Here is a 57671-nt window from a genome sequence, read left to right as displayed (position 1 = left end):
AACCAATGTCATCAAGTTGCGGACTATATACATCAGTATAACTGCCATACCAACTCCAGTTATCATTAATATCATAGCTGATAGCGTAGTATGGGCTCTCGAAACTATGGCCTGAACTATTTGTTTTATATGGCTGCGGACCGAAGTTACCGTTAGCATCCACACCACTCTGATATTGAAGATCCTCTGTTCGATAGCTGTTTAATCTTAGTCCCGTAATAAGGTGCAACGGCTTCCAAGGGGTGATCTCAATACGCGCATAAAGCCCCCATTGATTTAAGTTATCAAAGCCCTTTAAGGCATAGTTAGATGCCGGAATATTAGGCTTAGGGTAGGAATAATCCCAATTAAAAGGATCATAGGTAAAATCATCAGGCAAAATATAATGGTCATAATCTGATGGATATGTTATATCCGAACGAATACGCTGATAATTCCCCCCCAACGTTATTTTCTGCGGTAAACCCCACACAATAAACTGGCCATTTAATGTTGCATCAAGCGAGTCTTGATAACTATGAGTCCGATTAGAAGTTGCCGATACTCCCAGCCTTGTACCGTCTAGAGGGATGCCACCAAAAGAGACTCCCTGTACTGAAATATTGTAATTTTTTTGTGCTAAGCGAGTATAATTGATCTTTCCATTCCAGTGATCACTAAATGTCTGAGTAATCGAGCCAAAAAGCTCAAGGGTATCATTATCATTTTTAGTCCATGGAAATGTATACGATGTATCTCTTGGAAGCTTAGAGTCTTTGCCATTTGCATACATCATCAAACCGCCATAAAACGGCACACCGCGCATTTGGCTATAACTTCCACCAATGTTTAAAAGGGTACTGGGAGTTAAGTCTGCCTCTAGTGTTCCAAAAATGCTTTTATTATCGTCGTATGCCTCTTTATAAAAATGATGAGTTTTATCCCAAGTTAATACGGTTCTTCCTCGTACTTTGCCATCAAAACCTAGTGGACTACTCACATCCAGCACATTACGATAATGATCCCAGCTCCCCACAGAGCCTTCCCAGATTGCCTGATAATGGTCAAGCGGTCTTTTACGCACAAGGTTAACCACACCACCAGGCCCTGCACCATTGGAGCCATTAAACAACCCATCAGCCCCTCGCAACACCTCCACATGATCGTACTCTGCCATATTAAAATTTGGCTGAAAACGATAGCCTACCTGTGAATTCCCTGAGATATCAATAGGCGATCCACCATCGATTTGCATATTAGTAATCTGGTAGCCACGGGAATAAAACGACATTGAACGAGAGTTACCATTCTGCTGAGTCGTTATCCCTGTAGCGTGTTGCATGGCCTCATTCAGGTTTTGAATACCTTCTTCCTGCATGGCTTTTTGCGTAATAACACTCACAGACTGAGGGGTTTCTTTAATACTTGTCGGCCCTTTCGACCCGACGGACAGTATGCTGCCATTTAAACTGTTAGAACCTTCGGTCGCCGTAATATCGCGACTGCCATTCACGCCCTCATCTACTGTAGCGGTATCAACATTAGTACCATTAACCTGTACCGTGCCCAGTACTTGAGTTCCTTTAGGAGATACAACGGCAACACTGTATATTTCAATTGTATTAGAGTTGATATATTTAAACGCCAGAGAGGTACCAGATAATAAGGCACGCAAAGCCTCATCAGACTGATATTTACCCTTGACGCCTGTGCTCGATAGCCCTGTCGTTAAATTACTAGGTGCAATCAACTGCAAACCACTTTGTTGACCAAAAGTTAATAAAGCATTACTCAAAGGCCCGCCTGGAATATCGAAATCATGACTATTTAAAACTTTTTTTTCAATTTTTGCTTTCACACTGGCATTCTGTGCAAATAACAGTGGACTCGTAGCAAAACTGCTACTAAGTACCGCTATCATCAACCATGAATTATAATTTTTTGTTCCCATTGTATTACCCTGTATGATGAAAGTTGACGTTGTCCTTAATTGAACGAATCAGAAGCAAAAACTCATCAAATTTGTGCGAAAAAAGTGATAAAATAACTAAAATACTAAGAATAATATTCATCTTTATATTGAAAAACATAATTAGCAGACAGAGATAACATGGATTCTAGCTCGTTGGAATAGCGTGCCACATCCCCCTGTATAATCCATTTTCCTTTTTTTGGTAAAAGAAACTTATTAATTAAATTATTAACGTCCTCAATATTGATTGACTGAATTTTCTCTGCTAATTCAAGCCAATAATCTTTACCCAATTTTTGACGAACCAATAACTCCTGCTGACACATTGTCTCGTAATCATTAATTGGCTTACTCAGGCGCAAACATTCACTTTGAACTAACGCCTTCATTTCTTTTATGGTTAATGGTTTAGTCGTCAGTAATTCATGAAGTTCCTGACAAATTGCACGTATTGACGGCACGATACTGTCTACCCCTACCACCATTTCAAAACCTAACAATCGGGTTTCTGGAAATTCATGCTGCATTCCTACCACGTTATAAGTCAGCCGATATACCTCTCGCATACTAAAGTTTATCCGCGAGCCAAAACTAGCAGCCAATAACGGGTAAATTAATTGCGTCGCTGCATCATCCCCCCCTCCTCTCCCTGGCAAAACAAAAAAAGTGTTCAAATTAACGACTGGGAATTCTGGTTGATTAACCAACACCAATGCCCCTTCAAGTGACGGTGGTGATAGCAAGATCTCGGAGGAAAGCTCACTTTTATTTGATACCCAGCGGCTCTCTAACAACTCTAAAAGTGTGGCTTGTTGAGATTCAGGCAGTGATCCATGAATCATTAAGGTGGCATTTTCAGGTCGATAATGCGCTTGATAGAAGGTTTGCGCACTATCGGTAGTGAGAGACTGTATTGATGCCCTACTACCTAGTGTAAAAGCAGGACGTCTCAATGGATGCGATGGTGCAAACGTCATCATAGGCAACACCCATTGCACAACTTCTTGCGTTTCTATCATTTTCAAATAATAATCACGATGACTATTAATAAGCATCTCATCGGCTAGCGGCAAACAAGCCCTCGTCACTGTATCAGAGAGTAGACTCAATAAAGCACCAACATTCTTTGCTTGAGCTTGCATACGTAGAGCAACATTTTCCACACTAACATCTATTTCATAAAATAGATTTTGTTGTTGTATCTGCTGCTGAAACGACTCATTAGCACACACAAGACCTGCTACTAAATTCGCTAGTCCCTCTTTACCCACCGGATCGTATTTTGATCCTGCATTGACAATCAAACTGATGCTCACCATAGAGGCATCGTCCGATTCGTTTTGGATCACCCGTAGCCCATTAGACAACACAAAATCCTGAGTTGTAGTGACTTTTTTCATCGGTGCAACCTTTATAACGGGCGGTGTACGAGGTGCGAGTGTTGCTAAAGACGCCTCACCAAGATAGGAATAAGGCTCAACTGTTAGTACCAAACGCCCTCGCCCTAGCCATTCACTTGCAGCAGACAACACGTCATCGACAGACATCATCATTGCTTGCTTAACTCGTAATTGAGCGCCTTCTGCTTTGCTTGGATACATTTCATGCTTACCCAGCTCCGCAGCCAAAGACAGATTATCGGACCAAGCCTCATCAACTGATTGCAGAAAAGCATATTGGCTATATTTTAATGACTCTGCATTGAGCCCCTCGTGTAACATATCCTGCAATGCCTGCAGAGCAATACGCTCAACGTCAAGAGGCAATACATCAGAAGGCAACACAATTCGTAAATTAAAATAACTAGCGAGCATGCCTGTTTCGATAAATGCGCTAATATCAGTCGCCAGAGCGTTCTCTACCATTAAACGTTTAACCAACAGCGACTCGGCTGTATCCACCAATAGCCCAGCAAATAGCTCTAAGGCAATGGTACTTTGTTCAATATAAGGTGGGACAACCCAACAAATGCGCAGCAATGTTGACTCCACACGATCTTGCACAGTAACACGACGTTCATTAGATAATATTGGTAACCAACGATCACATTTCTCTAGCGCGGGACCAGAGGGTATATGCCCAAAATACTCTTTTACCTTCGCAAGAGCTTGCTCTGCCGTTATGTCACCCGCCAATGTAATAACGGCGTTATTAGGTCTATAAAACTTTGATAGCCATCCTATTACCTGAGTAAAATCAATATTTTGTAAATCATCATACTCTCCAGCAACCTTATGAGCATAAGGATGCTCGGCCGGAAACAAATGTCGCAAAATAGCCCCTTGCACCGAACCATAAGGTTGCAACTCTCCCTCTTCCATTTCCCGAGTCACCACATCGCGCTGAGTCTCTAGAGCTTCTGCTGTCAACTCGGTTAGTAAAGCTCCCATGCGGTCAGACTCAGCAAACAGAGTAAAATCAAGGGATCCAACAGGAACGGACTGAAAAAACTGGGTCATATCTGCGTTGGTTACGCCATTAAGTCCTTGTGATCCGGCCTGCTCCAGATGACTGATATAACTACCAGGCAATGCCTCACTACCCGAAAACATCAAATGCTCCATCAAATGCGCAAAGCCAAACATTCCTTTTGGTTCATCTTTAGCGCCAACGTTATAGCCAACATGCACTGCAACCATTGGCACTTGATGGTCCTCATGTACTAATAACGTTAAGCCGTTATCCAGTTTAAAACGTTGAAATGCAAGATCAGGTACACTTGCGACTAATTCAGCCTCTGCATTAGCTTGATTGTTCATATAGTATCCACACTAAAAAAAAACGCTAATAAGTTGTTACCTATAAAACGCGTCACGTCTCGGTTTCCCACAATTTTTATTAGCATTCTGTGGATTTTTCTCTTCTCAATCGTTTCATAAACACGAATAAATACCTTCTGGGATGCTTAAATGCCTATTGAGACAAATCAAATGAACGATGAACGCAGTTACAAACTGAATAGATTACTTTTTCGTCGACTATATGACTTGAGTCTCCCCTATTGGACCAGAAACGAAGCTTGGAAATCATGGCTAATCGTTATAATGCTGCTTTTTTCTTCTGCTGCTATCGGTATTATAGGAGGGTATGTTTCTTACTTAGTCGCAGATTACACCAATGCACTCGTTGACAAGAATGCTAGTATTTATTGGAGTCTAATGATTTGGACGACATTTGTCGTTTTTATGCGAATATTACTCTCCAGCGTAACTGGGTTTTTCAGCTCTTGGATAGTATTGAATTGGCGTCAATGGATGACAGAACAAATAACTCAATCCTATATGCGAAACCGAACTTATTATGAGATTGAGCAAAGTAAGTTTATAGACAATCCAGATCAGCGTATTCAAGATGAAGTAGCTAATGTCTGCCAAACAATCGTCGGCCTCCCCCAGTTTGTTATCAGCTCTCTAACGAACATTGCCGTGCAGGCAAGCATAATTTTAAACGTCTCCACGGGGCTATTTTGGTTCATCCTTATATATGCCATCGTTAATACATTCGTAACAATATGGATTTATAACCCAACCATTAAACTGAACTGGGCAGTGACTGTCGCTAAGGCCAATATGCGCACAAAGTTAATGGCTGTACGCGATCATGCAGAAACCATTGCCTTTTATCGCGGTGAACGCAGCGAGAGATTACACTTGAACCAGCGTCTTAAGGACGTTATGCAGGCTAAGCTTAAACTCATGTTTTACAATAATATAAATATGAGTGCCGTTAACGAAGTACTCTCTCTAATATTCAATTTGCTTCCTATCTTGTTTGTTGTTCCGCTCTACCTCCAGGGTCATATATCCTACGGCTCAATCGGCCAGGTAACAGCTGCAGCGTCGACAGTCTTGTCGGGGCTATCAGTCATTTCTCAGCTAATACCAACTGCAACTAGTGTTATGCCAAGCGCAATGCGACTGGCTGAGATTCAAGAAAAATCTTTGGCACTCTCTCAAGAGAACACCAACACAAACCGTATCCATTATATTGAGGGCGACCATATTGAGCTAAATCAAATCAATGCAGAGACCCCTAACGGCGAACAACAACTTGTCAAGGATCTGACGATGAAAATTCTCCCAGGCCATCATACCGTCATTGTTGGGCAAACTGGGGTGGGTAAAAGCTCTCTGCTGCGGGTTATTTCAGGGTTATGGAATAGAGGACAAGGTGAGGTTGTGCTACCTCATTGGCGACAATTAATGTTTATCCCTCAACAACCCTACATGCATCTAGCAGACTTACGCTCACAGCTACTCTACCCTACCCCTAGCAACACAGGAAGCTTCGACGACGCAGACATACAGGAAGCTTTTACTCTCTTAGGTCACCCCAACTTTCTGGCGAAACACGGAGGTTTAGATTGCATTAAAGATTGGCGGAAGGTGCTCTCCCTCGGTGAACAACAGTTAATCGCATTCACGCGCATCGTCTTACGCAAACCACGCTATGTCTTTCTCGACGAAGCAACAAGCGCAATGGATGTAGAGAACGAAAAACACGTCTACAAAGTATTGAAGCAACTAGACATTACCTTTGTGAGCGTTGGTCATCGCGAAACACTATTGAGATTCCATAACCAAAAGCTTCACTTGTTACCTGACAGTAAATGGCAACTCACACAACAAACAACCCTATTCAACGCCATGCATTAAGGCCTGACCCAACACTGACAGCGTGATTCAAATCGGCACGGTCTGACATTTATCTATTTTATTAATTAAAAGGAAAACAATATGGCCATTATGTTATCGGAACTTGAAAACGACAAGCAGAGGCATAAGCTTAATTGGCTGTTCTTTCGTCGGGCCTTGATGCTGGCAAAACCCTATTGGACGCGCAAAGGCGCATGGAAATCATGGCTGGTTGTCGTTTTTATATGCCTTATGATAGCAGGTTTTAGTTGGGCTAATGCCTATGTTGTTAAGCTTACTGGCGAAGTAACTGACGCATTAGTCGATAAGAAAAGCTCTTTGTACTGGTCATTATTTACTTGGTCAACACTCTTTGGCGTTATCATATTTGGTGCTAGAGTCATACAGAGCCTTGTCGGTGCGTTACTATCTTTACATTGGTGGCGTTGGCTGACTGAATATTTGATCGGTAACTATCTATATCGGCAAACCTATTTTCATATACTACAAGATGAAAAGATCGACAACCCAGATCAACGTATCGAAGAAGAAGTTGGGCCAGTTTGCGATATTATTGGCGCATTCCCTCTTCAAGTTCTCGGTTCAATAAGCAACATGGGAGTACAAACCAGCATCATGGTAAGCATATCCAGTTCGCTGTTTTTTTGTGTGATTGGTTTTTCTATTTTTCAATCTCTCGCAATTTATCTGATGAACCAGCCCATTATAAAGCAACAATTTGACATAACCGTTGCCGAAGCGGATCTGCGCTACGGTATAACCTATGTACGCAACAATGCCGAGAACATCGCTTTTTATCGCGGCGAGGAAACAGAAACTAACAATATTAGCGCACGCATGAAAAATGTTGTCAAAAAACAAATGCGTAATATGATTTATTCAATTTATCTGAATCTCATGAACGATGGTGTCGGCGTAGTTTGGAATTATCTTCCACTAATTGTACTGGTGCCAATGTATTTTAATGGAGAAATAAGCTATGGCACCATCGCCCAAGCAACAGCCTCTGCCACCTTGCTAGTCGATAGCCTAACGGTATTATCATCTTATATTCCCCAATTAAGTCAAGCCGTTCCTCATATGGTACGTGTGGCAGAAATCCATGAAGCATTTCTCAAATTAAAGAGTAATCAACAGGACCCAGACAATCACATCGTGCTGAAACAAAGTGACACTATTCAGTTAAAAGATGTCAATCTTAAAACTCCAAAAGGAGAACAATCCCTCGTCAATCAACTTAACCTACAATTAAATAGGGACTGCCGATTAATAATTGTTGGTCGCTCTGGCGTTGGTAAAAGTTCCTTGTTGCGAGCGATTGCAGGATTGTGGAGCAACGGTACTGGAACCATTTCTCTTCCTATGGAGGAAAATACCTGTCTTTTTTTACCACAGCGCCCCTATACCTTTGAGGGTGACTTACGTAGCCAACTTTATTATCCTGCAGAGAAGTCTCCTGTCAACGATGACGAACTAAAAAAGCTATTAAACAAAGTTTGCTTGGAGGACCTCTTAACACGTCATGGTTCGTTGGATACTGTAAAAGACTGGCCTCATACTCTATCTCTTGGAGAGCAACAACGCATTGCCTTTCTCAGAGTGCTACTCCTTAAAGCTCGCTATGTGTTTCTCGATGAATCTACCAGTGCAGTGGATCTACCAACAGAAAAAGCACTTTATAAGCTATTAGAAACTACAGGATCCGCTTGGATTAGTGTCGGACACCGCCCCAGCCTACTGCCTTTTCATAATCAGGCGATGCACTTGCAAAAAGGTGGTCAATGGACAATACGGTCAATTGAAGAACTAGCTGAACACGAAGATGACATCTAACTTATAAACAAATTAAGGCAGCCAAAGCTGCCTTAATACTCTTAAATACTGTTACTATTAACCAGCGCTTCCCTAATAATCAACGTTTCCTGACCCAGACGACAGGCCCAAGTATATCGACATTAACGGGCAATGATTGTTGCAAACCATCATACCACTCTTTAAGGTGATGTATGTCTATAATAGAACTTAGCTTAATATTGGCAAGCGTGTCACTGTCAAACATTATCACTCGTTTATCATAATGCTTAAGCACCGACAGTATGCTACTTAATGACTGATTTTCAAATACCAATTTTCCCGTATGCCATGCCAGTACCTGGCCAGCATTAACTTTTTTGATTTGGACAGCACTTATCCCATCGATCACTTTAACCTGTTGATTTGCATCTAGCTGCATATCAGAAGAACCGTTATGACTCACCTCAACTTTGCCTCTTTCTACGGTCACCGTCATAGAGTTATCACCACGCTCGACACCAAAACTGGTGCCAAGAGCTTTCACTTTTCCAGCCCCTGCCTCAACAATAAATGGTCGTAAAGGATTATGAACAACATCAAAAAAGGCTTCACCATACGCCAGACGAACAAAACGTTTACCTGCACTAAAATAAATATCTGCAGCGCTGTCCGCATCCAACCACATCTTACTTCCATCCTCTAAGGAAAGCATTCGTTGCTCTCCTGTTGAGGTATATTGATCGTATTGCCAGCGAGTTAACCAGTTTTGAGCAAATACACCTATCGATAAGATCAGCAATATAGGCAATATAATCTGCCAGCGAAAAAAGTAGGAACGAAAACCTTCTTCTGATGAAAAAGAGGCAATATCATCCGGCTGATAATAGCTTTCTAAAGGGGTCCCCATACTCACCCATAAGTGACGCGCCTCAGATAAGGCCACTTCATGACGATTGTCAGCCCTACGCCAGATTTCAAAATCCTTAAGTTCTTGACTCGTCACATCACCAGAAGTAAGACGAACAAGCCAATTAATAGCGTCTTCTACTTCAGCATCTGTTGCTTGCTGTTCTTCATCCTGAAACTTTGACATACATGATCACAACTGCAGTTTAAGGTTATGTTTAGATAACATTCATTGACTCCTTCCCATGAACATTCAATAATCAATCTTTCTAATCTGCTCAACTCCCACAGAGCAATACGTTCTACTACACGATAAACCAGTGGAGATGATTGAAGATTGCTACACCACTTAATATCAATTTAACCATCTGCACCAGTTAACAAGATAACGTTTCACACAGTAATTTATCTCAAAAAAAAATCGCTAAACTCAAATAATCTACTTATTTTTCCTATCTTATATTGCCATTTGTTAATTATAGTCAAGAATAATGCGAAAACACCTCATGATTGCAGTCCCACCTTCAATTTTCTCATGTAACTTTTCTTTAGAGCAGTAGATAATGTATCCTCGACAGCTTGTTTCTATGACGCTGTCTATTTGATGGGCCTATCTTCTGCAGGATAACGAACCCGCATAAAACTGGCAAAGCGAGGAATACCGCGTTTGGTAAAACCATGGTATTGATAAGTAATCACATCGCCAATATGAGGTGGATTGGCACGATCTTCATCCGTAAACCCCGTCCCTATTTTAAATTGAGTACCAGAAGGCATTTCAACGATTAACGCTCCCAGCATGCCCTTGTACTTGCCTTGCCCCGGTGTCTTACCGATGACGGTTGCTTCATCGTCCATATAAGGCTTGAGCTTCAATAGGTTACCAGTGCGACCACTTTGAAACATCGCCGCTTTACGGTGTAACACTAACCCTTCAGCCCCTTTTTTCACATACTCGTCCAGTACATGACTTAATGTTTGGTTATCCGGTACGGTAAATTGTTTGATGGCTTTAACAAAAGGGGCATGAATAGCTTCCACAATATGCGCGTAACGCTGACTGCGCTCAGCAAAATTGTGCTTATAATCTGGTGCATCAAACACCATGTAATAAATCTTATGCCACTGAGAATCGATGGGCTCATCTTTAGTGACAGCGGAGGCAACGAACTGAAAATCATGATGTTTGGACCATAGCTCTCCATCAAGCCAAACCCCTTTGGGCAATGCCTGAATAAACCAAGCAGGCGCATGAATCGGCTTTCCTTGACGACTCAATAACTCAGTGCCCGTCCAAATCCCACGAATTCCATCATACTTTTCACTCACCAGATAATCCGTAACAGGATAAGCCCCCTTTTCATCGCCGTAACGCTTTGCTAACTGCACATCCATTTGTGCGTTTGAGAAGGATGAAAACAACACTCCTACACTGACAACTAACCCTAGCAACACCTTGCTCAACATCGTTCACTCCTTTGAACTATTTAATATGACATGAAAAACATCACGCTAAACAAAATTATCTTACTTTGCAAACCAGCCTTATTCTTTGCCCCAGACCCTGGCGTCACAACAAGGCCAAAAAAAGCCCCTGCTCATCACGGAGCAAGGGCTTTAATTGGTGTATCGATTTTAATTTAGCTAATGCTCATAGGCTGCCAAAAATAAAACCTAAACCGAAGAATCTAAAGCGTAAATTCAATAGACTATTTACTTAATTGAACGATCAGTTTGTTCATGCGGCTAACAAACGTTGCAGGATCATCCAGCTGACCACCTTCAGACAAAGTGGCTTGCTCGAACAGCAACCACGCCATATCCGCAAAGCGATCTTCGTCTGTCTCGGCATCCATCTTCGCCACAATTGGGTGATCAGGGTTCACCTCAAGGCTAGGTTTGGATTCAGGCAATTTTTGACCTGCTTGCTCAAGCAAACGACGCATTTGCAGACCCATATCATACTCACCAACGACCAAGCAGGCGGGAGAGTTGGTCAAACGGTCAGTGCTGTTTACAGCAGTGACTTTAGACTCAAGAACCGTTTTCATGCGATCCAAAAGCGGCTTAATTTGCTCTGCTTTTTCTTCTTTCTCTTTCTTCTCTTCTTCGTTTTCAGAATCGGCTAAATCCAATTTGCCTTTGGTAACATCTTGGAAATGCTTACCTTCAAACTCTTGCAGAGAAGACATCATCCATTCGTCGATACGGTCACTCAACAACAAGACCTCAAAGCCCTTCTTACGAAGAATCTCTAAGTGTGGGCTGTTTTTCGCAGTATTATGGTTCTCCGCATAGATGTAATAGATCTTATCTTGCCCCTCAGCCATACGAGAAATGTAGTCAGCAAGAGATACTGTCTGTTCTGGTGCATCGGTATGAGTCGTACTAAAGCGTAGTAGAGCAGCAATCTTATCTTTATTGCCCATATCATCTGCTGGGCCTTCTTTGATCACGTTACCAAACTCATCCCAGAATTTCTGGTAGGTTTCTGGCTCATTTTTCGCCATTTTACCCAGCATATCCAATACACGTTTTGTTAGAGCAGAACGCATGGAATCGACGGCATGGTCATTTTGCAAAATTTCACGAGATACGTTCAAAGACAAATCGTTTGAATCCACTACCCCTTTTACAAAACGCATGTAAGGAGGTAAGAACGCCTCTGCTTCATCCATAATAAAGACACGCTGAACATACAATTTCAGACCGCGCTGCATATCGCGATTCCAGAGGTCGTAAGGCGCTTTAGAAGGAATGTACAACAGACTGGTGTATTCAAGCTTACCTTCTACCTTGTTATGCGACCATTTAAGAGGCTCTTGGTAGTCATGGGAAATATGCTTGTAAAACTCTTTGTATTCTTCGTCGGAAACATCGTTGCGCGAACGAGTCCAAAGGGCTTTCGCTGAGTTAACGGCTTCGAATTCCGGTGCTTTGTTTTCGTCAACTGGCTTAGGATTGCCCTCTTCATCCATTTCTGGATAAACCACTTTTTCCATTTCAACAGGAATAGAAATATGGTCAGAGTATTTTGTTACTAAAGAGCGTAGGCGGTAGTTATCGGCAAACTCTTTCTCGTCGGCTTTAAGGTGCAAGGTGATGCGAGTACCGCGAGTCTCTTTTTCAATGTTTTCAACAGTAAACTCGCCAGTACCGTCTGATACCCAACGTACCGCTTCGTCTTTAGCTGCGCCAGCACGACGAGTTTCAACCGTTACCTTATCCGCAACGATAAAGGCAGAGTAGAAGCCCACACCGAATTGACCAATCAACTGACTGTCTTTCTTCTGATCACCGCTTAATTGTTCAAGAAACGCTGACGTGCCAGATTTGGCAATGGTACCCAAGTTGGCAATCGCCTCTTCGCGGGACATACCCACACCATTATCATCGATAATAACCGTATTGGCCTCTTTATCAAACTCAACACGAACACGTAAATTGGGGTCTTCTGCAAGAAGGTCTGCATTAGCGACAGACTCAAAACGAAGCTTATCAACGGCGTCAGACGCGTTGGAAATCAGCTCACGTAGGAAAATCTCTTTGTTAGAATACAAAGAGTGGATCATCAAATGAAGTAACTGCTTTACTTCCGTTTGAAACCCTAACGTTTCTTTTTGAGTATCAGTTGCCATCTTTAAACTTGCTCCTATTTTAATGAACCTCTGGCAAGCCGCCAAAGGGGGATTTCGTTTCACTGGTGAAACATAAATAAAGCCTCTTGAAGTGATTTCAAGAGGCTTATCTTAAAAAAGCAGGAGAAAGTCTTTAAAAAGAGAGATTTAGAGCGAAAACAAGAGAAGCATCAGCAGGCGACTCTCAATGCTTACGTACTAACGTTAGGCCATCACCGATGGGAATCAACGACAAATCCACCGTATGATCGGCATGAATCGTCTTATTCAACGCCCGTACAATGTTGGTATCTTTATCGGTAAAAGCGTCATCCGCCACATTGCCCCACCAAAGGGTGTTATCAATCAGCAAACACCCACCAGGGCGCAAGAGTTGTTTTGCCCCTTCATAGTAATCAAGCAAGTTTTTCTTATCCGCATCAATAAAGATAAAATCAAAACTGCCACTGTCTGTCTCAAGAAGCGACGTCATAACGGGTAAAGCTTTATCGCAGTAGGTCGTCACCTGATCCATCACGCCTGCTTCTTCGAGGTAGCGTGTCGCAATGTCTAACCACATCTGTTTTTTCTCAATAGCAATTAACGACGCGTCTTTAGACATCGCCATGGCCATCGACAAGGTGCTATAGCCAGTAAACACGCCAATTTCGAGAATTTTCTTAGGAGACTGCAATTTAACCAACAATGCCAGCAACTGCCCGACTTCCGGTGACAACTGCATACGTGCCATATGATATTGCGCAGTTTCTCGGCGTAGCGCCTTTAAGATATCATTCTCGCGAACCGAGACATCCACCAAATACTGATAAAGCCGATCGTCCATCTTGACCGTTCGATTTGTAGGACGGTCATCTTCTGGTAACGGTTTTGGGAAATTAGGAAGCATGAGATTTAATAACCAACCCTCGACTCAGCGTTTTAAACGTTTTTGAACGAAATTCACGGCGATACAACACCCCTACCACCAAAATACTGGCAACCATGCAAAAATACGGACCAATAAACCACGCACTAAAGGCCATCGCAAAGTAATAAGCTCGCAAACCATAATTAAATTGATTGGCTGCTAGACTACAGACTTTCGCCATGTGCATCGCATACAACTCGCGCTCGCTTTCCTCTATCCCCCGCTCTGTGGCCAGAGGCGCACTCCCCACCAGTACGGAGCAAAAATTATACTGACGAACCGACCAAGTGAAGGTAAAAAAGGCGTAGGCAAAAATCAGCACGAGAATAATGATTTTTATCTCCCATTCCTGCCGACTACTGGGTGCCATCAAATAAATATCAGACAGCACTTCTAACGCTTCTTTAGAATACTTAAAACCAGCAAAGAGCCCCGCAATAATAATCAATGAACTCGAGGCAAAAAACAAACTACTGCGTTCAAGATTCGCGATCACAGAAGAATCAGCGATGCGATTATCCCGTCGCAACAAACGCGACATCCACGCCAGACGGAATTGATGTAACACGCTCACTAAGCAGGACTTACGCTTCGAATTATACAAAGCATAAAATGCATAGCCCCACCAACAGGTGATAAAAACAAAAAAAGTCGCTAAATCTAGCGGATCCATCAGGGTCGAAACCGAACTGCTTTCCATCAAGTCACTCAGCTAAAACAAACAGATTTGAAGAGGCGGTATTAAAGCATTTTTCCTTACTAATGTCCTCGTTTGAGACTAGGAAAAAACCTTTCATCACCGCTAAAAATAGCCCCCAAAAGCCAATAAAAAAGCTTGCATCATAAACAAATATCGGTATGATTCTCGCCGTTATCACGACATGCGGATGTGGTGGAATTGGTAGACACGCTGGATTTAGGTTCCAGTGCTTCACGGCGTGAGAGTTCGAGTCTCTCCATCCGCACCATTTTTATACAACATGTGATAAAGCAAATTCTCAGTACTGCGGATGTGGTGGAATTGGTAGACACGCTAGCTTCAGGTGCTAGTGGCCTTACGGTCGTGGGGGTTCAAGTCCCCCCATCCGCACCAAATAAGCATTTGATTTTAAAGGTTTTTTCACCTTCAAAATCGAGACCGACACACAAACGACACACTCTTTGTGTTGCGAGTCGATAAAAAAAGGGAGCTAATCTAGCTCCCTTTTTTGTGCTTCTCGCCTGGCGATTTTTAGATGCTCCCGTTTGAAGTAGCAGTTTACAGCGAATGTTGCTACGCCGACCATCAAGCCGCCGATCATTGCTACATCGTTTGTCGTCATGCCACCAAATAGTGCCACAAATGACGATCCGTAAGCGGTTGTTGTCAGTCTATCCATGTTACCTCTTAATCTACTAAGTCTTGAGATTGATCACCAAGCCAATTAGCAATAGGGGCGATTGCGACACTAGGTAATGGTGTGTAAAAGCCTAGAGCAACGGTAACAACCGCCGCTACGATTGAGCCTACGATACCTTTCTTTTTCATGCTAATAGTTCCTTTACGCTGTTTTTGATGTACCACGTTGAGAACGGCACCGCGCCAATCTCAAAATGAATTATTGCCTTACATAGCTGTACTAAGCTGCCTTGCACGTCTAGCGGTTGTGTTGGCGATACGCCTAGATAATCCGCTACGTGCTGCACATAGGCTGTGGTCGGGTTGTCGTCACTTGGTGGCGCGTAACGATTGATTAAGCCCTGTACCGTGTTTAAGCCGTAAAGCTTGTTATAGTTCACAAGCAATTTCGCACCCGCTCGGATACCGTCCGAGTAGTGTTTAAATTCCTCAAATACTGGGTCGAGGTTTTGGCCTGTCTCCCCATTCCACAAAATAGACGAGTCTTTCACGTTCATTGGGTTGTGGTTGCGCATGCCGCGCACGTTATCGACTGCTAACATTCTGCTTGTCCTGTATATTGCGTAAGCCAGCCCCAAGCCGCCCACGGCTAGAGCTAGCTTGTTCATTAGGCCGCGCCTTCGGTTTGTATTGGCTCGTAGTCTGGTACCTCGACTTCTACATCAAAGCGAAGAGTAAGAGCACCCACGATGTCGCAAGGCGTTTGTGTGCCACGTTCAAAAGTGCGGACGATAACGCCGCCGTCTACTTTTTCGGTTGATAGTGAAATAGTCTTATCGCCGTTGGCGTCTTCTTTGATTGACGTTGTCCAACCTTCGGACGCTAAGCCGAGCACCACACCGCCAACTTTGTAAACGCCCAATTCTTGGCGGGTCGTGGTCATTTGTGGCTCTGTGCTGTCTTTGTTTGTGCCGTCTGAAAGTAAGTTCAAAGCGGCGGTTTTTTGAATTGTTGCCATGTTCTAAAGTCCTGTTTTAATGATGTTTAAAAAGGCATTACGCCGCTTTGATAAAGCCGTTTGCGTCGGTGATCGTGTTCACTGTTGTCAAATGTTCAAACCATACGCCCCATCCATGCTCACGTGAGAAGCGGCGCGTATAAACTTCGTCATGATCGTACGGTGTTACGGTTTGAACGATCCGCCCTTCTGTGGCGTCAGAACTGACAACACACATAAAGGCAGGGCTCATCGTTGGGGCGTTCATCTGATCGCCTCGAATTACATATCCACCGTCAACGAAAAAGAACCCCGATTTCGTGAGCGAATTAAGTTTGGCATCTAATTTCATCAATACGCCGATGTTCACAGTGCCTCGACTCAACGAAGCTTGAGCAAAGGCTTTATCAGCCTTTTCTTTTGCTGCATTAGCCGTGCCTTGTGCTTCGCTTGCTTTCTCATTAACTTGTAATAGATCGTTTAAGCTTGATTGCTGTCCTACACTCATTATTTAATTACCTCTGTAATTGCAATTTGATCATTAGCGGCCACTGCTTGAGCTGTTACCGCGCCTGTATAATTTTCAAGTTTGATATTTTGACCAGCGCGAAGGGGAACCCCTGCAACCGTCACCACGTCGGTGTTTTTTTCTGATGCCGTGATTGTGATATCACGGCGGTTTGTGTTGATTGGGATCGTGAACGATTCACCAGCACTAAATGTCTTTTCAGACGTTTTTATACTTGTCGCGGCTTTTTCTTGCGTACTGACTAGCCCCGCAATATTCGCCGTGACTGTGTTTGTGACATTCGCTTCAATCGTTTCTGTGATTTCTCGAATGTTCAGCGTTTCTGTGATTTTCCGTGTGTTCACTTCCCCTGTGATTCGCGCCGTTACTGTATTTTCAATCGTTGCTTTTAACGTCTCTGTGATCGTTCGAATATTCAACGTTTCCGTGATTTTTCGAATGTTGAGCACAGAGCCAACGAATGATGTTAACGCGTTAACAATTGGGTTAGTGATCGACAGCGGGTTGTCAATGCTGGCACGAACGTTTGAGCCATTCGTGTGTGATTGATAAATACCGTCAACAACCAGCACTTCAAATTCAGCACGGATCGTGCCCATGTTTTGCAATGTCACTTGCTGGAACGGACTGAACGTGTTTTGAGATTCCGGCGGAATCTCAGCACGTCGCCCGTCGGCCGTAATTAACAGCGGTTCGCTACCGGACAGATAGACAACGGTTTCACCGCGTGCCGGAATAGTTGTCTCCTGCAACGGTTCCAGAACAATTTTCATCGTTTACGACTCCCCAACATGATCACAAAACCCAATACCACCACCGCAAAGACGGCCCCCATGGTGTACACCATTTTGGTTGATTGATTCGCTACATCAGACGCGCCGCCCGTTGCCAAGGACTTAGCCAAGTCTTTTATGGCTAACGTGGTATTCGCTGAATTCGCCGTGTTTTGATCAACCAGCGTTTTTGAAAAATCAAAGCCGTTTTCGATGGCATTATCAGCAAAATCGACAGTCCGCCCCGCTAGATCACTGTTTTTATCAATGGCGTACTTTGAGACGTTCTCGTTCGTGTCTAGCGCTTTTTTCGTTACGTCTTTGTTTGAGTCAACAACTTTATCAGCGAGTTCAAGCGCGTTATCACCAAAGCCGAACGCCTGCTTACTTTGATCCTTTGCGAAATCTAACGCGCCTTTTACCGCTCCGTGATCCGTGGCGGTCACTGTATTGTTATTACCAGCAATAACCGTCCCGTCGGACTCGATACCTTGTAACGAATAGTTCGTTACATCGTTTTTGGTTGTATTTGAACTGCTTGAACTACCGCCCATCATTCACCCCCTTGGGCACTACTTGATAGACCCTATCAATCTCTTTACCACCAAATTGACGATATAAGCGGTCAGTCACTGGGTTTTGTACGTGATAGCGAATAGACACAAAACCAGCTTTAAGGGCGTTATCAATCAAGAATTGCCCCGCCGCTTTAATGCCTACACCACCAATGCACACCACTACCAACTCACGACCCCGTGTTGTTTCTTCGCCACGAGTAACCATCAACAAATCAACACCGTCAGACTCAAATTTGTACAAGTGACAAATGCCATCCTGTACTTGATTCCGAATTGTCTCGAAGTCATCACCACAGGCTTTTTTTAGCTTTTCTGGTACGTCATAAGGCCAAGAAATTTGAGTGATTTTCATCGTCTTTTCTTCCCTTTTGTCATGTACCAGATACCCCCCAAAACCACCGCGCCGATAATCCACGGCGTGTAGTTTGGGGCGGCGTAGTAGTTACCGAACTTGAAGCCGCCTAGCGAATTATTGCCACCTTTGTTGCTCGCGCTTGACCCTAAATCCGGTGTTATCGCGCCGCCGCCTGAGTTGATACCCAGCCCACCCGCGAGGGCTGCTTTTGCTATATCGTCAGCCATCTATAACAACCCCACTTTTTTAGAGACAAAGAAAGACACGACAGCAACAATTAAAGAGCGAAATAGATAAGGAATAAGTTTCATCAAATCACCCCCATTTTGTGTGCTACGTAAAACGCGATAGCAGCAATAGCAAGCCACTTCACCCAGCCAAATGACGAGCCAGCCCACCACCCGCCAACAAAGCCCACGGCACCAGATAACAAAGGGGCTAAAAAAATTAGTGGCATGTTATTTCCCCCTCATCATCATGAACATCATCAACAACACGACTAACAGCACACCGCCGCCGATTAAGTAAAGCGGCGTATTTGATGATGCATAACCCGTTTTACCCACCGTTGCGCCTGTGTTGTTTTGGGCTGTGTTTACTTTCGGAATAACTGACCCTTCCGCCAGTTTTTCCCCCTGTGCTGTTTGCTGGTATGTCTTGGGCGGCGCTTCGTTGTCTTCTGTTGAGTTCCACCAACTTGACACTGAATCTGTAGCGCCGTCCCATGCGCCGCTTACTGTGTCTGTTGCGTCATCTACTGCGTTCGTAAAACTATCCCAGAGTCCCATAAGACCCCCTTAAGCCAGCGCCGCGACTTGCTGGATAGATTCAACAAGAATGGGAATCGGCTTGGCCTCTGCTACATCAGCACGAAAAACAAATTCAGATTGATAACCTGTGTTCAACACGTCCGCTTGTTCATAGCCGTACATGGTCGGATCAAAAATATAAATCCCAGACTGTGGAAAGCGACCAACGCGCTTTTGTTGAACGGCTTGTGCAGTGGCTTTTGTGTCAAACAAAATCAAGTTGTCTCGTTCGATTTTCAGACGATTGACAGCCCCCTTGAAATACACACGACGTAAGTTAATCGCCGCACCCGCTGGGAAGGTTGTAAAGTCGTTCCAGCCTTCCGCGCTTGCTTGCATCACATGAGTTCGAATGCGAGAAAGCCAGATTCGTTGGGCTTGCGCTGGCGTTTGAAACGCAATAGCTTCAAGCGTTAAAGCGCCTGAACCGTCGCCAATCTCCACTTCTAAGGTGATGTTCTCACCCGCCAACGTTACCAAGCCGCCGAACATGCCGCCGTTTTGGTTTTTAGCTGTTGGGTTGGTAAATGGAATAACAAATACGCCATCTTCGATGTAATGGCCTTTGTACTTCTCCATCATGACAAGGTCAGAGCCGCTAACTTGAATGATGGTGTCACCATTGAGCACGACAGACACTTGACGAATTTGCGCCGCAGTCAGCGACGTAATCAAATGGATTTCGTTATAAGTCGGGCCAACTGGCAAAGACATAGATGCTTTACTTCCATAGCCGACACCGTTAAACGAGTTAAGAGGTTTTTGTACTGTTAACATACTTTTCCCCTTAATCGTTTAGGACGTTTTCGACGGCGTCCACGTTGTTAGATGCCCATACAACCAAGGCAGACACTGCAAGTGCTACCACGATCATAGGAACGTATTTTTTCGTGTTCATAAGTTTTCCTGTTCGAGTTAATGAATAAATGCGTTTGAACAGGATGGAAGATACAAAACGGCGTTAGGTATCCGTCAAGGCATGAAAAAGCCCCGATACCTTTAGGTATAACGGGGCTATTCTTTACTTTATATTTACATTGAGTACTTATAGTTTGCGTAATTTGCCTTTGTCAAATTTACCTATGTCATGGTCATTTGTCTTAACCAAGTAGTGATAACGGGGTAATGTTCTAATCTCTTCAAATGGAAAGTCCAACTCTTTGGAAAGATAAAGCGCGTCATTTGTTCTTTGTTGCCTGCCCACCCATTTGTTAGGAATGTTGCCCGTTATTGTCTTTGGCACTTCTTGGCCTCGCTGAAAAATACAAATAGCCTCAAGGCCGAATTTACGCCCACCTGTCAAAATCTCGCCAAAGAATCCGGTGGCTTTACCGCTTGTCGTCACGCACTTGGCAAGCTCTTCCATGACAACTTTAAGAGGCTTTTTGTGATGACCATCACCACATGCCCATACCACCTTACAAAAGGCTTCTAATCCCGCTGGTGTTGCGCCGTTGTTTGGGCTAAAAGCTATTTTAAAGCCTCGCCCTTGCTTTGCTGCCCTTGCTGAAAACAACGCTTTTGCAAATCGTGGTAATGACGTATATCGCCTCACCTCAGCCCCGCACAGCGTTTCATAATCAAGATAAGGATCAAACAGGGCGACTTGATCACCTTGTTTGATGATTCTCAACTGCTTTACGGCGGTTGTCTTACCCGACCCTGACGACCCGACCACCAACCAGTGATTTTCACTCAGTCGGTTATTTGCATTTTTAGGCTTTAGGATCATGCCGCCACCTGTACGCCGTCTTGCTGGTCTTTTTGATGCTGCTTAGCCTCATTCATTGCCGCGTCTTTTGCTTTTAGTTTCTTGGCCGTGTCCATACCCTCAGACACCAATGATCCAACCGCCATGGCTGCCTTAATTTCTGGCTCGTACTCCACAGCCCACGATGGTATTAGCGCCCCATATTTAATTAAAACAGGGGATAGATTTTCAACCGCATAATCTTTTGTACTAGCAGTAAATTCAAACTCAGGATGAATGAACTTTCTCAATGTGAACTCAATCATTGCCAAGCCACCCAACGCCGTCATTTGAGCCGTTTGTTCATCCGTTGCAGCTTGTTTTTCGGCTTCCACTTCCTCAGCCTTGGATTGTTCAGGGTCAAAGTCTTCTGCCGCTTCTTCGTCTTCCAGTTCTTTAATGAAAGCCGCTTGTTCACTTGGTATAGAGGCTGTTTCTTGATCGTCGATCATGTCTAATTGTTCTTCACTCATGCTGTTTGTCCTTTAGGTTTATTAGATGGCTTACGAGTGGCAAAAATTGCCGTAATTAATGCCGCGATTAACGCCAAAGCACCCAGTAAAACAGGGGGCGCGGTTGGCTTGTCTTCGTGCGAGCCTTTAGGCTTATTGTCGGTATCCGTTTTCGGCTTCGTTTCGGTATCGTCCGACACACTGGAAGCCTCGTTTTTACTAGGTATAGCGGCCTTTTCTTCGGTATCCGTTTTCGGCTTAATTTCCAGTTCCTCACGAGTAGCCTTTAGGTTATCCGCTAGGTATTTTTGACGGGCTACGCCGTGCCCTTGGTTAGTGCCACATGCAGGACAAACGGTATAAAGTGATTGACGCTTGCCCGTTGCTTTGCGCACTTCTGCCACTTCGTTACAGTGCCGTTCCGAGCACTGAATAAATCCAATAGTATTAGCCATTTTCTAGGGCCCTCGTTGCTAGTTCAGTAATCACTAAGTCGTTAAGATGCGCCACGCTTTCAAATTGCGCGGCCACACCACCAAGGCTTTTAAAGCCGCCCGCCATCAAAGCCATAGGGCTAACCCCGCTTAATCCCTTTAAGGCTTCGGATAGCTTGGCTTGCGCCTCGGTTCGTTTTTTTAGTAGTGCTTCTAACTCGCTGTTTTCCATTTTTAGTCCTTTGGTTATTGGTTAATATTGTTCCCGCCGGTCGCGCATTTTGCGGCCAACTCTACAAGCCACGCCGCCAACGCTGGCGGTGTGTGTTCTCGTTCTGCTTTGGAGATTTCAGGACGCCAGCCTAAATCCCCTTTATGCAATCTCGTTCCATCACTCCGCCGCCCTGGAGAACCACAAATAAAAGCGGCCTCGCCCAGGAGCAAAGGCAAATCAGGAATATTCGACGGCTCGCAACCGACGATATAAAGCAAGGTTGCCTTTTCCGCTTTGTGCCCCCACCAAGATTGAAAAATAGGAAGTGTCCAGCCGCCGAACTTGTCCCGTTCGCCTGGAAGGGGAAGCCCCGCCGCCGGCCATAGTGTTGATTTTTTTGGATGCTCTAAAACGCCGCCATTTTTACGCACAGTATCAACAGCAAATAGGGCTAGTTCCTTCTCGCCTGGATACGGATTAGCCAGTTTTCGTAACTGCCCCCACGCTCTACACGGTGGGTGAGCAATGACGGGGCTTTTACCTTCAAATTTCGTTGCGTCTCTTTCTTTGTCCCATACATCACATTCATTAATCGTTTTATAAAAGCTATCTGACCTGGCAAACAAAACGGCTACTGACATAAATACACCCCGCCGCCGGTCGCTAACCTCGAATAATCACGAGGCGGGGAGTTATTGACACGAGAACTAGGAAACGGCTTCGCCGCTTCTTGAAGATCAAGCCCAAGACCAGAGCCAGACCCGACGCGCTGCACTGTCCACTCATAAAGGCGAGTACTTAGGTATTCAGCAGTAACAGCGATCAACCCCTTAACGCATTGTTTAGGCTCGCCAAACTGGTTTAATTCCAGCGACTCATAAAATGGCTTAAGGGTTTGATTACGACCTGCTCCCATGCCGCCCATTAACTGAGTGAATCGCTTCCAATCGTTAGCCTTTGCCGCCTCATAAATGTTTAGGAAGGTTTTGGGTATTGAATCCTTTAGGCGGCGGATTTCGCGCCAAACCGTAATTGAGACAGAGCCGACAAATTGAAATTGGCGGATACCATGACGGCTTTTCCAAGCCTGAACCCGTTCTGCAGAATTGATGAAATCTAGATCGGTTTCATCATCAATACCGATACACTCACCATCAGTATTAAGACCGTCTATGTTCTTCGCGACATACTTAGCCACGTAAGCCGCCGCGCCGCCTTTGGCGGGGTCAATTGGCCGAGCTTCAAAACGGCGCTTTGCCGCGCCTGCTTCTTCACCGTCCACTTTGTAGGCTTGCTTTCTAAACTCGCCTAACATGGCCCCGCTTTGTTCAGGATTAACAAACAGAATCAAGTGCCAATGGGGTGTACCGTCGTGATGTGGCTCTACGGTACGAATGCCGTAATGGTGAATACCTTTATTGCTGCAAGCCTTGCCAAATGCTTGCCAGACCTCATTTAAGTGAGCCTGTGCGTCTCTTGGTGTAGGTCGCCCAAACGCTTCAAACTTGCTGTTACGCCACCCTGTTTCCTTATGTATAGCGTGATACTTAGATGGACACGTTAGCGTGATAAACCAACATTTGTGCCCGTTCTCAACAGCAAAGTGTTGGCATCCCTTAATACGGGTCATCAATTCCGCTTTGCAGTTGATTGGGTTTGAGATGCTTTTTTGCGCCAATTGCGCCAGCGTAAAAGATTCCTGGTACTGGTTCACCGCTTCCATACTTTCGAGATAGGCACGGTTTGCTTGTCGTTGTTTGCGGAATCGTTGAATTCCCCAACGTGACACATAGGCCGATTGTTTATAACAAACCTGCCCACACTCACGGCGGATATTCTCAATGTTTCGGTATTGGCGTTTGGCTTGGCGTTTCCACCATTCAGGCGTAAACATACGGTGAATTAGCGCCTCTATTTTGTCCAAGTCATCCCAACAGTTGAACAGGGACCCAGCCAGTTTTGCTTGAGCTTTCACGAACTCGAAAAAGTCATCATGCAGCCTAACCAGCTTACCTTTTGCCGACATTTCAAAGCGGCGGCTTTTCTCTTTTGCCCAGTCGCTCAACTTGTCACCCGTTAGATCCATGATCCACTCTTCACAGTACCAAAGACGATCAACAACACTACGAACCCACACGAGAGCGGTGTTAATGTTTTTCTTTGATAGCCTTTTGGCTTCTGCTTGAACACACGGACGCATGGAACCGAGACGGGAAAGCATCTTATCTATCTCGATACGCTTACCAGAATCACGTAACCATGTATTAGCGGCAACATAACCTTTCGTGCGGTCTAACTCGTCAAGACGCGAGCGGTAAAAGCCCACGTCTTGAGGGCTTACACCGTCTAGTAATTGATTGCGCCATTTGACACACTCAGCCGTTGGAGTGGTTAAAATCATCATGCCCACCTAGCAAAAGAAAGGATCTAAGAGCCATTTACGGATGATTTTTCGTGCTTGTTCATCCATGACCTTGACCGATTTAATAAAATCAAAATCCGACATATCCGCCGTACCAAACCAAACAGACACGAAGAAGCGCAACAAGGCGCTTTCTTCTTCATCCATACGAGTAAGGGCTATTTGGATAGACTTCATTTGCGGGGTACGTTCCTTCTCGTTCCAGAACCGTTGAAGGTCTGGAGCGAGGGAAAGCATTTTAAAAAAACGATCTTCATTAGCTTTGTTAAACATCTGGCATGCCCTCGTTAAAAAGCACGATTTCGTACTGGTTTACCGTGGTGTCTGTGTCGGTAGTGTGACGAGCATGAACCACTTCTTTTTGTGGGTTCATGGCGTGATAAGAGGCGGACAAATGCGCCTCTAGTTCGGTATTCTTAGGACAAAGAAACATCCAATTTAAAAGCTGTTTCCGCTGTTCTTCATGTGGCGTTAATATTCCTGTTAAATCTGTCATATCAGTTCCCTTCTTCTTGTGGTAAACCTTCCTTGAGTAAAAGCCGATCTTCTGCACTTAGCTTCTCTAAAGTAATAAGCTCTTGCGCTAGCATCTCTTTAAGCATTTCCCTTTTCATTTCTAGCTCTGCACGTTGAATTGCTTTTTCCATCTCAGCAAAAAAATCCATCCCTGCCCCCTATCGATTCCATGGTTTTTGGTCTTCAAGTAAGCGGCGTGTTTCTTCGATCACGTTCACAAACAAGTCACCCTTTGGTGAGAACTGGTGACGTGCCATGCGACGGTTATAAAGCGCCGTCATAACCGTCTCTACATCCATGCTTGAGCGCTCCGCCCATTCTTCTGGCGTGCAATAAGGGGAAGGCACTTCCACTACAATCCCATCGGGAAAATGAATTTTCATTAGTTGAATAGGTTTTCTTTCTTTAGTTTTTTCGTCTTTTATCTCTGGTTTTGTTGCCGCCATGTTCCTATACTCCATAGTTTTATGTTTTTGTTCTGAATAATTCAGAATATTCAACAAAAGATATCAACAAACAAAAAGTATCGTCTTGATGGCGTGTTGTCAACAAAAGATATCATCTTTTGTTGTTTTTTTTATTTCGAGGATATAGGTATGGAACTCAACGCAGCAGAAATAATAGATAGATTAATCATTGCCACTAACTCAAAAAATGCGGCAGATATGGCAAAAAAAATAGGCTCAGTCTCAGCAATAATTTCGGCATGGAAAAAACGAAACACTATCCCTTACAAAGAGGTGTATGAAACCTCACGAATAACAGGCTATTCAATGGATTGGATTTTGACAGGACAGGGAGTAAAACAGACAGACAAAATTCAGGTCATCCCAGAAGACAATGACTATTGTCACGTTCCCCAATACAGCATTGAAGCCAGCGCCGGACAAGGTGCCCTAGTGGAAGCGGAAAACATCGACCAGCATTTAGCCTTTAAAGAATCATGGTTAAGGAAGTCTGGCATCAACCCTGCCAACCTGATTGCCATGTATGCCCGTGGGGATTCCATGGAACCCACTATTTACTCGGGTGACTCGTTAGTGATCGACAAAACCAGAGACACAGTAACCAGTGACGGGGGCGTGTACGTCATCAACTACGATGGGGAATTGTTCGTAAAACGAGTGCAAAAACAGCTAGACGGCTTAGTTGCCATCACCTCAGATAACAAGAACTACCAACCAATGACAATACCGCTAGAAGGCTTAGCAAAACTTAAAATAATTGGCCGCGTCGTCTGGTCTGGCCATCCGATGATTTAAGGGTATTAATATGAAAAAATTTAAAAAATCTGCTTACAGATATGAACCTTATTGGATGACAGCATTGTATGCAGCTTTCTTTCTAGTAGTTATATGGGGGATATACTTTACTTTCCCTTCACAAATTTTAGAATTACGCACAGCCCCTCTTGATAAAGTTGGTAGTTTTTTAAGTGGGATATTTGCTTTTTTGGCCTTCGTGGCACTTTTTTTTCAGCTTATGATTAGCGTAGCAAAGGAAAGTGTCGAAAGAGTAAAGGAAAATGATGACAAACTAAGAAAAGAAAAGTTAGCTCAACCAATATTAAGGATAGAAGATATTAATTATTTTTATGAAAAAAAAGACTTTAATTCATACAACCCAGTTAATTCAACTTATAGCGCCTATATAGCATGCAATCTAATAATATTCGAAATAATAAATATAGGGAAAGAAGCTAGAGAAATAAATATAGAGATAATATCTCATGACTATAAACATAGTTTTAAAACTGCAGATCACTTACCTTACTCAAAAAAATTAAAAATAGAAGAAGACATTCCAAAAATACAAAAAAATTCTCAATCTATCGAAATAAAAATTATTTATCTAGACATTAACAACGAATTAAATTTTACAACCTTTAGATCAGACTTACTTATTGACACAATTGATAAAAAACTTTATTCAAAAAAAATAACTTCCTCTAGCTCGTTGGATTAGATGTTATGTCTATAAAAAAAACCTCTACAGGCTACGAAGTCCGTTTTCGTGTGAATGGTCGCGGTAGCCGTGAGTATAAAAAGGTGTTCTCAACTAAGAGCGAGTGTGAACGGTTCCAGCGTTACACCATTGCCCAGTTTGAAACTCAGTCCGACCAAAAGCCTTGGCTAGACAAGCCAAAAGATAACCGCAGGCTAACGGAATTGGTGGAGCTATGGGACGACACACACGGCCACTTCTTACGAGACGCTAAGCGCCGTAAAAATAAGCTTTTGATGATTGCTAATGAACTAGGCAATCCCGCAGGCTCAAACCTAACACGCCTTGAGTATACCCGCTGGCGTACCCAGCGATCTAAAGAAGGCAAAAGCCCCAAGACGTTAAACAATGATCTTTCCTACATGTCATCTATGTTTAATACGTTGATCAAAGCCGAGGAAATCCACTACCCCAACCCACTGGCAGGCATAGACAATGTACGTGTACCTGAGCGCGAACTGTCCTACTTAACCCCCGAACAGATAACCGAGTTACTAGCAGCCACCAAGCAAAGCGATAACAAGCACGTTTACTTGATTACCAAGATTTCCCTATCAACAGGCGCACGTTGGGGTGAAGCCGAAGGGCTGACGGTACAAAGAGTAAGAAACAATCAAGTCAGTTTTACCGATACCAAAAGCGGTAAAAATAGAAGCGTCCCCATATCGCCCGACCTGTTCGCCGAAATCCACGAACACGCGAAAAAGACCAGGGGCAATAATATCTTTACTGGGTCAATCACCAGCTTTCGACGCGCCCTAGCCAGAACAACAATCGAACTCCCCAAAGGCCAAGCCGCCCACGTATTACGGCATACCTTCGCCAGCCATTTTATGATGAACGGCGGTAATATATTGACCTTACAAAAAGTACTGGGGCATAGTGATATAAAAATGACCATGCGCTACGCTCACCTAGCGCCAGACTTTTTAGAAGAAGCCACGAGATTAAACCCACTTTCAACCATTAAATAGACAAGGAGAGTTATGAGCCTTTATAAATACTACGCACCTGATTCATTTGATTTTATCTGTGTTGAAGGTGGAGTTAGTGCCAGATTTTCACAAGCAAATGTTTTAAATGACGTTTTTGAGCTTAATGGTTCTATAGATAGTGAGATATCGTTATCAAAGACCAAAGAACTATTAGAAAAATCAGGAGTATCATCTTCATTATTAGATGAAAACTCCTTGTTAAACCTATCTAAAAATCTAAACAATGTCTTCACAACTCAATTTGAAAAAGCATTACAAGAAAACCTTGAAAATACCATTGGCGTTTTTTCATTAAGCTGCGTAAAACATTCTAGGTCGATGTGGTCTTATTATGCAAAAGACCATTCTGGATACATGATTACTTTTCTTACAAATGACGAAGGAGAACCACCATTCATTCAGGGTGATGATAATTTTGGAAGTGGCCATGTAAATTACTCAAAAAATAGACCTGTTAACCTATTTAAAACTGTTCACAATATTAAGAAAAAAGAAAGTAAAGAAGAAAAAGAAAAAGAAATGCTAAACTTTTTCTTGGCTAAAGATGATGATTGGAAGCATGAAAAAGAGTATCGAATACTCTCCGCATTTTCTGATTTGTATAGCAATAAATTAGACAGTAATGGCTTTAAAATTTGCACATTCAAAATCCCAGCCCATCAGATTGAATCAATAACTCTTGGTGTACGAGCAAGCGAGGCATTAGAGCGAAAAGCTAAGTTTTGGATACAGTCACATTCAAATAAAACAAAACTCTTCCGCGCTAAACCATGTGCAACTGAATATAAATTCTTAGACGAAGAAATAAAAGTGTGACACACATCCGACACACCGAGCACCTAAAAACCACTACATATACTGTATAAATATACAGTATATGTAACTTTATAAATCAATAACTTACTGATTTCAAAGGTGTTTCATGCAGGGTCAAGTCCCCCCATCCGCACCAAAAAACAATTGTTATATCCCTCGAAAATTTTCAGTAATACTTCCCATTTTCAGACAATAGATGCTCACGTCTTATCGCTTCCCCTGTGATGGTGCATCGTGTGAGGCGAGGATGATGTTGCCAAGGCCTCTTATGGTGGATTTGTTTCACCACGCTCATTTCCCTATATTGCTTCTCGGCAACACCTATTACTATTTATCTTGCGTGGGCTCGCATTTCGATCGGTCTAAGGATCAAATAAGACACGCTAGCAAATACCAGCCCCATTTCGAAGCCTATGTCCATGCCGTAAGGAGGATTAAATAAACCTGCAATTGGTCCAACGAACAATAATTGTGCCGCCCCTAAGTATACGCCAAATAAGCCAATAGCCATGGATATAACAGCCGCCCAACCCACTGGCAAGTGGCGCGCCTCGTTCCAATCATCGAGGTTGTATTTACCACGGCGCATGACAAAATGCTCTAGAATCAGTATAACGGTCCAAGGACTCAGCCAGTAGGCCACCATCAGCAGAAAGTTTTCCAATGTAGAATTAAAATGCGCTGCCGCAACGATAGCTATGAGGATATAAATCACCGCACCGATAAAAGTCCACACCGCTCGGTTGACCTTATGAAATGCTTTTCCAAGCACCTGAATAGACAAGCCCAGGCTGTAGTCGTTAGGGATATTATTAGCAATAACCGACAAGGCCAAAAAAAGCATCAGTACATTTCCAAACCCACCCAGTGGATGCAGCGCTACCGCTAACAAAGCACCACCGCCCTCGCTGGCCGCTTTGCTGAACGCCCCTACTGTCGTCAAACCTAGACCCAGCGACTCCAGCAAGATACAGGGAATGGTCACACCAAAAAAGGTCAGCCAGAAGATTTTAGCGGCCGGTGTATGCTCAGGCTGATTCACACTGTAATCGGCCGCATAGGAGCTCCAACCCGTAGCGAAACCATAGATGGCACCACCGAAGGAAACCAGTGATGCAATGTGTGCCATGTTCCAAGCTGGTGTCGGCACAACGCTCATTTGACCATGGGTGCTCACCGCAACAATACAGAAGATAATCGCCATAGGAACCCAAGCATAACGCTCGTAACGATGCACATAACGGTAGCCGTACACACTTACGGCCGTCGTCAGCGCGGCAATCGCCAAAATCGATGCCCATACAGGTACCACACCACTACTCAAGTCAGTAATAATCTGCGAACCAACGATGACGTTTACCGCCGACCAGCCAATACAGGCAGCGACATTAAACAGCGCCATGATCTTGGCCCCATTCCAGCCAAAAGAAAACCGTGCGATGGTCATCTGACGCAGGCCAAGGCGCGGCCCTAGAGTGGAGAAATACGCCACAGGCAGCACACCGAGTATATTGAACAGTACGATAATGGACAGGCTGTCCCAGAAACCAAGCTGAAAAATAGGAATAGCCAGAGCGCCAAGCGCTACGGTGGAGATAACCAGGTTGGCTGACAGCCACATGGTAAAATTATCAATAACACTAACGTGAGTACGTTCGTGGGGCATAACACGTTCAATACCACGAGCCTCAATTCCGCTATCCTGCAGAGGAGCCGTGGCAATAGATTGATCAGTGATGGACATAGGATATGTCTCCGTTTGTTGGAGTTGTTGTTACGGCACCTTGCCGCCCCCTTGAGGGTTCATCCTGAGATAATGTGCGTGCTTGAGTGGGTACTCCCGCTCCCATAATGCATTGATCGGCGAATCTTTCGTCCGAAGGGTTCCATATCGCAAAAACAGCAATTTTCATACCATTCACAGTATTCTAAGAGACGGCACCTAAAGCAAGAACACAAACAAGATAATGCACAAAAAAACAACATTCCAATACGGCGCGCACCAAGTTGGCGCCAAACCAGATCGTCCTATAATGAGTGGGATCAATGAGTTAGAGAGGCAATAGGACAAATCAGTGTCAAACTCTTTTCTTAGATAAGATAGGCCAGCTTGATCATGCTCACGTAAGCGAGGTGTTTTATCTCCCTACCAAACTTTTGGTAACGCTTCCCATTGGGTTGTATAAGCGGGCGATAGATGCTCACGTTTCATGGCCCACTGTGGTGATACGCCTTGTGAGGCGAAAAAGATGTTGCCCTGACCGCTACGGTTGATTTGGTCCACCACACTCATTAAGGCTTGTGAGTTGGCTTTCATACCGTCCGCTCGAAAAAAATCATGCTGATAGGCACCATGTTCATAGAAATCCGCCAGCATCACGCCGCCTTTCATATAGCGAAATCCGTCACGCCATAGACGACAAAACAACACCTCGGTGACATCCAGTAAGTCTCGTGTATCGTCTGTGGGATTGGGTAGCTCAACAGACAAAGCGTTCCGATAGTGCTTCTCATCATGAGCATGCGGACTGGTACGAATAAACACATTCACGACACGACAAAGGCGCTTTTCCTTGCGTAGCTTCTCTGCAGCACGAGTCGTATATTTGGCGATGGCTTCCCGCAGCTCCTGCTTTTCCGTAATACGATAGCCAAATGATCGGCTGCAAATAATTTGCTGTTTTGTTGGACGCACCAACTCAAGATTTAGACAAGACACCCCATTCAACTCTTGCACCGTCCGCTCCAATACCACGGAAAACTCGCTTCGAATGGCCCTAGGGTTCGCATTCGCCAAATCCAATGCCGTGCGAATTCCCCTAGCACGCAACCGCTCGGTGATTCGCCGACCTACGCCCCACACGTCACTCACATCAACCAACGACAATAAACGCTTTTGTCGGTCAGGGTTCATCAAATCCACTACGGATCCCGTTGCTGGGTATCGCTTCGCCGCCTCATTCGCCAGCTTAGCCAGCGTCTTGGTTGGCGCAATCCCCACACCTACCGTGATCCCTGTCCATTTATCTACTTTGGCTTTTAGCCGTTTGCCAAACGTCAGTAAATCCATGGCATATTCCACGCCCGTTAGATCGAGGAACGCTTCATCGATAGAATAGACCTCAAGCCGTGGCGCTTCCTCCTCTAAGATTGCCATCACTCGATTTGACAAATCCGCATACAGAGCATAATTCGACGAAAAACACACAATGCTATGCTGCCTTATCGCCGCCTGAGCCTGAAACAATGGCATTCCCATTTTCACACCCAGAGCTTTAGCTTCTTTGGAACGCGCCACAATACAGCCATCGTTATTCGATAGCACAACAACGGGCATGTGCTTTAAATCTGGCCGGAATAATTTCTCACAACTGGCGTAAAAATTATTGCAATCGACCAAGGCGAAAGCTGTATTATTAGCCCCGTTCATACTTACGAACCACTCCCGTTACCACTCCAAATATTTCCAGTTCTGACTCTTCGGTAATATGAATGGCCTTATAGGCTTTGTTTTTCGGACGCAACAACACATTGGGGTTTAGCTCCAACGTTTTCACTGTCATCTCGCCATAAAGGCAAGCAATCACGATGTCCCCATGACGTGCCGTTAACGAACGGTCGACCACTAACACATCCCCTGAATGAATGCCCGCCTCAATCATCGAATCCCCCTGAGCACGCACAAAAAACGTCGCCATGGGCCGAGGAATGCATAATTCATTAAGATCAAGTGTCTTCTCAATAAAATCCTGAGCAGGCGACGGAAAACCCGCCGACACAGACTCAACATAAAGAGGAACCTGAATACGATGATCCGCGATAAAGGAAGCAGAGTTTGAAGATCCAAGATAAGTCACACGCATAGTTAACACTCAATACTGTATATACATACAGTATAATTTCAAACAATGCTCATGACCAAGTGATTTTTTGTAAGAGATGGGATTTAGAGATAGCGAATGCCGCTTACCGCGCCACTAGTTAAAATCCATCTCCGCTGCCGTTGGGTTAAAAATAGCGTTCTCCACAATGATTTTTTCCAAACGTCGGGTGGCTTCGTTTGCTTTTGGCGACACAAATAACGACACTTCCATATCCGGCAAAGCAGGCAAATCACGATAAATCACTAAGTCATCATCCAACGTTTGATAAGGCACAATGGCAACCCCCACCCCGGCTCGAACGGCCGCCAATATACCCGACCGACTCTGACTGGTAAAAGCGACCCGATAGGGAATGCCCTCAGCGTCTAGTGCTTGGCATGCATACTGACGATGTTGGCAGCCTTCCGCAAACACCACTAAAGGCAAAACAGCTTGCATATGGACAAAATGCCCTTTAGCGCCAACCCACACTAATTCATCACGGCGTAAGCGAACACCCCCTACTGTATCCGCCAACATCTCAACCAAGGCAATGTCCAACTTGCCTTTATTCAGCAATTCCACCAAATAATCGGGGCGATAATCACAGAAAGCCTCTAGCTGAGCTTCGGGATAGCTCAATATAAAGTCTTGCAAAATCGGCGCAAGGGTTCGACTGGTGTATTGGTCATGGGTACCAAGACGCACTACCCCATCAATGTCCATATTTTGAAAGGAGCCGACTATTTGATCGTGCAGATTAAGCAGCTGTTGAGCATGGTTTTTTAATTGAATGCCTACCGCAGTCAAACGCACGCCATGTTGCCCCCGCACCATCAACGGATTGGCAATCAAATCTTCGAGACGATTGAGCTGCATGCTCACGGTCGAGGGCGCTTTATGCAGCTGTCTGGAGGCTTCCGTCAAGTTCAAAGTCTCCGCCACCACCATAAAGGTACGTAGTAAATTAATCGGTAAATCGCGCATATTTCAGATTTCAATAAAATTGAACGTAGAATTGAATATTCATCGATTTACCGAATAAATGCAAGGCCCTACTATACGCGAATTCGCTGAGTGTTTTTTACACACTCATATCATTAGGCACTAGAGCAAGGAGAATTGTGATGCGGCTCGCAATAACATTCGGTTTCAATCAGGTGATCAGCCACGGCTTTGGCGTGTTTCTATTTGCAGCCTTGGTACCTATGATGCAGCATACAATTAATATCAACAGTTGGTACCTTGCACTGGCAGGCGCATTAACACAGATTTCCTATCTTGCTGGCGCCATGCTCTTAGGTGTCGTTGGTCATCGCCTAGATTCAGGTCGTACTTTGCTTGTCACAGGTTCACTGACCTCTTCTTTACTGTTCATCATGGGGTGGCTCAATGATCCTATCATCATGATGTGTTTATTGACCATTATGGCCGCCAGTGCTGCCATGAGCTGGGGTTCTATTGTGGAATTGGTGACACGACATGGGCGTGCTGATCGCACCGCAACGAATCTTTCGATTGCCTCCAGCGGTACTGCGTGGGGTTACAGTGTCAACGGGCTGATTATCTTGTTAATCGTACCATTACTGGGCTGGCGCAGCAGTTGGATGGTGGCATCGGTTTTAGGTCTGGTTGTTGTCTTCACTACCTTCTCTCTGCTGAAAAGCATGCGTAATCAAGCACAGAGCCAAGACATTGATGTTAACTTTGCCGTTGCCATGGGTACCAAACAGCTGTTTAAAACTGTTTTCCGTGAACGGACCGCATTTTTATCATGTTTGATTCTATTGTTGGTCGGTGCTTCTACCATAACGTTCACCACTTGGTTAAACACCTACTTAGCAGAATTGTCTTTACCACCCGCATTAGGGGGTTATACATGGAGCATGATTGGTTTGACTGGCATGATAGCAGGATTCTTTGTGGGCAAATTGGCAGACAAAAAAGGACACGGCGTAACACTATTGAGCATCTTTGGCATCTTTGCCTTGGGCTTGGTGGCGTTTTCTTTTCATCCAGCTCACTTCGTTCTGCTCGCAGGATTTGGCTATGGCATGATGTACTTCCCTATTTGGGGCATTGTCGCAGGCTGGGTGAGCAAACAATACTCATCTAAAGCCACCATGCAAATAAACGGCATTGGCATGGTGGCGTTTGGCCTAGGAGGCTCATTAGGGAACCTGCTGGCTGGTATGATTCACGAGGCAACAGGCAGCTTGCAAAACATTTACTGGTTGATCTGCGCTCTTGGTATTGTGCTGTTTATATTGGCAACCTATATTTTCTTGCAGGAGCGCCAATCAAAAACGCCAATGGTGGGCGATATCTCACCAGCAGCCTAGCCTTAGGTAATTCAACAATCTAGCCCAAGCCATAAAAGTGGCAGAAGGTGTCTCGCTAAAGTATGCAGCTTTGCCTCCATACTTTAGCGTTTTTCACATCGGGCCTTGCAAAGCAAATTGCTTGGGCCAATCTCGGTGATTAAACACTTGTCCTTGCTTGCGAATGCGGGCGATTTCAGCCAAATCCAGGGTAGCAAATACCCAACCAGCATCATCATTATGCCCTTGCACCAAAATCCCATTATCTGGAAAGCCATAATCGACTGGTGTATAGACGCTCGCTCGTCCCATATTCACATCCACCGCTTCTGACCAAGACGCATTGCCAATGGTAGGCGACTGTACCACATAACATTGATTCTCCAAGGCGCGCGCTTGGCAACCAATGCGCACCCGATGAAAACCTGCTGGCGTATCCGTACAGCTTGGCACCAACAATAAGTCAGCTCCCGCCGCCACTTGCTGGCTGGCAATCATGGGAAATTCTGAGTCATAGCAAATATGAATACCTAAGCGCCCTAAGTCCGTATCAATCACCTTAATCTGATCACCACTACTAATATGCCATTGCTCGTTTTCAAAGCGTGTCATCATCAGCTTGTCTTGGAAATCGATTAACCCCACAGGGCCAAACAAATTGGCACGATTAACAAAATAGTCATCGCCTTGCAGAGTTGGAAAGGAACTGGCGAGAATCATCACATTATGACGTTTGGCCAGTGCCGCATGCAGATCGTGCCACTTAGGTAACAGCGTTTGCATCGCATGAATCTGACGCTGCAAATCACTGTAAACCTCCTCGCCAAATAAAGACGCCAGCTCCATACTGCCATATTCGGGAAAAACCAATAACTCTGCTCCCTGTTGCGCCGCCTCCGCGACCCAATTGTTGAGCTTATCAGCAAAGTCTTCCCATGCAGAAAAAAAACCTATGTCGTATTGTGCCGTTGCCAGTTTAAATGTACTCATCGCTTAAAAGTACTCATAAAGAGATTTCATCCAAAACATCATGGGTTTACGGGTTTCTTCATGGTCGCCCATATCTTTCCAGCTAAAATAGGTCATCAGTTCTGGCCGTTTCTCATAACCACGATTCTGCCAAAAAGTATCCAACGGTTGATAATCCGCAGGACGAGCGGGGTGACCCTCAGGACGCTGCACGCCGCAAAAACACGAGTATTTGATCCCCGCAAGGGCTTTTCCATGCGCTTCCCTATATTCAAAGAACGCCACCCCCGCCCCTTGTCCTCGATATTCAGGCAACAAGACAGATTCACCACAATAGAAAATCTCGTCAATATTAAAACCAGCGTCGACAAAAGGCTGTTTTACTTCTGCTGTCTCATGTCTAAGCGGCACACCTGTTGACGCCCCGACTACTTTATCGCTATCAAAGGCCAGCACAATGACACTGTTTGGTGCTTCAATATAGGTCTTTAGATAACGCGCTTCATAAGCCAAATCCCCATCATAAAGGTAAGGAAAGTCACGAAACACACGCATGCGCAGCTCAGCAAGTTGAGGAATATATTGGGTCAATTGCGAGCCAGAGAGAGATTGAAAAGTCAGCATAATGTCATTCCGCTTTAAGCAGATACTTGGGCAATCCAGTCTTCAAGATTATAGTAGTTGGTCACGCGGGCCACTTTTCCATCACGAATATCAAAGAAAGCCCCTGCTGGCAACTTATAGGTCTGGCCGTTTGCGTCTGGCAACCCGTCATCGGTCGCCAAGTACTCACCTAGCACAGTAAACTCCACCGCCGCACGGTCACCCGCTGGATTCGACATCACCACGATATCGACAATGGTTTCTTTATAGTTGCGATTCATACGCGCCATAAAGGCCGCAAAGGCGTCTTTACCCACTTCACGATTACCTTGATTGATGTCATGGACCACATCGTCCGTTAGTAACGACAAAAAGGTGTCCATATCTTGGACGTTAAACGCGTCATAGTATTGTTGCAGTAATTCAACCGTGGCTTGACTCATGGGCAAGACTCCAAACAAAAAATCAAAGCCCGAATGGTAATAATTTAGCGTTGCGCGAGAAAGGCTTTTTTAACACGAGTGGCCTAATCAGACAAAAAACTGTCGAGGCTTGAACAACCTATAAAAAATCGAACCCATTTCTGAGTTCGATCTTTCTTTACAAGCCAATCTACAGATTTAATCTTTCAACTTCCAAGCCACTGGTTTACCAGCAAAGAAAGGCACAATGGGCTCGCCGTTTGGTAGAGTAATGCTATTTGGCACTTCCCATGATTCACGGATCAAGGTAACTGTTTGCGTGTTGCGCGGAAGTCCATAAAAATCCGCACCATGCAAACTGGCAAAACCTTCTAGCTTATCTAACGCGTCCAGCTCATCAAATACTTGCGCATACAACTCAAGGGCCGACCAAGCACTGTAGCAGCCCGCACAACCACAGTCGGATTCTTTGCGATGTTTAGCATGGGGCGCCGAATCGGTACCTAAAAAGAATTTCGGCGAGCCGGATTGGACAGCCGCACGTAAGGCTTCTTGGTGAGTACTGCGTTTGAGTACTGGCAAGCAATAGTTATGGGGGCGAATACCACCATCCAACATATCATTTCGGTTTAGTAGCAGGTGTTGTGGTGTAATGGTGGCGGCCACGCCTTCGCGGGCATTAAGCACAAAGTCAGCGGCATCTTTTGTGGTGATGTGCTCAAATACCACTTTTAAATGTGGCACCCGCTCAACAATATTCACCATATGCTGATCAATAAAGGCTTTTTCACGATCAAAAATATCAATGTGTTTTTGTGTCACTTCACCATGAATCAACAACAACATGTCATTGTCTGCTAGCGCCTCAAACACAGGGTAAAGCGACTCAAGGGAATTCACGCCAGAATCAGAATTGGTTGTCGCCCCTGCCGGATACATTTTCGCCGCAAGAACCCCCGCTTTTTTCGCCTCTTGAATATCTTGAACGCTGGTTTTATCAGTCAAATAAATCGTCATCAGAGGCGTAAAGGAACTCCCCTCAGGTCGAGCAGCCATAATGCGCTCTTTATAACTCAATGCTAGTTCGGCATTGATTACTGGTGGAACAAGGTTAGGCATAACAACGGCTCTTGCAAAGCAGCGTGCCGTGGCGGGCACCGTTTCATACAGCATATCCTCGTCGCGAAAATGTAAGTGCCAATCATCCGGTTTAATAATAGTGATTTCGTTCATTACAGGCCTTATGTGGTAAAGAAAGGGTTAACAGGCGTTTGGATTTTAGCAGAATAAAAACAAAGTCGCAGCGCCCATCTATCGGCTGACAGTCCCCTCCTCACTAGGAGCATAAAAAAAGCCGAACAGATTGCTCCGCTCGGCCTTTGAATATCTTCTTACAACGTATCGTTTATCGCAAACGATAAGTTGATCAAAATGATTAGCTGTCTTTACGTGGCGCTCTTGGGCGACGATCACCGCGACTGTTATCACGATCACGACTACTAGAAGCACGACGACGTTCGCCAGATGCGTTAGAAGGACGACGATCGCCAGAAGGACGCTTACGAGCAGAAGGAGCCGCAGCACGCTTGTTCAACGCATCCGCATCTTCTAGTTTGGCAATATCAGAACGTTGACCACAGATACGTGTCTTACCCAACTTACCTAATGTTTCGCCCGTTAAGTTAGAAGGCAAGTCCACCGTTGCGAAATCTTCATAAATTTCGATATGACCAATGTAACGACTTTCAATGTCCGCTTCGTTGGCAATAGCACCAACAATATTGCCAGGCTTAACGCCATCGCTATAACCCACTTGAACCACGTAGCGTGTCATCGCTGTATCTGGATCGTCTTTCAACGGCATAGCTTCCGCAGTCACTGGACGCTGTTTACGAGGAGCACGTTCTGGACGGTCACCACGCGGACCACGATCTGGACGGTCGCCACGATCCGAACGCTCACGACGCTCTTGACGCACTTCCATTTCAGACAACAATAAAGAGGTTTTGCCTTGAGCCATATGAGCCAACGCCGCTGCCATTTTTAACGGATCAACTTCGTTCTCTTTTTGGTACTCTTGAACAAGCTCTAAGAAGAAATCGAGATCTTCGTTGTCCATGGTTTCGGTGATGCGCTGTTTAAAGCGACTAACACGCTGCTGATTGATATCAGAAGCAGTAGGCAACTGCATTTTTTCAATAGGCTGGCGAGTTGCACGCTCAATTGCTTGCAACATACGACGCTCACGGTTGGCAACGAACAAAATCGCGGTACCCGAACGACCAGCACGGCCAGTACGACCAATACGGTGAACGTAAGACTCTGTATCGTATGGAATGTCGTAGTTTACTACGTGACTAACACGCTCTACGTCCAATCCACGCGCCACTACGTCAGTAGCAACAAGAATATCGATCTGACCATTTTTGATACGATCAACCGTACGCTCACGCAAATTCTGGCTGATGTCGCCGTTAAGAGCTTCACAAGCATGACCGCGAGCCGTTAGCTTTTCAGCTAGCTCAACTGTTGCCGCTTTGGTACGAACAAAGATGATCATGCCATCGTGCTCGTTCATTTCAAGAATACGGGTCAAAGCGTCCAGTTTATGCAGGCCGCTTACTTGCCAGTATTTTTGCGTAATCGTCATCGCGGTCGATGTTTTCGTTACGATTTTCACTTCTTTTGGATTATTCAAATGGCGGTTGGCCACTTGGCGAATAACAGAAGGCATGGTCGCAGAAAACAGTGCGATTTGGCGCGTAGGTGGCGTTTGCTCTAAGATCCATTCGACATCATCGATGAAGCCCATGCGCAGCATTTCGTCTGCTTCATCCAAAACCAACGCTTTAAGCGTGTCCAGTTTTAGGGTTTTACGACGAATATGGTCCATAACACGACCAGGCGTACCCACAACCACTTGCACGCCACGTCTTAGTTGGCGGAGTTGAGTGTCGTATGACATGCCGCCGTAAATGGGCAAAACATGAAAATCTGGAATATTACGGGCATAACTTTGAAATGCTTCAGAAACCTGAATAGCAAGTTCACGAGTTGGAGCCAATACAAGTAGTTGTGTCGTTTTATCTGTAACATCAATGCGAGACAGCAGCGGAAGCGCAAACGCCGCCGTCTTACCAGTACCCGTCTGCGCTTGCCCAAGAAGATCGCGACCTTCTAATAGATATGGAATACTTTGCGCTTGGATAGCTGAGGGTTGCTCATAACCGAGATCGGCAACCGCTTTAAGAACAGGGGCTATTAGACCCAACGAATCAAATGTAGGCTGAATATCAGCGTCAGACATGTAAATGTGTACCTTTTTTTGGTGGGAGTAAGGCGTGCAATCATTTACATGCCTTAACAAAATTCTCTGGAATTTTCTGAGGAAAACCTAGCGGCCTATTATAGCTAAATAATTAAAACTTAGCTAGGGGACTTTTATCAAAGCGGATAACTTAATACTTTTTATTTGTTTTTACACTAAAAAACGCACCAAAAAAACTATTTAAAGGAGACCTTTGCACGATGTCACGAGCGACGCCAAGACGCGGCAAAAACAGACGAGAAAGCGGAGTTTATAGTTATAAATGAGCATTTTGAGTCTGTTTTTAACAAAGTATTGGCAAGCACAGTAGTCGTGCAAAAGTCTCTAAAGGGGTGTTTGACGATAAAACAAACATAATAAGCGATAGACATTCGGCATGGTATGAATCATCGCCTCCGGTGCCTCAAAGAAGGTTTCACTGCATACCGCAAAAAATTCCGCTGGACTGGTCAATGCGTACACATCGATGGGCAAAGCCATATGCTGTTCTACATTTCGTTCTAAACGCCCCCAAGCTGACATAAAAACATCATGCCACTCTCCCGCGTCCATTCCGGGATGCATTGGCGGTGCCCCATTGGCCCCATCACGCAGCATGTCTAACTTGTGGGCAAACTCATGAATCACCACATTGCTCGCTTTGCCATGACGCGCTTGAGGGCCAGACTCTAAAATCGATTGCCACGACAAAATAACTGGCCCACGCAGCCAAGCTTCGCCGCTTAACCCTGGGCCTCTTTCATGTACCACGCCATCTGCTGTTCGATAGGTTCGTGGCGGAAGAAAATCCCCTTCATAAACCACAATACTATGCACATGATCGTACCAATTCAGTCCCAAATGTAAGATGGGTACACAAGCCATGGTGGCCAGTTTCATATAAACAGATTCAGTAAGCTCAAAGTCGCCACCCGCCGAAAAGCTTTTACGAACCAAAAAACGAAAGGTTAATGTTCTTAGTTCATCTCGCTCCGCCCCTTGAAAACGTGCTGCCACGGGCCAATCGGCAATGGAAGCCTCCCACATTTCTGAGGTAAAGCCAGCCTCTTGAATTCGTCTACTTTCTAACCACTCACGAACATGCTCGAACATCGCGCTACTCACTTATGTATATTATCGTCAGCCGATATGCCAACGCCTTTTCATCGACAACGCCCTATCTGCGACAGCATTCGTTGCAAACAACACCCTAGCACACACTAAAAAGAACAGTATCCATCAAAAAAACACAGGTGCCCAATGGGCAACCTGTGTTTTAACATGATTTTTCTACTCGATGACAACAATGTTAGACACTTACTTAAAGTCTTAATAAGATTTAAGCGAAGATCACACCTTTTTTCAATAAAAAGCATCCATAACCCCGCGCTTCACCGGTCACGACAATGGCAAATGCTTGTTTAGCAGCCTCATAAAAAGCAAAACGCTCTAATGATCCCATCTCAGCACTCTTGCTATCCGCCGCTTTTAACACCGTAGAAAATTCTTGCTGAACCTTCGGCATATAGGCTTCATCCTCACCCACCACCTGCATTCTTTTCACAGGGTGATCCACAAACGTATCCAAAGGCAATACGGATAAAATGGCACTCGCGGCTTCAGTGACGGACACTCCGTCCAAACGAATAACAGGCTTGCCATTGGCGACAGATACTGCGGGGAAATTACGATCCACCAATACAATATCGTCTCCGTGCCCCATGCTACGTAACACATTTAATAACTCGCCGTTAAGTAGTGGGTGGATATTTTTTAGCATCTTAAGCTCCTAAATTGCCGCCTACAACGCGACAAAAATTGTACGATAATAATAGTTATTGTTGCTGCACAATGGCTGCTTTACTTTACAAGCGACTGCCTCTGTTTGTTCGATATAGGATAGAAAGCAAAGAAACAAGTCTTGCGCTTATATTACATCATTATGAAAATAATGAGCGAGTAAGCGCAACACGGAACAGGCAAGCGATAAACACGTCACGCTATAAGAAAAAACGATCAGAGAGCCACAGATAAAGTACTCCCCGATCGTTTTGATAGAAAAGAACGGACTCTACATACCTAAGAAAAAGACCTAAGAAAAAACCTAAGAGGCCCAAACTTGATCAGCTACCCGATTGAGTAAACGAATTTTGTTCCATTGATCATCAATAGCCAGCTTATTACCCTCAGCGGTCGAGGCAAAACCACACTGGGGACTAATACATAAATTCTCTAAAGGAACATAGTCCGATGCTTCTTTAATACGTGCTTTAATCAACTCGGGATCTTCAAGCTCAGGAAATTTAGAGGTCACTAAGCCCAGCACAATACGCGCCTCTTTTCCTTCGCAATAACGCAATGGAGCAAAGTCCCCTGCTCGGTCATTATCGTACTCAAGGAAAAAACCATCGTAGTGGGTCGCAAACAAAGCCTTAGCGACTGGTTCATAACCACCGGAAAACAACCAAGAAGACGCATGATTACCACGACAAATATGGGTTGTGATCACCAGATCATCCGGTTTGCCAGCTAAGGATTGATTGATAATTTGCGTACAAATATCACTGATTTTATCGGGATCAATGCCGCGTGCTACCAAGCCATCACGCTTATCTGCATCCACAAGAAACGCCCAGTTTGTATCGTCAAACTGCAAATAGCGACAGCCGTGAGCATAATAGGCCTGAATCGCATCACGATAGGTTTGCGCTAAGTCGTGATAAAATCCATTCACATCAGAATAGATCTCATCCAAACGAGATGAACCATCATTGGCTAAGATTTCTTGACGTAAAATCATCGTGGGACTTGGAATCGTCGCCTTGGCAATACTCTCATCACCCGTTTCAGTAGCCTTTTTAAGAAAGTCAAAATGCGCTAAGAAGGGATGGTTAGGATTAAATGAGACTTTGCCAGAAACACGAATATTATAAGAAGGCGCATCCTTTCCTTTAAACTGCTGATTGTAGCCTGCCTCGGGTACATAGCCTTCCACACCATTAAGGTTTTCTAGGAAATCAATATGCCACCAACTACGACGAAATTCGCCATCAGTAATCACCTTTAACCCTGCCACTTTTTGCTGCTCAACTAGCTCTAAAATGGCGCGATCTTCCACTGCAGTTAGCGCAGCTCGATCAATAACACCTTCTTTGAAATCACGGCGAGCTTGGTGAAGATACTCAGGACGCAGATAGCTACCAACAACATCGGAGCGCGAAGGAAAACGAACATCCATGGAAAACACCTCTTTCAAATCATTTAAGTGACCATCATCGTAAAGACTCCCCCCTCACACGTGAACCAAATTCTCTTCATGGAAAACCTGCATAAAATTCACTTTATTAAAATACTCATTGAATTCGCTCAAAAATTTTAGTGTAACAACCTGTAATAGGAGGGGTTAATAGAAACTGCTATAACACCTTTTCGGAATTATCGAACCCAAGATAGGCCCGCGTCTAACGCTCTATTTAAGGAAATAAGTACAATGAAACATAATCATACAACACATATTTCATGTTCATGCTGCAATCCGCTTTGGAAGTCCTTCCTACCCGAAGACTTTTCTCACAACGTAAACACCAAAGACACGTTTCAGCTATCTGTTTCGCCCCAAGACCACAATATTGCCCAAATCATTCGGGTTGAGCGTTACTCAGAACTTGCAGAGAAAGCATCGGGCACCATCATCACTATGAAGGATGGACAAAATGAAAAAGTAGAAGCCATTGGTATGGTTGGCGAAAAAATCCTTGCTACAGGAAATTACGAAGACGTCCAAAACGCCATTAAAGAGTCACAAGCAAGCGAAACAATAGAACGAGTACTCACGGGTTCAGAAACCCTAATACCAGGCATGATAGATCCCCATATACATATTGTATCGACAGCCGTCATGAACATATGTACCGATGTAGGGCCTTTTGATGGCCAATACTTACGTAAGGGCTACAATCGAACCTTTGTCATTCAAACATTAGCTGAATTAGCAGACTCAATTGAAGCGACAATGAAAGATGAAGATGTTGAACAACATTGGGTGCTTGGCCGTAATGTCGACCCTTCTTTATTTAGCGGAAAAGATCGTGAATTTAACGCCGACACCCTTGATGAAATATCCACCAAACTACCTGTGTACATAATGAATTCATCAGGCCATCTAGCCTACATCAATTCAGTCGCCATCAAATTGCTACGAGAAGCCAAAGTTCCGTTACCAGAAAATGATATGGCATTTTAGCGGAACTCGACGAAATGCTCCCTGTTGTTCAATACATTTTGAGTCAGCAGGATACTAAGCTATTAGGCGCAAAGATAGACCTATATGTAGACAGTTTACTTGCAGAAACAAGCAAGCGTGGTCTGACCACAGTATTGGATGCGGCGGTGGACCCATGGGATCAAACAAGTAAATTTAATCAACCAGAATACCTGAAACAAAAAGCCCATAGTGCAAACTGCCCCGTTAGAATAGCGGGGGCTTTGGTCGTACTTTCGCCTAATGACTTTGAAACGAAAATTGACCCTAGTTATCTCCCCATGCAGGGAGATGATAAATTCTTCTTACCCTTTATTAAAGTCATCTCTGATGGTTCGAACCAAGGTCTGACGGGCTATCAATACAAAACTTATTGCTGTGATGAGGATTATCAAGCATACAATGATGAAAACCGTTATCAAAATACCAACCATGGTATCTTCAACTTTAGCTATCCTGGTGAGTTTCAAGTGACATTTAATAAATCGGTTGCTAGAGGCTGGCCAATCATGGTGCATGCTAATGGCGACCAAGCCATCAAACGCACTATTGATACATTTAGAAACACCGGAATAGATGCAAGCTCCATAGAAGTAAGGCGAGACCGTATTGAGCATGCCTCACTGATTAGCAACCAGAGCTTCGAAAGCATGCGTGATCTAGGTATTTCTCCCAGCTTTCTTATTGGTCATGTTGGTTATTGGGGATGGGCTTTCCAACAAACCATCCTTGGTGCGGAAAGAGCAAGCTTACTGGATCGTTGCAATTCCGCCTTACAATATGGCATCAAATTCACTCTTCACAGTGACAATGGCGTATCGCCTCTTGGGCCGCTGCGCATGATGGAACAATCCATTTCTCGTTTTATGGAAGGCGCGCCTAGTGGTGCAAGCAATAAGGTTCTCACAAAAGACGAATGCATTACACCATTTGAAGCACTGCGAGCGGTCACAATTGATGCCGCCTGGCAATGTCACGCTGATAATATGGTTGGTTCATTAGAAGCGGGGAAATACGCCGATTTTGTCATTCTTCAGCAGTCGCCATTAACTTATTTATCAACCAATCCAGAAAACAAAGTCGCTAATATGCGCGATATTCCAGTATTAGAAACATGGAAAGGCGCCAAATGCGTCTACCACTGGAAAGACTAATCGAAGCCATCTACGCTTTAGTCTCTAAGTACTAAAAAACGCTATTCGGCTCCCTCGAATAGCGTTTGTTAATCAGTCTATGCTGCTATGAAGATAGCACCGTACCATGGGGAACGATTTCCCCTTCAAAAACACAGCCACCTCGTAATCTTTAAGGAGCTAGAACCCTTAAACAGCTAACCAACAGTGTTAAGACACTCCTCGCCATACCTATTACCAAATCAGCCACTCTCTTCTTCAGACTCTTTTTTAATGAAAGACAGATTTTTTCCAAAAAAATTCATTTCAGTGTAAGAAATCCAAACCTCGTCTCGACTAAGGAATAGAACATCAATAATCACCTTCGTTTTATTAGAAAAAGAAGGTGAAAAACATTCAGAGTCCGAGGTGTGTTTGATAAACCATTTTTTACAAGAGATTAGTGCTGGTCACCACGCGTACTGGTTTTTGATAGTAGGCATTATTTTGTTGTCTTACTTACTAGAAGACCTTGCCATTGTTACCGCAGCCTCTTTAGCCGCCCAAGATCAGCTGCCTATATCATTAGCCATGGTAGCAATCGCATTTGGCATTATTACCGGGGATTTTGGACTGTACTATCTAGGTCTACTCACACGAAAAGTTCGCTGGCTACGTTATAAAACGCTAACGAATAAATATTTTAAAGTAGTACAAAATAGACTAAGTAAAAACGCATTTTTAAATATCTTCGTAATCCGATTTACGCCAGGGTTACGGGCAATTGGTTTCACCTTAAGCGGTTTCTTTCTTATTCCCTTGCCTATTTTTTTGAGCGCCGTGACCTTTGCTACCACACTTTGGACAGGCGTTGTATTTGGTGTTGTTTATTACTTAGGAACCCGAGCTTGGCTACAAGCAACACAATATCAATGGTTATTAATCCCCGTTGGTGTTGTGGCTTTATTAATGATTAATCGCATTATTCGTCGTTCTATTTCAAGAGAGTCATTATGAGTCCAACTATGAATATTCAATCTATTCAAGAGAATAGAATTAATGCAGGAATGCCAAGCCTAGAGATGGATTCTCATCGCGTGGTATCGCCTTTTGAATTCTATCCAACTTGGTTTTTTTATACGCCGGTTGTTTTACAAAGTTTGTGGTTAGGACTGCGCTATGGAGATTTACGCTTACCCTTGATTGCTAACCCTAGCATCAAACTGAGCGGCATGGTTGGCGAATCTAAACATGATATTTTGCAATTAGCAGGACCGGTTGCCAAACAGTGGATTTCTCCCTACGTCACCATAACTAAAACAGAGGAATCGGTTGATAAACAGATGAAGCAGGCATTGCAAGTATTAAGCTCGCAAAACCTAACTTTCCCTCTGGTCGCAAAACCAGATATAGGATGCCGCGGGGTAGGAGTTAAATTAGTCAATAATAATCAGCAATTAACAGAATACATTGAGTCTTTTCCAAACAAGGCCCGCTTTTTATTACAACAAAAAGCTCCTTACCAAGCGGAAGCTGGCGTCTTTTATGTTCGCTACCCTGGTGAAAAGACAGGAAAGATCATTTCCATGACATTGAAATACTCTCCAAGTGTTATAGGTGATGGTATTCATACGCTTAAAGAGCTCATTGAACGCTGCCCTCGTGCCGGACAATTAAGCCATCTTTATTTACCTCGCCACCAAGAAAAATTGGATTGGGTATTACCTGCCGGAGAAGAGTACCAATTGGCATTTGCTGGGAGTCATAGTCGCGGTTCCATTTTTAGAAATGGTAATCCATTTATTACCGATGCATTAAGCAAAAAGTTAGATGAGATATTAAAAGACGTCAACGAGTATTACTACGGACGCCTTGATATCAAATTTCAAAATATAAACCTATTTATGCAAGGTAAAAGCTTTACCATTCTCGAAATAAATGGCGCCAGCAGCGAGGCAACACATATTTGGGATAGAAATACCAATCTAAAAGAGATCTTCTCAACACTTTTAGCGCAATATCGCATTTTATTTGAAATTGGTGCCAAGCAAAAAGCCAGAGGGTTTCGTCCTGATTCGATTATGTCGTTACTGACAGCATGGAAGAAAGAACGTGACTTAACCAAACATTACCCTACGACAGATTAACTTTGTGCCTTGTGAGGGCTTTATGCAAACGAACTTAATAACTTTATCACCCGTTCAAAACAGAACGCGCACTTCTATTATTGATGGTTGTATCGAAACCTTACAACAAGGGCAAAAATTTCTATCATCGATCAGCAATAAAGAATACCAATTAGCGGCGCCTCCTTATGTAACCAGTTCGATTGGCAAACATTTTCGCCATTTGTTGGATTTGTTTTATGCCATTTATAGCAAAAAAGACGTAATTGATTACAACCTACGCCGTCGTGACAGTGTGGTAGAGACATCACGAATTGTGGCATTAGAAGAAATCAAGGCATTGATAGCATGGTTAGACAATCTAGATGAACGTCAATTAGGCCGTAAAGTGTTGGTGTCCACTGAAGTCTGCTTGAACAGCACGCAAGTGTGTGTCGTGTCTTCTACCTTTGAGCGCGAACTGAGTTTTGTTGCACTGCATGCAACCCATCACTATGCGATGGCTAACGTCATTGTGCGTTCATTGAAGATCAACATAAGGGCGAACGACACATTTGGCTACGCCCCAACAACCGTATCCTATTTAAGAGGACAATAAATCATGTGCTCTGTGACCTGGCAATTAGAGGAAGAAGGCTATCAAGTCTTTTTTAATCGGGATGAACAAAAGCATCGAGCTTTAGGCCTACCACCTAGACAAATACGACTAGATGATGTCAGCGTGCTGATGCCCATTGATCCCGTCGGTCAGGGTAGCTGGATAAGTGTGAATGAACTCGGCTTAACCTTATGCTTGCTCAACAACTATCAAGGGTTATGCCCCAAAGGCACCTTGATTAGTCGCGGACAGCTACTAAAGAGCCTCTCCTCGAAAACAAGCACAGTGGACATTGAAAAGGCTTTTAACGCCATTAATCCAATGGCGTATGCTCCCTTCTTATTGGTTGCGTTTGATCCTGCCTTAACCAAACACAAAATGGATGTCATGGTGTTCGAATGGAATGGACAAGACACTGAGATCTACCCAAGATCTGGGCCATTATTTTCTTCCGGTGTGGATTTAGATCGTGTGGTGGCACACCGTCAGAAAACCTATGAGGATTTTGTTGCAACGGGAAGACAGGATTTCAGTCAACTGCATGCCAGTCATCATGATGAGCACTTACACACGTCATTTTGTATGCACAGAAACGATGCCCACACCGTGAGTTTTACGCAGGTAGTTGTGACGCCAAATATCCAAAAAATGAGTTATGTGGCGGGTCCACCTTGCACACACTTAAATGAAAAAAACCTTATAAAACACAGTGTTTACTTGCCATCGAAAAACGCAATGGCGTCCTAATAATTTTATTAATAAAGGGGTTCAATATGAAAAAGTATGTATTGGTTTTAATGATGTTGCTGAGCGGCTTTGTCTACGCTAAAGACCCTATTTATACCAGTTTCTTTAGTAACAAAGCGTTAGATGGCTACGATACCGTTGCCTATTTTACTGACCATAAAGCAGTCGAAGGCAGCAAACAATACACCACCAAATACAAAGGTGCGGATTGGTATTTCTCATCGGCTAAGCATCTAGCGATGTTTAAGAAGACCCCTGAGAAATACGCGCCACAATATGGCGGTTACTGCGCATGGGCGATTGCCGCTAAAAATGATTTTGCCTCCGCCGACCCTCACCAATGGGCCATTGTGGATAGCAAGCTGTACTTAAACTATGACTCAGACATTAAAGCAAAGTGGGATAAAGACCCAAAAGGCTTTATTAAAATGGGCGACCGCAACTGGCCTAACTTAATCAATAAATAAGGCGCATACAATGAAAACAAAATTAGTGAAATATATCCTTACTGTATTGATTGCATTTATCTTTGTGCAATCGCTGTTTTTTAAATTTTCTGGCTCTTATGAGACCCAGTATATTTTTTCCACCTTGGGAGCATGGTCTGGTTTCATTTGGTTTGGCCATTATGGTGCCTACCTTATAGGGACATTTGAATTGATTGCTAGCATCCTGCTGTTTACCCGATGGCATGGCTTAGGCGCCTTGCTAAGCATGGGAATTATGACGGGGGCGATTTTCTTCCATCTGTTCACACCACTTGGAACAAAAATGCCAGAGTATGATGCCATGGGGAACGTTGTCGGCAATGATGGTGGAGAGCTCTTTATCCTAGCGTGTCTTGTCTGGCTTTCGAGTGGTTTCTTAGCCATTCGGGACACACTTTCTGTGGATGGAATCCTAAACAAAATGTATCACAAAAATAAGCATGTCTTATGACAAGAAGACTTTAGTTTGATAGGTGTGTCAGCTAGATTCCTAGCTGACACAGATCGATAACAATCAGCTCATGTCTGGCTCAAATAAACCGCGTTTCATATAAAACTTGACCCAAACCGCAGCAATAAGGCTAATTACCAGCAATATTCCACCGGTAATGCTATAAACCAGTTTCGTCATTTCTGGGGAAGGCGAATTGTTTAAAGCAATATAAACCATAGCCACAATCCCAAGAATCTGAGGAATTGGAAAGAATGGTGTTTTATAAGGACGATGATGGTCAGGAAGACGACGACGCAATACCATGACATCAATGTGCGCAACAATGTAGGCCAATAACCAACTTGTTGTCGCAGCAATAACAAGGGTGATTAGTGAATTAATGGAAAAAGACAAGAATGGAATAGCAATTAATACTGCCATTAGCACAATACCTACCCATGGTGCACCAAAACGGTTAGACGCTTTCAATTGTGGGAAAGCCTGTTTTTGATGGGCCATACCATGCAACATTCTAGGAATAGAAGCCAGAACGGTGTTCATCGTACTGCAGGTTGCCGTTAGGGCCATAACAGTCGCAATGATCATGCCGCCTTTACCAAACACAGCGTCAACATAGTTCAGGTATGGAATAGGTGCTGTCGTTAACGTTTCCACATTGACATAAAAACTTGCGCCATACACAAAGAGTAGAAAAATAGTAAAGATGAAAAATAATGACCCATGCATCGCTCTTGGAATATTTTTTGATGGATTCTCGACTTCATTGATCATGGGACAGATAAACTCAACCCCAACCATTAGCCACATAGCCAGTGCGACAAAACCAATAAAACTGCCGTTTATAACCCCAGCAAAACTCCAATCAACATGAGTGCCTGATAGTATCGGATGTGGTTGGCTAATGCCCGTCGCCGCAGACAAACCGACCGCAATCAATGCAAAAACCAAAACAAAAGCCAGTAAGTTTTGTACCTTCGCAAAGATGTCAGCACCCACTAGATTCGTCACACATAGAACCACCAAAATAATCATAGGTACGACTTTAGGTGGAAATACTCCGGGGAAAACCTGATCTAACACACCATCGACCAGAAACATTTCAACTGGAACAGCCAAGAAAGCCACAACGACGTAACCTGCAAATACAGACACAATAGCAGGGAAATGACCAATCGCCTTTTGCGTGTAAGTTGCCAATGTTCCTTCCTGTGGAAACATAAGCGACAGCTCAGAGAAACTCATGGCATTAAACTGCGCAATAATCAATGCGGTGACCATCGCTGCAATAAATGCCATACCACCTAAACCAATTCCTTGTGTTGAAGAAATCATTGCTCCTTGAACAATCACAAGCCCAATACAAATTGCCATCATCGTTGGCAAATTCATCTTTTTAATGGGCTTTATGTTGCTTGTTGCGTCCACTTTCGTGTGTGCTGTATCGCTCATCTTATTATTCCTATCTTTTTTATTAGAAACGACCAAATCGGTAAGGACTTAGATCGACAATGGGTAATTAGAGATCAGATGCTCTCCAGCAATAACTACATTCGGGCTATTTAACAAAGACAAAGCCAAGCAGAATAATCTCACTGGATAGTAGAATGTCTTTCTTAGGGTGGATTCCGAAAGTCTAGAACCAGTACACTTGTCTATTTTTTTGGTCATTCTATATAGGAAGCAAAATATGAAAATGTCCCTTTAGTGACATTTTTCTTTTGAGATAGGACGATCTTAGAAAATAAAAAAGCGCCTTAGAGGCGAAGGCGCTTATAAACAAACATAATAATGGAAGGCGGAAGTTAGTTTGTCTCGATCACTCTAAAGACGGCTATTGCCGTACACAAACGAGCCATTTTCAACAGAGGCTTGCGGGCCAGGAACCGCCTCTCCCGTTTGTGGTGAGATAGGAAAAATAGCGTTGATCTGCCCCGTTCCAGAGCTACCAAAGTATGGGGTCACCACTTCTACTTTTTGATCATAATCCGACCAACCTAATGCCCCCAATAACATGGCGGTATCATGCATAAACCCTTCACCGTGTCCTTTTGCGGCGTATTCAGGCAGCATCTCACAGAATGTTTTCCACTCTGCGTTTTCCCACATCTCAACGACGCGATGATCCAAAGTTTCTAAAAATGGACTCCACACTTTGGTGGAAAAATCTGGGGCTTGACCATTTTGCGCAAAACGGTGAGAAAGCGAACCGCTGGCGAGGATCGCCACCGTACCATCGTAGTGCTTTTCGATCGCTTCACGAATCGCCCACCCCAAACGAGCCGAGTCATTGAGATAGTGAACCGTTAATAACGCCGATACAGAGACGGCTTTAAAGTGACGGTCTTCATTCATGTATCGCATTGGCACCAATGTTCCATACTCAGGTGCCAAGGTGGTTGCATCATGGGCTAAGGTTTCCACCCCTTGCTCATTACATACTTGAGCAATGATACGACCCAACTCAGGGTTACCATCTAACTCATACGGCATATTATTGATAAAGTGGGGTAACTCGTTGCTCGTGTACACACCTTCCCAGTGCGGAGCACAATTAATGTGATAATTGGCATTAACCAACCAGTGCGTATCAAATACGACAATGGTATCGACACCCAATTCTCGACAACGTTTCGATATCTCGTAATGCCCGTCAATAGCGGCTTGTCGAAATCCTTTTTGAGGACCATCAAGCTCTGAAAGATACATAGAGGGAACATGCGTTATTTTTGCAGCAAGGGCTAATTTACCCATACATTTTCTCCGCTTTTTATCATAATTATCGATACAAAATTTCAGGTAACACAAGCGCAATGGAACTGACAAATACGATCAACCCCAAGCGAACCATGTCTGCACACCAAAATGGCGTTATACCTTTAAAAATTGTCCCTGCTTTTACATTGTCTAGCACGGCACTGAGAACAAATACATTCATGCCCACAGGCGGTGTAATCAGACTAATTTCCGTTACCACCACCACAACAATGCCAAACCAAACTAAGTCAAAACCTAAGCTTTGTACTAAGGGGTAAAAAATAGGCACGGTTAATAAAATCATTGAAAGGCTTTCGAAGACCATGCCTAAAACGAGATAAATACCGACTATAATCAGAATAACGCCCATTGGTGGTAAATGAAGACTTTTCACAAACGCTAAAAGCTCATCCGGTAATCCTGCCATGGTAATAAAGTCTGAAAAGATCAACGCGCCAATTAACACAGCGAATAACATAGCGGTCGTTCTTCCCGTATCAATTAACGCATGGAAAAATGCCGACCAGCTAAGAGAGCGGCGCATAACGGCAATCAAAAATGCTCCGCCCGCACCAATCCCGGCGGCTTCGGTCGGTGTAAATACCCCAAGATAGATGCCTCCCATCACGATACAGAACAACAAAAGTACGCCCCAGACATTTCGCATGGCGGCAATGCGCTCAGAGAAACTGGCTTTTTCTGCACTAGGGCCGTATTCAGGGTGCCTCCAGACAACATAACGAACCGCTGCAAGATAGAGCAAAATGCCTAACAAGCCTGGAAGAAAGCCTGCAGCAAACAGCTCACGAATACTGGTTTCCGTTAATAAGCCGTAGATCAATAAGATCACGCTTGGTGGAATCAAGATACCTAACGTAGACCCCGCCGCGATTGAAGCGCTCGCCAAACCGTCTTGGTAGCCATATTTTCTCATCGAGGGCATAGCTACTTTTGCCATGGTGGCCGAGGTTGCTAAACTGGAACCACAAATAGCGGAAAAACCGCCACAAGCAACAATCGTTGCCATCGACAGACCGCCCTTTCGATGCCCTAGAAAAGCATTCGAAGCGCGATAAAGCTCACCAGATAAGTTTGCCTTGGTGACGAAATTCCCCATCAGGATAAATAAGGGAATCACAGACAAACTGTACTCTTGGGAAGTGTCGACAATTCGGTTGGCTGCCAATGCAATCGGACCTGTCCAACGAAAATCAAATACATTATCCCACCCCAGTCCTTGTAGGTAAGCAAACCCTGTGATTCCCACCAATCCCATCGCAAAAGCAATTGGTACCCTAAAGACGAGAATTAATAGAAGAAGAATGGAAAAGCCGATTAAAGAATCCAGCATTACACAGCCTCCTTCTTACGGCAAAATAAGCTTGTGATTGCTTTATAGATCAATATCGCTGCGGTTAAATACATCATGATGGCAATAAATTGCACGAAGTAAGAGACAGGGATAAGCAGAAATTCTGTTACCACGCCGCGACGCAACGAACGTAATGCTTGAAACCAAATGCGATCCGCCACAAAAATACAGCCAATACCGATGGATAAGCTCATGATGAAAGAACAAGCATTGGCAAACCACTCGGGCAAAACGCGATCTAGAATATCTACCACCACGTGTGCCCCCGTTAAAGTGACGACAGGGATTTGACAGAAAACAATGATACCTAAGGCCAGCTCCGTTAACTCTGTTGTGCCATTAATAGAGTTACTGAATACATAGCGCCCGATCACATCACTGCATGTCAACACCATAAGCGCGAATAACATAACGGCAGACACGGCTTCAAGGAGAAAGGCCAGCCATTTGGCCAGCCCTAAATCTCCATGATGCTGGTTCACAGCCGTCGTGAGCCATTCATAAGGAGAGCGAGACATCGATTACTCCTTATGTTTTGCAGCATATTGCATGGCGGTTTCACGCAAATAAGATAAAGCAGCATCGCCATTAAAGCCCTTCTTATCCACGCCTTTAACCCACTCAGCCGCAACATTATCGATGCGCTGATTCACTTCTTTAGCCAGCGTTGAGTTCGGCTTCACAACATGAATATTCACCCCCGCCTCACGTGCGCTTTGTAAACCCGCAACATCGCCTGCATCCCATGCTTTACCGGCTAAAACAGACAAGACTTCGCCTGAAGCTTTGTTAATCGCCTCTTGATCTTGTTGACTCAAATCATCAAAAACATCAGGGTTCATGAACATAGAAAAACTGCCCATGTACAAACCATTAGGGAACAGAGTGAGGTCCTTCGTCACCTCTGCCAATCGTAAAGTTTTCATTTCACCGACCGGTAAAAACGCACCATCAATCACGCCCTGCTGCATCATTTCATAGACTTTAGGGGCTGGCGCGCCTACCGGCGTGATATGAAATCGATCAGCGAGCTGACTTTGTACACCACCACCGATACGGATTTTCTTGTTTTCTAAATCTTTAATATCGTTGATCGGAAAATTTGAGTAAATCTGTCCTGGTCCATGAGTGAAAAGCGCCAATAATTTAAGCCCATCAAATTCATGGGATTTAGCAAAGTATTTTTGATAGGTTTTCCAAAGGGCATAAGAAGCCGCTTCTGCATTCGTTCCAAGCCCTGGTTGTTCAACCACTTGTGGCAATTCAAATCGTCCTGGCACATAGCCATGATAGCTATAACTGGCGTCTACAATGCCATCCTCAACCAGGTTCCACATTGTTTTTGGATGCCCCATACCATAAACAATTTCAACCTTAAGCCGCCCATTCGTCGCTTTGCTAATTGCTTTGCCCCATTCAGGGATAACAACAGCATTCATTGGGTTTGTTGGAGGAAGCCAGCTCGCAACCCGAATGGTCTGAGCAAAAAGATTTGTCGCAAAAAGCAGGGTAACGCAGGTCGTTAATAGGTGTTTCAATTTCATCACAATCTTCCTTTTTTATATTTATGAGTGTCTCGAGTGTGTTTTTGATGACATTATTTAAAAAGCGGATGTATATTGTTTTTATTGAATTTAAGCACGGGGTCCAATTCCGTTAATTCAAACGATATTTGGCAATAGCTGGTATCAGTAATAGGTGCCATAAAGTCGCACAAAATCTTAAAAACATTTTCTGCCACCTCTTGCTTGAGCTCCTGACTTCGACCATGACCTATTTTGAGATTTAGATTTAGCAGTGAGAACTCCTCTCGACCATCTGCCACTCGGAAATGGTCAAGTCGAATCGCACGACTTCTCACCCCGCCAATAGGAAATTGCCCCGTTGATATCACATAATCGTGAAACGCTTTGAACATGGGTTGAAAGTCAATTTTCTCTTCAAGATTGGCTGAGTATTCAATAATAAAATGCGGCATAACGTTTCTCTCTAAACGAAAAAAAGCAGAGAGAACCTCGCCTCTCTGCATGGTAATCATTTCCTAGACACCCCATTTTGGAATGTGGTGACTGCCCATACTGATACAGACGTTTTTAGGCTCACAGAAGACTTCGAAACTGTAATCTCCCCCTTCTCGCCCTGTGCCAGATGCTTTCATACCACCAAATGGAGTTCGAAGATCTCGCACGTTTTGGCTGTTAACAAACATCATGCCCGCTTCGATTTGACGCGCAATGCGATGTACTTTGCTAACATCCTGTGTCCATAAGTAAGAGGCAAGTCCATAATCATTGTCATTGGCCATACTCACAACGTCTGCTTCGTCCTTAAATGGGATAATCACAGCAACGGGGCCAAAGATTTCTTCTCGGGCAATTCGCATGGTATTGGTAACATCACGGAAGGCGGTTGGGCGTACAAAGTGGCCGCCTTTTAGGTGTTCTGGAAGCTCATCAAGTGGTTTATCTGGTCCCCCTGCAATGAGCTTGGCGCCCTCTTCAATGCCCAACTTGATATAGCCAGTGACCTTTTCCCAGTGCGCTTTAGAGATCAATGAGCCCACTTGAGTTTGCATATCGTTTGGATCGCCGACTTTGATTTTGGCGGCACGAGCAGCGAAATCATCACAGAACTTGTCGTAAATAGTTTCTTGAACAAACAAACGAGAACCAGCAGTACAACGTTCACCGTTGATGGAGAAAATGCCGAATACGGCGGCATCTAGGGCACGCTCATAGTCGCAATCATCAAAAATCATCACGGGGGATTTACCACCCAACTCCATGGAGAATTTCTTCAGACCCGCATTCGCAATGATGTGTTTACCCGTTGCCGTGCCGCCGGTAAAAGAAATGGCATTGACGCTTGGGTCCGTAATCAAGGCGTTTCCGGTTGTCCCACCAAAGCCATGAACCACATTAAATACGCCCGCAGGAACCCCGGCTTCAAGGGCAATTTTGCCAAGGAAATCCGTTGTTAATGGAGACAGTTCAGATTGCTTAATGACCGCTGTGTTACCTAAAGCCAAACAAGGTGCTGTTTTCCAGGTTCCGGTCATAAAAGGAACGTTCCATGGCGAAATCAAAGCACACACACCAGTTGGCTGGTACAAACTGTAGTTCAGCATTTGGTCATCCATTGGATAGGTATGACCGTTCATTTGGCGAGACTTCTCGGCAAAGAAATAGAAATTGTTAGACGCTCGAGGCACAAGTGCGTTGCGAGTTTGATAGAGAGGCAACCCCGTATCAGCGGTTTCTAAAGCAGACAATTCATCGACATTCTGAGCAATCAAATCCCCCATTTTTTCAATGATTTTAGAACGCTTAGCAACGGGCATGTTGGCCCAAGCTGGAAACGCGGCTTTTGCAGCGGCAACCGCTTCTGCGACTTGTGTATCGGACGCATGGGCCACTTCGGCAAGCACTTCTCCCGTCGCA

The 57671-nt window shown here is 44.3% G+C and carries 63 protein-coding genes and 2 tRNA genes (1 of these 65 running past the window's edge); 17 read left to right on the top strand and 48 right to left on the bottom strand.

Annotated elements, in window-relative coordinates:
* On the bottom strand, window positions 1-1930 hold the 5' portion of the coding sequence (locus JHD45_RS19790) for a TonB-dependent siderophore receptor (protein WP_199478206.1). Its footprint begins 686 nt before the window's first position; only the first 1930 of its 2616 coding nucleotides appear in the window; the start codon lies at window positions 1928-1930; the stop codon falls past the left edge of the window.
* A 104-nt stretch (window positions 1931-2034) separates the two neighbouring features.
* Entirely contained in the window at window positions 2035-4710 is a 2676-nt protein-coding gene (locus JHD45_RS19785; RefSeq protein WP_199478205.1) for a M16 family metallopeptidase, read from the bottom strand.
* Window positions 4711-4860: 150 nt separating this feature from the next.
* Between JHD45_RS19785 and JHD45_RS19780 the strand changes: the two genes are divergently transcribed.
* Complete coding sequence (locus tag JHD45_RS19780) at window positions 4861-6606, top strand: ABC transporter ATP-binding protein/permease (protein ID WP_199478204.1); 1746 nt, start codon at window positions 4861-4863, stop codon at window positions 6604-6606.
* Window positions 6607-6687: 81 nt separating this feature from the next.
* On the top strand, window positions 6688-8439 hold the full coding sequence (locus tag JHD45_RS19775) for an ABC transporter ATP-binding protein/permease (protein WP_199478203.1): 1752 nt from the start codon (window positions 6688-6690) through the stop codon (window positions 8437-8439).
* A 79-nt stretch (window positions 8440-8518) separates the two neighbouring features.
* Here the strand turns inward: JHD45_RS19775 and JHD45_RS19770 are convergent, their stop codons facing one another.
* From JHD45_RS19770 to JHD45_RS19750, 5 genes are all read right to left on the bottom strand, one after another.
* The gene (locus JHD45_RS19770) at window positions 8519-9493 is read right to left on the bottom strand and encodes a FecR family protein (protein WP_199478202.1); all 975 of its coding nucleotides are present in this window, start codon (window positions 9491-9493) and stop codon (window positions 8519-8521) included.
* Window positions 9494-9903: 410 nt separating this feature from the next.
* Complete coding sequence (locus JHD45_RS19765; protein WP_199478201.1) at window positions 9904-10773, bottom strand: DNA ligase; 870 nt, start codon at window positions 10771-10773, stop codon at window positions 9904-9906.
* Window positions 10774-11015: 242 nt separating this feature from the next.
* Window positions 11016-12944 carry a molecular chaperone HtpG gene (htpG, locus tag JHD45_RS19760; RefSeq protein ID WP_199478200.1) on the bottom strand — a complete coding sequence of 643 codons (1929 nt, stop codon included), beginning with the start codon at window positions 12942-12944 and terminating at the stop codon, window positions 11016-11018.
* Between the two features lie 184 nt (window positions 12945-13128).
* The gene (locus JHD45_RS19755) at window positions 13129-13830 is read right to left on the bottom strand and encodes an O-methyltransferase (RefSeq protein ID WP_199478199.1); all 702 of its coding nucleotides are present in this window, start codon (window positions 13828-13830) and stop codon (window positions 13129-13131) included.
* Window positions 13820-14551, bottom strand: coding sequence for a DUF599 domain-containing protein (locus JHD45_RS19750; protein WP_199478198.1), 732 nt, complete (start codon window positions 14549-14551; stop codon window positions 13820-13822). Before JHD45_RS19750 ends, JHD45_RS19755 begins: the two co-directional genes overlap by 11 nt.
* Before the next feature lie 183 nt (window positions 14552-14734).
* Here JHD45_RS19750 and JHD45_RS19745 point away from each other — a divergent pair.
* Together JHD45_RS19745 and JHD45_RS19740 are read left to right on the top strand one after the other, a co-directional pair.
* Window positions 14735-14819 (top strand) — tRNA-Leu (locus JHD45_RS19745).
* 38 nt (window positions 14820-14857) lie between these two features.
* Window positions 14858-14944 (top strand) — tRNA-Leu (locus JHD45_RS19740).
* Between the two features lie 97 nt (window positions 14945-15041).
* Here the strand turns inward: JHD45_RS19740 and JHD45_RS19735 are convergent.
* The 22 genes from JHD45_RS19735 to JHD45_RS19630 all read right to left on the bottom strand — a co-directional run bounded on the left by JHD45_RS19735 (window position 15042) and on the right by JHD45_RS19630 (window position 25465).
* Window positions 15042-15230, bottom strand: coding sequence for a phage holin (locus tag JHD45_RS19735; RefSeq protein WP_199478197.1), 189 nt, complete (start codon window positions 15228-15230; stop codon window positions 15042-15044).
* Window positions 15231-15238: 8 nt separating this feature from the next.
* Complete coding sequence (locus tag JHD45_RS19730) at window positions 15239-15379, bottom strand: hypothetical protein (protein ID WP_199478196.1); 141 nt, start codon at window positions 15377-15379, stop codon at window positions 15239-15241.
* A complete protein-coding gene (locus JHD45_RS19725) occupies window positions 15376-15858 on the bottom strand; it encodes a structural protein (RefSeq protein ID WP_199478195.1) in 483 nt (160 codons plus the stop codon). Before JHD45_RS19725 ends, JHD45_RS19730 begins: the two co-directional genes overlap by 4 nt.
* Window positions 15858-16208: a hypothetical protein gene (locus tag JHD45_RS19720; RefSeq protein ID WP_199478194.1), complete on the bottom strand. Its 351-nt coding sequence runs from the start codon at window positions 16206-16208 to the stop codon at window positions 15858-15860. The genes JHD45_RS19725 and JHD45_RS19720 overlap by 1 nt, the downstream gene beginning before the upstream one ends.
* 37 nt (window positions 16209-16245) lie before the next feature.
* Entirely contained in the window at window positions 16246-16695 is a 450-nt protein-coding gene (locus tag JHD45_RS19715; protein ID WP_199478193.1) for a pyocin knob domain-containing protein, read from the bottom strand.
* Window positions 16695-17489 (bottom strand): hypothetical protein, encoded by a 795-nt coding sequence (locus JHD45_RS19710; protein WP_199478192.1) that lies wholly within the window; start codon window positions 17487-17489, stop codon window positions 16695-16697. Before JHD45_RS19710 ends, JHD45_RS19715 begins: the two co-directional genes overlap by 1 nt.
* The gene (locus JHD45_RS19705; RefSeq protein WP_199478191.1) at window positions 17486-18046 is read right to left on the bottom strand and encodes a hypothetical protein; all 561 of its coding nucleotides are present in this window, start codon (window positions 18044-18046) and stop codon (window positions 17486-17488) included. The genes JHD45_RS19710 and JHD45_RS19705 overlap by 4 nt, the downstream gene beginning before the upstream one ends.
* Entirely contained in the window at window positions 18033-18419 is a 387-nt protein-coding gene (locus tag JHD45_RS19700) for a hypothetical protein (RefSeq protein WP_199478190.1), read from the bottom strand. Before JHD45_RS19700 ends, JHD45_RS19705 begins: the two co-directional genes overlap by 14 nt.
* The gene (locus tag JHD45_RS19695) at window positions 18416-18649 is read right to left on the bottom strand and encodes a hypothetical protein (RefSeq protein ID WP_199478189.1); all 234 of its coding nucleotides are present in this window, start codon (window positions 18647-18649) and stop codon (window positions 18416-18418) included. The genes JHD45_RS19700 and JHD45_RS19695 overlap by 4 nt, the downstream gene beginning before the upstream one ends.
* An 83-nt stretch (window positions 18650-18732) precedes the next feature.
* Window positions 18733-18879: a hypothetical protein gene (locus JHD45_RS19690; protein WP_199478188.1), complete on the bottom strand. Its 147-nt coding sequence runs from the start codon at window positions 18877-18879 to the stop codon at window positions 18733-18735.
* A gap of 1 nt (window position 18880) precedes the next feature.
* Window positions 18881-19210 (bottom strand): hypothetical protein, encoded by a 330-nt coding sequence (locus JHD45_RS19685; protein ID WP_199478187.1) that lies wholly within the window; start codon window positions 19208-19210, stop codon window positions 18881-18883.
* Window positions 19211-19219: 9 nt separating this feature from the next.
* Window positions 19220-20008 carry a major capsid protein P2 gene (locus tag JHD45_RS19680; RefSeq protein WP_199478186.1) on the bottom strand — a complete coding sequence of 263 codons (789 nt, stop codon included), beginning with the start codon at window positions 20006-20008 and terminating at the stop codon, window positions 19220-19222.
* 268 nt (window positions 20009-20276) lie between these two features.
* Window positions 20277-20963, bottom strand: coding sequence for a type IV secretory system conjugative DNA transfer family protein (locus JHD45_RS19675; protein WP_199478185.1), 687 nt, complete (start codon window positions 20961-20963; stop codon window positions 20277-20279).
* Window positions 20960-21454 (bottom strand): hypothetical protein, encoded by a 495-nt coding sequence (locus tag JHD45_RS19670; protein WP_199478184.1) that lies wholly within the window; start codon window positions 21452-21454, stop codon window positions 20960-20962. The genes JHD45_RS19675 and JHD45_RS19670 overlap by 4 nt, the downstream gene beginning before the upstream one ends.
* Complete coding sequence (locus tag JHD45_RS19665) at window positions 21451-21888, bottom strand: hypothetical protein (protein WP_199478183.1); 438 nt, start codon at window positions 21886-21888, stop codon at window positions 21451-21453. The genes JHD45_RS19670 and JHD45_RS19665 overlap by 4 nt, the downstream gene beginning before the upstream one ends.
* Window positions 21881-22099 (bottom strand): hypothetical protein, encoded by a 219-nt coding sequence (locus tag JHD45_RS19660; protein ID WP_199478182.1) that lies wholly within the window; start codon window positions 22097-22099, stop codon window positions 21881-21883. Before JHD45_RS19660 ends, JHD45_RS19665 begins: the two co-directional genes overlap by 8 nt.
* Before the next feature lie 14 nt (window positions 22100-22113).
* Window positions 22114-22722: a hypothetical protein gene (locus JHD45_RS19655; protein ID WP_199478181.1), complete on the bottom strand. Its 609-nt coding sequence runs from the start codon at window positions 22720-22722 to the stop codon at window positions 22114-22116.
* Window positions 22713-24485, bottom strand: coding sequence for a replication endonuclease (locus JHD45_RS19650; RefSeq protein ID WP_199478180.1), 1773 nt, complete (start codon window positions 24483-24485; stop codon window positions 22713-22715). The genes JHD45_RS19655 and JHD45_RS19650 overlap by 10 nt, the downstream gene beginning before the upstream one ends.
* Window positions 24486-24491: 6 nt before the next feature.
* On the bottom strand, window positions 24492-24776 hold the full coding sequence (locus JHD45_RS19645; RefSeq protein ID WP_199478179.1) for a hypothetical protein: 285 nt from the start codon (window positions 24774-24776) through the stop codon (window positions 24492-24494).
* Entirely contained in the window at window positions 24769-24999 is a 231-nt protein-coding gene (locus tag JHD45_RS19640) for a hypothetical protein (protein ID WP_199478178.1), read from the bottom strand. The genes JHD45_RS19645 and JHD45_RS19640 overlap by 8 nt, the downstream gene beginning before the upstream one ends.
* Window position 25000: 1 nt before the next feature.
* Window positions 25001-25168, bottom strand: a complete 168-nt coding sequence (locus JHD45_RS19635; protein ID WP_199478177.1) for a hypothetical protein — start codon at window positions 25166-25168, stop codon at window positions 25001-25003.
* 9 nt (window positions 25169-25177) lie between these two features.
* The gene (locus JHD45_RS19630; protein WP_199478176.1) at window positions 25178-25465 is read right to left on the bottom strand and encodes a hypothetical protein; all 288 of its coding nucleotides are present in this window, start codon (window positions 25463-25465) and stop codon (window positions 25178-25180) included.
* 150 nt (window positions 25466-25615) lie between these two features.
* Between JHD45_RS19630 and JHD45_RS19625 the strand changes: the two genes are divergently transcribed.
* From JHD45_RS19625 to JHD45_RS19610, 4 genes are read left to right on the top strand one after another with little or no spacing between them, the layout of a single operon-like run.
* On the top strand, window positions 25616-26281 hold the full coding sequence (locus JHD45_RS19625) for a LexA family transcriptional regulator (protein WP_199478175.1): 666 nt from the start codon (window positions 25616-25618) through the stop codon (window positions 26279-26281).
* Between the two features lie 10 nt (window positions 26282-26291).
* On the top strand, window positions 26292-26984 hold the full coding sequence (locus JHD45_RS19620) for a hypothetical protein (protein WP_199478174.1): 693 nt from the start codon (window positions 26292-26294) through the stop codon (window positions 26982-26984).
* Window positions 26985-26989: 5 nt separating this feature from the next.
* On the top strand, window positions 26990-27997 hold the full coding sequence (locus JHD45_RS19615) for a tyrosine-type recombinase/integrase (RefSeq protein WP_199478173.1): 1008 nt from the start codon (window positions 26990-26992) through the stop codon (window positions 27995-27997).
* A gap of 12 nt (window positions 27998-28009) precedes the next feature.
* Window positions 28010-28834 (top strand): DUF2971 domain-containing protein, encoded by an 825-nt coding sequence (locus JHD45_RS19610; protein WP_199478172.1) that lies wholly within the window; start codon window positions 28010-28012, stop codon window positions 28832-28834.
* Window positions 28835-29165: 331 nt separating this feature from the next.
* Here JHD45_RS19610 and JHD45_RS19605 read toward each other — a convergent pair whose 3' ends face one another.
* The 4 genes from JHD45_RS19605 to JHD45_RS19590 all read right to left on the bottom strand — a co-directional run bounded on the left by JHD45_RS19605 (window position 29166) and on the right by JHD45_RS19590 (window position 33684).
* Window positions 29166-30578: a purine-cytosine permease family protein gene (locus tag JHD45_RS19605; protein WP_199478171.1), complete on the bottom strand. Its 1413-nt coding sequence runs from the start codon at window positions 30576-30578 to the stop codon at window positions 29166-29168.
* A gap of 402 nt (window positions 30579-30980) precedes the next feature.
* A complete protein-coding gene (gene umuC / locus JHD45_RS19600; RefSeq protein WP_199478170.1) occupies window positions 30981-32264 on the bottom strand; it encodes a translesion error-prone DNA polymerase V subunit UmuC in 1284 nt (427 codons plus the stop codon).
* On the bottom strand, window positions 32251-32697 hold the full coding sequence (umuD, locus tag JHD45_RS19595) for a translesion error-prone DNA polymerase V autoproteolytic subunit (RefSeq protein ID WP_199478169.1): 447 nt from the start codon (window positions 32695-32697) through the stop codon (window positions 32251-32253). Before umuD ends, umuC begins: the two co-directional genes overlap by 14 nt.
* A 114-nt stretch (window positions 32698-32811) precedes the next feature.
* Window positions 32812-33684 carry a LysR substrate-binding domain-containing protein gene (locus tag JHD45_RS19590; protein WP_199478168.1) on the bottom strand — a complete coding sequence of 291 codons (873 nt, stop codon included), beginning with the start codon at window positions 33682-33684 and terminating at the stop codon, window positions 32812-32814.
* Between the two features lie 140 nt (window positions 33685-33824).
* Between JHD45_RS19590 and JHD45_RS19585 the strand changes: the two genes are divergently transcribed.
* A complete protein-coding gene (locus JHD45_RS19585) occupies window positions 33825-35039 on the top strand; it encodes an MFS transporter (RefSeq protein WP_199478167.1) in 1215 nt (404 codons plus the stop codon).
* 93 nt (window positions 35040-35132) lie between these two features.
* Here the strand turns inward: JHD45_RS19585 and JHD45_RS19580 are convergent, their stop codons facing one another.
* The 8 genes from JHD45_RS19580 to JHD45_RS19545 all read right to left on the bottom strand — a co-directional run bounded on the left by JHD45_RS19580 (window position 35133) and on the right by JHD45_RS19545 (window position 43557).
* Entirely contained in the window at window positions 35133-36008 is an 876-nt protein-coding gene (locus JHD45_RS19580; protein WP_199478166.1) for a carbon-nitrogen hydrolase family protein, read from the bottom strand.
* Between the two features lie 3 nt (window positions 36009-36011).
* Window positions 36012-36611 carry a GNAT family N-acetyltransferase gene (locus JHD45_RS19575; RefSeq protein WP_199478165.1) on the bottom strand — a complete coding sequence of 200 codons (600 nt, stop codon included), beginning with the start codon at window positions 36609-36611 and terminating at the stop codon, window positions 36012-36014.
* Window positions 36612-36625: 14 nt separating this feature from the next.
* A complete protein-coding gene (locus tag JHD45_RS19570) occupies window positions 36626-37033 on the bottom strand; it encodes a ketosteroid isomerase-related protein (RefSeq protein WP_199478164.1) in 408 nt (135 codons plus the stop codon).
* Window positions 37034-37210: 177 nt separating this feature from the next.
* Entirely contained in the window at window positions 37211-38245 is a 1035-nt protein-coding gene (pyrC, locus tag JHD45_RS19565; RefSeq protein ID WP_199478163.1) for a dihydroorotase, read from the bottom strand.
* Between the two features lie 202 nt (window positions 38246-38447).
* Complete coding sequence (locus JHD45_RS19560; protein ID WP_199478162.1) at window positions 38448-40319, bottom strand: DEAD/DEAH box helicase; 1872 nt, start codon at window positions 40317-40319, stop codon at window positions 38448-38450.
* 345 nt (window positions 40320-40664) lie between these two features.
* Window positions 40665-41432 carry a zinc-dependent peptidase gene (locus JHD45_RS19555; protein ID WP_199478161.1) on the bottom strand — a complete coding sequence of 256 codons (768 nt, stop codon included), beginning with the start codon at window positions 41430-41432 and terminating at the stop codon, window positions 40665-40667.
* Between the two features lie 226 nt (window positions 41433-41658).
* A complete protein-coding gene (locus tag JHD45_RS19550; protein WP_199478160.1) occupies window positions 41659-42099 on the bottom strand; it encodes an RbsD/FucU family protein in 441 nt (146 codons plus the stop codon).
* Between the two features lie 324 nt (window positions 42100-42423).
* On the bottom strand, window positions 42424-43557 hold the full coding sequence (locus JHD45_RS19545) for a 5-methyltetrahydropteroyltriglutamate--homocysteine S-methyltransferase (protein WP_199478159.1): 1134 nt from the start codon (window positions 43555-43557) through the stop codon (window positions 42424-42426).
* Between the two features lie 252 nt (window positions 43558-43809).
* On the opposite strand from JHD45_RS19545, the gene JHD45_RS22465 reads away from it, so the two are divergent.
* From JHD45_RS22465 to JHD45_RS19505, 8 genes are all read left to right on the top strand, one after another.
* On the top strand, window positions 43810-44562 hold the full coding sequence (locus tag JHD45_RS22465) for an amidohydrolase family protein (RefSeq protein ID WP_199478158.1): 753 nt from the start codon (window positions 43810-43812) through the stop codon (window positions 44560-44562).
* Between the two features lie 14 nt (window positions 44563-44576).
* The gene (locus JHD45_RS19535; RefSeq protein WP_199478157.1) at window positions 44577-45734 is read left to right on the top strand and encodes an amidohydrolase family protein; all 1158 of its coding nucleotides are present in this window, start codon (window positions 44577-44579) and stop codon (window positions 45732-45734) included.
* A 393-nt stretch (window positions 45735-46127) separates the two neighbouring features.
* Complete coding sequence (locus tag JHD45_RS19530) at window positions 46128-46709, top strand: DedA family protein (protein WP_199478156.1); 582 nt, start codon at window positions 46128-46130, stop codon at window positions 46707-46709.
* 8 nt (window positions 46710-46717) lie between these two features.
* Complete coding sequence (locus tag JHD45_RS19525; protein WP_199478155.1) at window positions 46718-47839, top strand: D-alanine--D-alanine ligase; 1122 nt, start codon at window positions 46718-46720, stop codon at window positions 47837-47839.
* A 22-nt stretch (window positions 47840-47861) separates the two neighbouring features.
* A complete protein-coding gene (locus tag JHD45_RS19520) occupies window positions 47862-48416 on the top strand; it encodes a hypothetical protein (RefSeq protein ID WP_199478154.1) in 555 nt (184 codons plus the stop codon).
* Window positions 48417-48419: 3 nt separating this feature from the next.
* On the top strand, window positions 48420-49163 hold the full coding sequence (locus JHD45_RS19515) for an NRDE family protein (RefSeq protein ID WP_199478153.1): 744 nt from the start codon (window positions 48420-48422) through the stop codon (window positions 49161-49163).
* 26 nt (window positions 49164-49189) lie between these two features.
* A complete protein-coding gene (locus tag JHD45_RS19510) occupies window positions 49190-49630 on the top strand; it encodes a YHS domain-containing (seleno)protein (RefSeq protein ID WP_199478152.1) in 441 nt (146 codons plus the stop codon).
* Between the two features lie 10 nt (window positions 49631-49640).
* Entirely contained in the window at window positions 49641-50102 is a 462-nt protein-coding gene (locus JHD45_RS19505; protein WP_199478151.1) for a hypothetical protein, read from the top strand.
* Between the two features lie 63 nt (window positions 50103-50165).
* Here JHD45_RS19505 and JHD45_RS19500 read toward each other — a convergent pair whose 3' ends face one another.
* The 7 genes from JHD45_RS19500 to hpaE all read right to left on the bottom strand — a co-directional run.
* Window positions 50166-51554 carry an APC family permease gene (locus tag JHD45_RS19500; protein ID WP_199478150.1) on the bottom strand — a complete coding sequence of 463 codons (1389 nt, stop codon included), beginning with the start codon at window positions 51552-51554 and terminating at the stop codon, window positions 50166-50168.
* Between the two features lie 372 nt (window positions 51555-51926).
* On the bottom strand, window positions 51927-52856 hold the full coding sequence (gene hpaD / locus JHD45_RS19495) for a 3,4-dihydroxyphenylacetate 2,3-dioxygenase (protein WP_199478149.1): 930 nt from the start codon (window positions 52854-52856) through the stop codon (window positions 51927-51929).
* 25 nt (window positions 52857-52881) lie between these two features.
* Window positions 52882-54210, bottom strand: a complete 1329-nt coding sequence (locus JHD45_RS19490; protein ID WP_199478148.1) for a TRAP transporter large permease — start codon at window positions 54208-54210, stop codon at window positions 52882-52884.
* The gene (locus JHD45_RS19485) at window positions 54210-54749 is read right to left on the bottom strand and encodes a TRAP transporter small permease (RefSeq protein ID WP_199478147.1); all 540 of its coding nucleotides are present in this window, start codon (window positions 54747-54749) and stop codon (window positions 54210-54212) included. Before JHD45_RS19485 ends, JHD45_RS19490 begins: the two co-directional genes overlap by 1 nt.
* Before the next feature lie 3 nt (window positions 54750-54752).
* On the bottom strand, window positions 54753-55775 hold the full coding sequence (locus JHD45_RS19480; RefSeq protein WP_199478146.1) for a TRAP transporter substrate-binding protein: 1023 nt from the start codon (window positions 55773-55775) through the stop codon (window positions 54753-54755).
* 53 nt (window positions 55776-55828) lie between these two features.
* Entirely contained in the window at window positions 55829-56209 is a 381-nt protein-coding gene (locus JHD45_RS19475; RefSeq protein ID WP_067021183.1) for a 5-carboxymethyl-2-hydroxymuconate Delta-isomerase, read from the bottom strand.
* 63 nt (window positions 56210-56272) lie between these two features.
* On the bottom strand, window positions 56273-57671 hold a 1399-nt coding region (gene hpaE, locus JHD45_RS19470), incomplete at its 5' end, for a 5-carboxymethyl-2-hydroxymuconate semialdehyde dehydrogenase (RefSeq protein ID WP_199478145.1).

Origin of the sequence: Marinomonas spartinae, assembly GCF_016461715.1 — a bacterium.
Lineage (GTDB): Bacteria > Pseudomonadota > Gammaproteobacteria > Pseudomonadales > Marinomonadaceae > Marinomonas > Marinomonas spartinae_A.
This window is presented reverse-complemented; position numbering and strand designations above follow the sequence as displayed.

Coding starts and splice junctions, on each gene's coding strand:
- JHD45_RS19785 (WP_199478205.1), bottom strand. CDS start 4,710: ATGAACAATCAAGCTAATGCAGAGGCTGAATTAGTCGCAAGTGTACCT.
- JHD45_RS19780 (WP_199478204.1), top strand. CDS start 4,861: ATGCCTATTGAGACAAATCAAATGAACGATGAACGCAGTTACAAACTG.
- JHD45_RS19775 (WP_199478203.1), top strand. CDS start 6,688: ATGGCCATTATGTTATCGGAACTTGAAAACGACAAGCAGAGGCATAAG.
- JHD45_RS19770 (WP_199478202.1), bottom strand. CDS start 9,493: ATGTCAAAGTTTCAGGATGAAGAACAGCAAGCAACAGATGCTGAAGTA.
- JHD45_RS19765 (WP_199478201.1), bottom strand. CDS start 10,773: ATGTTGAGCAAGGTGTTGCTAGGGTTAGTTGTCAGTGTAGGAGTGTTG.
- htpG (WP_199478200.1), bottom strand. CDS start 12,944: ATGGCAACTGATACTCAAAAAGAAACGTTAGGGTTTCAAACGGAAGTA.
- JHD45_RS19755 (WP_199478199.1), bottom strand. CDS start 13,830: ATGCTTCCTAATTTCCCAAAACCGTTACCAGAAGATGACCGTCCTACA.
- JHD45_RS19750 (WP_199478198.1), bottom strand. CDS start 14,551: ATGGAAAGCAGTTCGGTTTCGACCCTGATGGATCCGCTAGATTTAGCG.
- JHD45_RS19735 (WP_199478197.1), bottom strand. CDS start 15,230: ATGGATAGACTGACAACAACCGCTTACGGATCGTCATTTGTGGCACTA.
- JHD45_RS19730 (WP_199478196.1), bottom strand. CDS start 15,379: ATGAAAAAGAAAGGTATCGTAGGCTCAATCGTAGCGGCGGTTGTTACC.
- JHD45_RS19725 (WP_199478195.1), bottom strand. CDS start 15,858: ATGAACAAGCTAGCTCTAGCCGTGGGCGGCTTGGGGCTGGCTTACGCA.
- JHD45_RS19720 (WP_199478194.1), bottom strand. CDS start 16,208: ATGGCAACAATTCAAAAAACCGCCGCTTTGAACTTACTTTCAGACGGC.
- JHD45_RS19715 (WP_199478193.1), bottom strand. CDS start 16,695: ATGAGTGTAGGACAGCAATCAAGCTTAAACGATCTATTACAAGTTAAT.
- JHD45_RS19710 (WP_199478192.1), bottom strand. CDS start 17,489: ATGAAAATTGTTCTGGAACCGTTGCAGGAGACAACTATTCCGGCACGC.
- JHD45_RS19705 (WP_199478191.1), bottom strand. CDS start 18,046: ATGATGGGCGGTAGTTCAAGCAGTTCAAATACAACCAAAAACGATGTA.
- JHD45_RS19700 (WP_199478190.1), bottom strand. CDS start 18,419: ATGAAAATCACTCAAATTTCTTGGCCTTATGACGTACCAGAAAAGCTA.
- JHD45_RS19695 (WP_199478189.1), bottom strand. CDS start 18,649: ATGGCTGACGATATAGCAAAAGCAGCCCTCGCGGGTGGGCTGGGTATC.
- JHD45_RS19690 (WP_199478188.1), bottom strand. CDS start 18,879: ATGCCACTAATTTTTTTAGCCCCTTTGTTATCTGGTGCCGTGGGCTTT.
- JHD45_RS19685 (WP_199478187.1), bottom strand. CDS start 19,210: ATGGGACTCTGGGATAGTTTTACGAACGCAGTAGATGACGCAACAGAC.
- JHD45_RS19680 (WP_199478186.1), bottom strand. CDS start 20,008: ATGTTAACAGTACAAAAACCTCTTAACTCGTTTAACGGTGTCGGCTAT.
- JHD45_RS19675 (WP_199478185.1), bottom strand. CDS start 20,963: ATGATCCTAAAGCCTAAAAATGCAAATAACCGACTGAGTGAAAATCAC.
- JHD45_RS19670 (WP_199478184.1), bottom strand. CDS start 21,454: ATGAGTGAAGAACAATTAGACATGATCGACGATCAAGAAACAGCCTCT.
- JHD45_RS19665 (WP_199478183.1), bottom strand. CDS start 21,888: ATGGCTAATACTATTGGATTTATTCAGTGCTCGGAACGGCACTGTAAC.
- JHD45_RS19660 (WP_199478182.1), bottom strand. CDS start 22,099: ATGGAAAACAGCGAGTTAGAAGCACTACTAAAAAAACGAACCGAGGCG.
- JHD45_RS19655 (WP_199478181.1), bottom strand. CDS start 22,722: ATGTCAGTAGCCGTTTTGTTTGCCAGGTCAGATAGCTTTTATAAAACG.
- JHD45_RS19650 (WP_199478180.1), bottom strand. CDS start 24,485: ATGATGATTTTAACCACTCCAACGGCTGAGTGTGTCAAATGGCGCAAT.
- JHD45_RS19645 (WP_199478179.1), bottom strand. CDS start 24,776: ATGTTTAACAAAGCTAATGAAGATCGTTTTTTTAAAATGCTTTCCCTC.
- JHD45_RS19640 (WP_199478178.1), bottom strand. CDS start 24,999: ATGACAGATTTAACAGGAATATTAACGCCACATGAAGAACAGCGGAAA.
- JHD45_RS19635 (WP_199478177.1), bottom strand. CDS start 25,168: ATGGATTTTTTTGCTGAGATGGAAAAAGCAATTCAACGTGCAGAGCTA.
- JHD45_RS19630 (WP_199478176.1), bottom strand. CDS start 25,465: ATGGCGGCAACAAAACCAGAGATAAAAGACGAAAAAACTAAAGAAAGA.
- JHD45_RS19625 (WP_199478175.1), top strand. CDS start 25,616: ATGGAACTCAACGCAGCAGAAATAATAGATAGATTAATCATTGCCACT.
- JHD45_RS19620 (WP_199478174.1), top strand. CDS start 26,292: ATGAAAAAATTTAAAAAATCTGCTTACAGATATGAACCTTATTGGATG.
- JHD45_RS19615 (WP_199478173.1), top strand. CDS start 26,990: ATGTCTATAAAAAAAACCTCTACAGGCTACGAAGTCCGTTTTCGTGTG.
- JHD45_RS19610 (WP_199478172.1), top strand. CDS start 28,010: ATGAGCCTTTATAAATACTACGCACCTGATTCATTTGATTTTATCTGT.
- JHD45_RS19605 (WP_199478171.1), bottom strand. CDS start 30,578: ATGTCCATCACTGATCAATCTATTGCCACGGCTCCTCTGCAGGATAGC.
- umuC (WP_199478170.1), bottom strand. CDS start 32,264: ATGAACGGGGCTAATAATACAGCTTTCGCCTTGGTCGATTGCAATAAT.
- umuD (WP_199478169.1), bottom strand. CDS start 32,697: ATGCGTGTGACTTATCTTGGATCTTCAAACTCTGCTTCCTTTATCGCG.
- JHD45_RS19590 (WP_199478168.1), bottom strand. CDS start 33,684: ATGCGCGATTTACCGATTAATTTACTACGTACCTTTATGGTGGTGGCG.
- JHD45_RS19585 (WP_199478167.1), top strand. CDS start 33,825: ATGCGGCTCGCAATAACATTCGGTTTCAATCAGGTGATCAGCCACGGC.
- JHD45_RS19580 (WP_199478166.1), bottom strand. CDS start 36,008: ATGAGTACATTTAAACTGGCAACGGCACAATACGACATAGGTTTTTTT.
- JHD45_RS19575 (WP_199478165.1), bottom strand. CDS start 36,611: ATGCTGACTTTTCAATCTCTCTCTGGCTCGCAATTGACCCAATATATT.
- JHD45_RS19570 (WP_199478164.1), bottom strand. CDS start 37,033: ATGAGTCAAGCCACGGTTGAATTACTGCAACAATACTATGACGCGTTT.
- pyrC (WP_199478163.1), bottom strand. CDS start 38,245: ATGAACGAAATCACTATTATTAAACCGGATGATTGGCACTTACATTTT.
- JHD45_RS19560 (WP_199478162.1), bottom strand. CDS start 40,319: ATGTCTGACGCTGATATTCAGCCTACATTTGATTCGTTGGGTCTAATA.
- JHD45_RS19555 (WP_199478161.1), bottom strand. CDS start 41,432: ATGTTCGAGCATGTTCGTGAGTGGTTAGAAAGTAGACGAATTCAAGAG.
- JHD45_RS19550 (WP_199478160.1), bottom strand. CDS start 42,099: ATGCTAAAAAATATCCACCCACTACTTAACGGCGAGTTATTAAATGTG.
- JHD45_RS19545 (WP_199478159.1), bottom strand. CDS start 43,557: ATGGATGTTCGTTTTCCTTCGCGCTCCGATGTTGTTGGTAGCTATCTG.
- JHD45_RS22465 (WP_199478158.1), top strand. CDS start 43,810: ATGAAACATAATCATACAACACATATTTCATGTTCATGCTGCAATCCG.
- JHD45_RS19535 (WP_199478157.1), top strand. CDS start 44,577: ATGCTCCCTGTTGTTCAATACATTTTGAGTCAGCAGGATACTAAGCTA.
- JHD45_RS19525 (WP_199478155.1), top strand. CDS start 46,718: ATGAATATTCAATCTATTCAAGAGAATAGAATTAATGCAGGAATGCCA.
- JHD45_RS19520 (WP_199478154.1), top strand. CDS start 47,862: ATGCAAACGAACTTAATAACTTTATCACCCGTTCAAAACAGAACGCGC.
- JHD45_RS19515 (WP_199478153.1), top strand. CDS start 48,420: ATGTGCTCTGTGACCTGGCAATTAGAGGAAGAAGGCTATCAAGTCTTT.
- JHD45_RS19510 (WP_199478152.1), top strand. CDS start 49,190: ATGAAAAAGTATGTATTGGTTTTAATGATGTTGCTGAGCGGCTTTGTC.
- JHD45_RS19505 (WP_199478151.1), top strand. CDS start 49,641: ATGAAAACAAAATTAGTGAAATATATCCTTACTGTATTGATTGCATTT.
- JHD45_RS19500 (WP_199478150.1), bottom strand. CDS start 51,554: ATGAGCGATACAGCACACACGAAAGTGGACGCAACAAGCAACATAAAG.
- hpaD (WP_199478149.1), bottom strand. CDS start 52,856: ATGGGTAAATTAGCCCTTGCTGCAAAAATAACGCATGTTCCCTCTATG.
- JHD45_RS19490 (WP_199478148.1), bottom strand. CDS start 54,210: ATGCTGGATTCTTTAATCGGCTTTTCCATTCTTCTTCTATTAATTCTC.
- JHD45_RS19485 (WP_199478147.1), bottom strand. CDS start 54,749: ATGTCTCGCTCTCCTTATGAATGGCTCACGACGGCTGTGAACCAGCAT.
- JHD45_RS19480 (WP_199478146.1), bottom strand. CDS start 55,775: ATGAAATTGAAACACCTATTAACGACCTGCGTTACCCTGCTTTTTGCG.
- JHD45_RS19475 (WP_067021183.1), bottom strand. CDS start 56,209: ATGCCGCATTTTATTATTGAATACTCAGCCAATCTTGAAGAGAAAATT.